Source organism: Polaribacter sp. Z014 (genome assembly GCF_023555435.1).
Taxonomy (GTDB): domain Bacteria; phylum Bacteroidota; class Bacteroidia; order Flavobacteriales; family Flavobacteriaceae; genus Polaribacter.
Genome location: NZ_JALCZP010000008.1, coordinates 115,344 through 173,014, shown reverse-complemented (window position 1 = coordinate 173,014; position 57,671 = coordinate 115,344). Strand labels below are relative to the sequence as shown.

Genomic DNA, 57,671 nt, shown 5'->3' with positions numbered 1-57,671 from the left:
CAACATTATCTTCTGCAATACCATGATCGGCTGCAAATAACACAATTGTTGGTTTACTTAATCTAGGAGATAACGTTTGTTGGATAGTACCTATTTTTATAGCGATACCCTCTAAATCTGCTAGAGAACCAACGGGTTTTGTTTTTTTATTTATTTTATTGGTTAAAGGAGCTACAATAGCCTGGTCAGGTGATTGAATCTTAAATGTTTTCATTTTATTCTGTTATGTTATCAGATTTTTTATAAATTTCTTTTAATTCTTCAATAGTTTCTTCGGACGGATTTTCCCACATCCCTCTTTGAATCGCTTCCAGCATACGCTCAGACATATCTTTTAAGGCCCAAGGATTGTGTTCTTCTATAAAAGCTTGGTTATCCTCGTCAAACAAATAAGAATCTGTAATTTGTTCGTACATAAAATCTTCTATTAAATTGGTGGTGGCATCATAAGCAAACAAATAATCCATGGTGGCAGCCATTTCAAAAGCACCTTTATACCCATGTTCTTGCATCCCTTGCATCCATTTTGGGTTTACAACCCTGGAGCGAAAAACTTTTAATAATTCTTCTTTTAAAGATTTCACCTTCGGATTATCAGGACGAGAATGGTCTCCAAAATACGTTTCTGGTTGAGATCCTTTTACCGTATTTACAGCAGCCGTCATTCCGCCTTGAAACTGATAATAATCATCAGAATCTAAAATATCATGCTCTCTATTATCTTGGTTTTGCATCACCACTTCAATATTAGACAATCGTTTTTTAAACGTTTCGTGGGCAGATTTTCCACTATTGTCTTTTCCGTAATACGCATAACCACTCCAATTGATATACGCTTGCGCTAAATCATCTGAAGTTGTCCAGTTTTTTCCATCAATTAAACCTTGTAAACCAGCACCATACGCACCAGGTTTAGATCCAAAAACACGATATAAAGCTCTTTCATTGGCTTGTTTTTCATCTAAACCTTCTTCTTGCCATTGCCGTTTTTCTTCATCAAAACGTTTCTTTATTGGGTTTTGTTCATCGGTTTCATCTAGCGTAGCTAATTTTTCTACAGCGGCATTAAAGAGAGAAATTAAATCAGGAAAAGCATCCCTAAAAAAACCAGAAATACGCAACATTACATCAACTCGAGGTCGTTTTAATTCTAAAGTAGAAAGTACTTTAAAATCTTTCACTCTTCGGTTGCTTCCTTGCCAAACAGGTTTTACGCCAATTAAAGCCAAAGCTTGCGCAATATCATCGCCACTGGTTCGCATGGTAGAGGTTCCCCAAACCGATAAACCAATAGAAGTAGGGTATTCTCCGTTTTCTTGTAAATAACGATCAATAATATTCTGAGCACTTTTTTGTCCTAATTGGTATGCGGTTTCAGACGGAACAGTACGTACATCAACAGAATAAAAATTCCGTCCCGTAGGTAAAATATCTAAACGACCTCTTGTAGGAGCGCCAGAACCTCCTGCAGGAATGTATTGTCCGTTTAAGCCTTTAATTAAATGGGTGATTTCATTACTTGTTTTTTCTAAAACGGGTACTGTATGTTGTTGTATATAGTTTAATATTTGATTGGTGTATTGTCCAATATTCTCAATTACATCGTTGTTAAATAATTGCGTTACAAGGTTCTTCGCTTTGTTTTCTAGCAATTCTACTGCTTGTCCGTAAGTTCTACAAGAAATTCCGAAAATTTCTTTTTCAAAAGAACTAGAGTACTCTACATTTATAGGATCAAAATCGAGTTGTAAATCTGCTGCTAAACACTGTGTAATTCCTTTTAAATCGCCTTGTGGCAAACGATGCAAGGCAACAATTAAATCAACTAATTTTTCTTCTCTTGGTAGTTTTCCTAAAATATGCAAGCCTCCTCTAATTTGCGATTCCTTCAATTCACACAAATAACCATCAATAACTTCTAGTAAAGCATCAATATCTTTTCCGTCTTCATTTAAATCAGATTTAAGATGGGTTTCATTTACCAGCGTTTCAATTTTGGTTTTAATTAAAGAGGCTCTTCTTTTATCAACCAAAGCCGACTCATAAAACTCATCAATTAACAGTTCTAGTTTTAATAAATCGCCATAATTTTCTGCTCTGGTCATTGGCGGAATTAAATGGTCTAATATAATTGCTTGGTTTCTTCTTTTAGCTTGTGTGCCTTCTCCTGGATCATTAATAATAAACGGATAAAAATGCGGAATAGCGCCTAAAATAGCTGCAGGGAAACAGGTTTCTTTACTTAAAGCAACACTTTTTCCGGGCAACCATTCTAAGTTTCCGTGCTTGCCAATATGCACTAAAGCATCTGCTTTAAAACTATGTTGCAACCAAATATAATAGGCTAAATAGGCTGGAGGAGGAGGTAAGTCTGGCGAGTGATAACTGGCTTGTAAATCTAAATTATAACCTCTACTTGGCTGAATACTCACCAACACATTATCAGAAATAAAACCCGGAATTAAAAAAGAACCTTCTTTATAATTTGGTGAATCTTTTGGGTTTCCCCATTGTGCTTCTACTGTATCTTTAAGTGTTTTAGAAAGCTGATTGTAGTACTTATAAAAAATAGCTTCGTCTAATTTAATAGCGTGGCGTTCATTTAATGTATTTATCGTTTCTAAATCGTTGGTAACAGAATTAGTTAACTTATGTATAAGTTCTTTGGTCGTTTTAGGATAATCGGCTGCAAGGGCATAATTTTCAGCTGCCAATTGTGCTAAAATTTGCAACGTACTTTGTGGTGTATCTAATCCAACACCATTTGCTAAACGACTATTGTTATTTGGATAATTAGGTAAAACCAACGCAATTTTCTTATCAGAATTTGTTTTCTCTTGTAGATTAATCCACGCTTTAGCCATTTGCGCTACAAACTCACAACCTTCTAAATTCGGAACGTAAGAAACCACTTCAGAATCTGTTAAAGCATCTTTTTCTACCGATTCTTTAAACGAAATTACTTTCGATATAATTTTTCCATCCACCTCTGGCAACGCAATATTCATGGCAATATCGGTAGGCGGTAGGCCAAAACTACCTTCTAGCCAACTTTCTCTATTGCAACTTCCCATAATTGCCTGTATAGCGGGTACATTAAAAACATCGAACAAGCTCTGTGTAGTATCATTAAATCCTTGCACGCTAAACCCTGTAGTATTAATAATAACTTGGGGTTTTTCTGTTTGATGGGCTTTTAGTAAATTAAAAATTTGTTGCTGAATATCATGTTCTCGATACCCAGCTGCCATTAATGCAATTGCAGAAATTCCTTGTTGCTCTAAAGCATCAATAATACTATGTATTGGTGCTAAATTATTCGATAAATAATAACTTCTATACCCAAAAATAATAGCTTGTTTTTTTTCTTTATTTTCTGTTGATGAAGTATAAATACCTTCTTTTGGGTGATATAAAAATAAATCGGGAATGGTTTTTATAGCATCCGGAATTACAACTGTATCTGTAATTCTGTTGCTTATTAATTGCAAAGATGCTTTACAGTTTTCTAAACCACCTGCCTGAATGTATTTCCAAATTAAATCGACATCCTTTAACGGAATGTTAGAAGATTGCATCAACTCTAAATCTGGTTTGTTATCACCAGGTAAAAATACTAGCTGAATATTGTTTTCTTCGCAACAATCTGTAATCGCTTCACAAAGATAATTGTAATAGGCTTTTCCGCCTAAAAGTTTAAGAACAACAATTTTTGCGGCAGAAATTACATCATCTACATACGTATCTATCGTTAATTCTTGTTTAAAATAACTAAGATTTGCAAACCGAAAAGAAGGTGCATTGTCTACAGAATTATGTATTAATTTGTAGGCATTATTCATCATAAATAAATCGGAATCTGCCGAAGATAAAAAAACAATGTCTCCAGGAGATTGATCGATATAAAATACCCCTTCATCGTTAGGATTCCAGCCGCCTGGTATGGTAGAAATTAAATGCACGTTGTTATAATTTTTTTAGATTATTTGTGTATGCTTCGCTAATAAAGAAATCATTTCTTCATTGGGCGTGTTCCAACCTAATTGTTTAAAAGGAGTTCTATTCAATTTTTGGGTCATTTCTCTAATTACAGAAGCATTAAAAACAGGATAGTCATATTTAAAATAGTTCAATTTTTCTATATTATAGGTAAGAACACCAATGGTTTTTCTGTTATTATTTGTGGCATGAAACGTTACTTCTCCAATTTTAGCAAGAATGTTATTATAATCAACTGCTATTTTTTCAAACAACAATTGATTATAATAACTATCCATAAATAACGCATCTAACTTGTCAATATCTTTCATTGAAAAACGAGGAATAACGACAGAAAAAAAGGTTTCAGAATTTACAAAAAGTAAACACTTCTTTTTAGCAACATAAAAAACATTTGCATTCCAATTTCCAAGAATATGCTCATCGACTAAATCGCTGTTTTCAATTTTCTTGTGGATAATCTTCTCTAGTTTTTTTGTAGTAAAAATGTGTGTCATCGTTTAATGAGAATGAGCGTGAGAATGTCCGTGATCATGACTATGAGCATGCGTATGCACTTCGTTATTTTTAGTCAATTCTATATTTTTACCAATAACCACTAAACTTGTTTTGCGTGCTTCATTTTCTCCCCAAGGTCTTTCAAAATAATAATCGAAACGACTACCAACACCTTGTAAAACCATGCGCATTGGCTTGTTAGGGATATTTACAAAACCTTTAATTCTATAAATTTCGTTCTCTTCTACAAGCTTTTTTAAATCTTTCACTAAAACTTTAATATCCGCAGTTTCGGTATATTCTAATAAAACTGTTTTAATATCATCGTTGTGATGGTGATGGTTTCCAGATTTATGGTGCTCTTCGTGAATAGAATGACGGTTATCTACATCATCCTCTGCAGAAGCTTCCACACCTAGTAATAAAGCATTATCTAATTCACCATTTATTACCGGAATAATCTTGGTGTTTGGTCTTGCTTTATCGGTAATTATTTTAGTAACCTCATCAAACTTCTCATCATCAATCAAATCTCTTTTGCTTACTAAAACCAAATCGGCACAACCTAATTGATCTAAAAATAACTCTTCAATAGGTGTTTCATGGTCTAAAGAATCATCTGCTAAACGTTGTGCTTGCACACGTTCTCTATGGCAAATTTCTCCGGTTGCAATTCCTACTGCATCTACTACTGTAATTACAGAATCTATGGTAATATGAGGTTTTAAATCTGGCCAGTTCACTGCTTTTACCAAAGGTTTTGGCATCGATAAACCAGACGTTTCTATCACAATATGATCTATTTCTTCTTTGCGCTCTAATAATTGTAACATAGAAGGTAAAAATTCTTCTTGTACCGTACAACAAATACATCCGTTTGGTAATTGAATTAAATTACAGCCTTCATCACCACATTCAGATGAAGCTATTAATTGTCCGTCCACATCTACTTCTCCAAATTCATTCACCAAAACAGCAATGCGCTTTCCGTTGGCATTCTTTAGCATATTATGTATTAAGGTCGTTTTTCCTACGCCTAAAAATCCGGTAACAATAGTAATTGGTATTTTCGTATTCATTTTTATATTTTTTTTAGTATGATAATTTTCAGGAAGTTATTTTTATGCTTGTACAGTATTGTAAAGTCTCTTCTCTAAAAAGTTACTTTCTTTAAGTTTACCTGTTAAGTATTTTGCTGCCGCTAATACACCTAAATCTATTAATGGCTCAATTAGTACAACTAACATATAAACACTACCAAAACTAGCGATGCTTACTAAGTTTTCTGTTGCAAAACCTTGACCATAAATTGCCCAAAATGTAACCCAACCTACAATACCTGCTTGATAAACTAATGAAAGTTTTAAAACCTGCGCATATTTTAATTTGATGTAAGGTGTGTCTTTTGTAATAATTTTATCAGCAACATAAGAAAGTGCCATTAATGGAACAAGTAAGGTGGTGATGTTCATTCCATATTGAGGTAAATCAATTTGTGCAAAGAATACTCCTTGAATTAATAAACCAAGTGCGAGCCCAATACTAGCAGGCGCGAGGCCAAAGAGTAAAAATAATGTTGATCCTAAAATAAAGTGAACTTCAGAAACTCCTACTGAATAATGTGGTAATACTTGAAAAAATGTAAATACTAAAGCTGTAGTAGCAATAGATTTGACTAAAAAAGTTAAAGGATTGTTTTTTTTGATGTTGCTAAAAGATGATTTAGCTACTCCGAAAATTGCGACTGCTGCTGTTGCGTATGAAAGTCCAATTTTTGCTGAATCTACGATTCCTGGTTCGATGTGCATAATGATTGTTTTTAAATTAAATTATTATTTATTAAATTGTTTTTGTTCTAAGTTTACTTTAATCTTTTACTACTTTCTTCTTTCGTTTATATAAGAATAAGTTCCATTTTTCTTCGGCAACACCATGCTTGTCCATTTCTGCTCTTGCCATGGTAAAAAACAAATCAGATAGCCTATTAACATAACTCATAATGTAATCGTGAACACATTCTGGGTCTTCTTGCATTAAGGTAACCAATTGTCTTTCTCCTCTGCGCATTTGTGTTCTACAAACATGGCAAAGTGCCGATATTTCATTTCCTCCAGGCAATAAAAAATAGTCTGATGGAGAACTAATATTTGCTTCCATTTCGTCCATCCAAACCTCACAAAAATCTGCGCCATCTTTCGGTTCCGGATTCGGGTTTTCTTTTTTAGATCCTGACGGACGCGCTAAATGCGACATCATATTCATCATATCTTTTTGAATGCGATGCAAGTTTGGTTGCCATTCGTGCTCGTTACCTAGCTTAGTGCGCATTAAGCCAATGGTAGAATTTACCTCATCTAAGGTTCCAATACATTCAATTCTTGCAGAGTTTTTAAATTCTCTTTTCCCACCAAAAACTCCAGTGGTACCTTTATCTCCTTTTCTTGTGTAAATTTTCATATGTTGTTATTTAGTTCGTTTATTAATTGTAAAAGTTTTTCGGGTGTACCAAAATAGTGATGCACATAAGAACCCATTACTTTATTTTTTTTATAAATTTTGGTAGTTGTATCACCACCTCTAGCATTTGTAATTGTTGCGTTAACAGTACTTTCATGATCATGTATTAAGGTTGAATAATGAAACTCGTGTCCTTTAAAAATATGTTCATTTACTTTAGATGTTCGGTAACCTAAATGCAGTTTTTTATCGGCTATTGAAGATTCAAAATCGAAATAATTCACCATTTTGAAAGCTTCGTTATTTTCTGAAATAATAGCTTTTCCTAAATACATCATTCCGCCACATTCGGCGTAAATTTTACCGTCATTTTGTGCGAATTCTTTAATTCTTTTCAGCATTTCTGTATTGCTAGACAATTCTTTCAAATACATTTCCGGGTATCCGCCAGGGAAATAGATAAAATCACAATCAGGAATTTTCACATCAGTTATCGGACTAAAAAACACCACTTCCCCTAATGTTTCCATGGCAGCAATGTTCTGCGGATATATAAAATTAAAAGCTGCGTCTTTAGCAACTGCAAATTTTATTTTTTTGGATGTTGTTGTTTTTTCTGTTGATAAAATAACATTTGGCTCAATCTCTTTAGAAGCTTCTAAAATAGCTTGCCAGTCTACAGTTTTGTCTAGTTCGTTTGCAATTTTATCAATAACAATATCAAACTTTTCTATTTCTTGTATATTTAATCCTAAATGTCTCGACGGAATTTCAATGTCTTTTAAATTCGATAAATATCCGAAACAACGTACATCAATATCATCACAAGCTTCTTTTAGCATGTGGTAATGTCTTTCCGATCCTACACGGTTAAAGACAACGCCCATTATTTGTACTTCTTTATCAAAATTCACAAAACCCTGAATAAGAGGTGCAACAGAATAGGCAACTGCTTTGGCATCAATCACCAGTAAAACAGGTGTCTTTAACTTTTTAGCCATTTCAGCCGTACTACCTTGGTCTTTTTTTGCACCATCAAACAAGCCCATTACACCTTCTATGCAATTAATTTTAGCCTCTTTGCCATAGAAGTTTAAACAGGTGTTTATCTCATCTTGAGACATCATAAATAAATCTAAATTTACCCCAACTTTTTTACAAGCCAATTGATGAAATTTAGGATCTATATAATCTGGACCAACTTTAAAAGGTTGTATCGCAATGTTTTTATTTTTAAATAAACGCAGCAATCCTAAAGTAAGTGTTGTTTTACCTGCATTGCTACTTGGTGCCGAAATGATGAGTTGTTTTGTCAAAATATTAGAGCTTCTTTGTCATTAAAGGTTGATAATTAGCCTGAATCCGATTGGCTAAATCTGCAGCAACACCAATTTTTACCATGCCTTTTTCTGCATCAATAATCTGCGTGCTATGTACGCCTTTACAATACGTTTGAAAAGCCAATACGGTAGCTTCCAAACTGCTTTCGGCGTTTAACTTTCCGTCTGTTATAATATGTAAATTGTGTTTAAAATCAACATCAACACAAATACCTTTTATTTGTTTAAAACCAGCAGTTAAATTTGTTTTCCCTCCTGTTTTAAGGGAGGTTAGTGCAATTTCAATATCTTTTAAAACGGCTGTTCTATGTAAAATATGTTGCGCTTCTCCATCAAACAAAGAAACAATCGAAAACTGTGTATTCTGATTTTTAGATTGTGTTGCAATTTTATCTACCGTTCCTTTTGCGTAAGCAATAATTTGGTTTTTTAACATAGAGCCACTAGAATCAATTAAAAAGATATGGTGTTCTTTTAAAAGTGATTTTTTGTGTTTCGTCTTTATTTCAAACTTATCGGTAGCTACATATTGGCTTACCGTTTTCTTGGTATCCGTTGCAGTGGTATTTCCTTGGTTATAGGAAATCGTTTTGTTGCTGTTTTCTAGTTGATCTGTAAATGCATTTTTCTGCTTTTGAAAATCGTTTTCAGGACTCAAAAACTGAATATTTTCTTCCTTAGAGGTAGTTCCTTCGGATGGAGTTTCTTTTGGTTGCTCGTTTTCGTTTTGATTTGGGTTTTGCTGATTTGGTGGCTGGTGTAAACTTCTGTGGTTTAAAACAAAATCGGCTATTTTATCAACATCTTCTTTAGTAATTTCTGTAGCGTTTTTATACGCTGCAAAAGCCCTTGCCGTTTTCAATAATAAAATGTCTGCACGCAAACCTTCTACTTGATGTTCTATAGCTAATTGACTACAATATTCTATAATAGCATCGTTTATAAGAACCGTTTTTAAATGCTTTTTAGCGGTTTCAATTTGTGTTGCGATATTTTGGTCTTCATTTTTATATTTAGCAGTAAAATCAGTAGGATTGTCATCAAACAGCAAACGTTGTTTTATTATTTGCTGACGCACTTTTACATTAGTAGTTGTAGAAACATGTACACTTAAACCAAAACGGTCTTTTAGTTGCGGTCTTAAACTTCCTTCTTCAGGATTCATAGAACCAACTAAACAAAATCGACTTTTAAAATAACGAGAAATTCCCTCTCTTTCTAAGTAATAATTTCCAGAAGCTGCAGCATCTAACAAAATATCGGTAAGATAATCTTGTAATAAATTTACCTCATCTATATATAAAACACCTTTGTGTGCTTGCGCCATTAACCCAAGATTGATTACTTCTTTTTTGGCATTAATCAACTCTTCTAAATTAATGCTTCCCATAAGTCGGTCTTCAGAAACACCAATAGGCAAATTGACAAAAGGTATTTTTTCTTGATCATTCAATAGATTTGTTAACGATCTAATTAACGTGGTTTTTCCAGTTCCTTTATCACCAATAGCCAAAACACCACCAATAAGCGGGTCTACCAAGTTTAAAATAAGAGCTAACTTAAAATTATCTTGACCAACAATGGCAGAAAAAGGAAAGTTGGTTTGTTGTGTATTTTGTATCATAAATTTGATGTGCAATTATATAACCATACGATTCCGATAACTATAGAGGCAGCACCGGCAATACCATTCATCCATTTAAAAATGGATAAATTTCGTTCTAAAAAACGACTCATTACCGTTATTAAAACATAACTATAAGCACCCATTGCTACAATAATACCTAGAGACTCTACGGCAAGAATAAGAAGAGCATCAGCTATTGTATCACTACTTAAAACGAGTGCCGAGGTTAATGCGCCACCTGTGCCAGCTAAACCGTGTAACATGCCAATCCAAAAAGATTTATTCATTGGATTTACCGCAATTTCTTCTCCTTTGGTACCGTGTAAATGTATTGGGTTCGCAAGTTGGTGCTCGTGTGCTTCAATCTTTTTATGCTCTTTAACCATTTCATTAATAGCATGGTTTCTTTTAATGGCAACAATACCTAACCAAATCATAATAGGACCAACTGCTAGTTCTGCATAAAAAGAAATACTATGTACAAATAAAGTAGCCATACTTTTAAAAAGTAATGCTATACCACCAAAAAGTAATAAGGTTGCCGAATGCCCAAAAGCCCACTGAGAGGCTTTAAAGACCGTTAGAAAATTCACCTTTTTTTTATTGATGGCATTTTCGGTTGCTAATACAGAAACCGCTGTAACATGGTCTGGCTCAAAAGAATGTAAAATTCCCGCCATTAAAGGCCTAATTAAAGAAGTTATTGTCATTATTTAATGTATTTAATAAGTGTTCCGTTTTTATGAATAAGGTAAATATCTAAGTCCACCTGTTTCATTTTTGTATGCGTGTGTTTATAGCAATGCGCTAATAATAATTGAAAAAAAGGTGAATTTTGTTCAAACTCGAATAACTCAATTAAACGACCTGCCATATTTAATTCTGTAATTTTATCTCCGTCTTCAAAGCCAATTTGATGCGCTAAATCCACAACAAAATCTTTATTCCAGCTAGACACACAACTGTGTGTATCTGTTATACCACCCGCTAATTTTACCGCTTTACCGAGCATAATACCAATGCTTACTTTTTTAATATTGCATTGATTAATTTTAGTAAGGGTTTCTCCAATCCAATTTCCGTAATGGATAAAAGCATATTCTGGCAAATGATTAAATTTTTCTGATAAAAACTTCTCACTTCTGGCACCTGAGTTTATAACCAATTCTGTTGTTTTGTTGGCAATTGCAACGTCAATACCTTGTTCTATACTTGCTATGTAGGAAGACGAGGAGTAGGGTTTTACAATACCAGTTGTGCCTAGTATAGAAATACCATTCATAATACCTACACGTTCATTAAGCGTACGTTTTGCTAATTTTTTTCCGTTGGTTACAAAAACGGTCACTGATACACCACATTCTAAATCGTAATCGTGCAATAATTTCTGGAGTGCACTGGTTATCATTTTTCTAGGAACAGGATTAATTGCAGGTTCTCCAATAGCCAATTCTAAACCTTTAAGTGTTACGGTGCCAACGCCTTCTCCGGCAATAAACTGAATGTCTTTTTCTTGTGTTAATTTTAAAATACAACCTATTTCTGCGCCATTAGTAACATCTGGGTCGTCTCCGGCATCTTTTATTACAGAACATGTAACTGTACTTTCTGTAAACTCGCAAGAATGAATTTTAATTTCTAATATTTTATCTATAGGTAAATGTACGTTTACAGTGCTGTTTTTCTTCTGATGGATAATCGCCATCAATCCTGCTTTAGCAGCAGCGGTAGCGCAAGTACCTGTTGTAAAACCTTCTCTTAAAGGGCCTTTTGGTATTTCTCTTAATCCCATAATTGCGAAGTATTGGTTAGCAAGGTTGGAGTATAAGTATCTGTTAAAATACGTTGTAAATCAATTTCATTAAAAACAAGCGTAAAGTAACTAGGTATTTTAGGTTGATTGATGATAATAATTTTTGCGTTTGTTTGTAAAGCAGCTTCAATCTTGGTGCTTAAAAACCCACTGTTACCAGTTTCTTTAGTGAGAATTACATCAATATGAAGCATTTTAATCAGTTCAATTTCTTTTTCTAAATTGGCAGATGGTAAACCTAAAATTAATTGCTTTTCAGGGAAATTACTTTCTTTAGCAATGGCTAAAGATTCTGGTCTATTTAGTATTCTAAAATACGTTGTGTTTTCTTGCCACCACGGATGCAGTCTTCTAATAGATTGTACACCAGTTAAGGCTAATAAAGTCTGTTTTTCTTTTAACAACGCAAAAGCAGCATCATACGAATTCACATATTTTACTAAAGGATGGATGGTTTTAGAGAGTAATTCTCGTCCAAATCGTATGACAGGGATTTTTAGCTTTTCGGCCACTTTAGCAATGGTTTTATGCAATATTTCTGCAAACGGATGAGAAGCATTAATAATGGTTTGTATGTTGTTTTCTAGTAAATAACTTTCTAGTTCTTTTTCATCTAATGCTCCGTAACGGTAACGCGCAATTTTAGTGATATCAAAAGAGATATTTGTTTTTGTTGAATACACAAAAGGCATGGCCAAACCTTCTAATAAAGTGGCTGCTTTTTTTCCTTCTGTTGTTCCGCCAAAGACTAATATCATGCTATCTGTTTTATCGATAAGTTTTATAAAAATCTCACAGGTTTTTACAACTAATGAGATCTAAATATGAAATGGTTTTATTCTGTTACTACAAATTTCTTATTCGTTCTAAAAATGTGTTTCACATCCGGACTGTATAATTGAGACCTGTTTTTACGAGCGCCAATTGCATGACCAACGATAATTAATACCGTTCTTGTTTTTTTACTGTCTTTTACAATTTTTGCTAGATTTTCTAATTTTCCTTGATAAATTTCTTCGTCTTTCCAAGAGATTCTGTACATCACTGCTACAGGCGTATTAGCGTCAAAATGTTCTAATAATTGTGCTTCTACTTTTTTAGCAATTCCTACACTTAAAAAGATACACATGGTAGCATTTGTAGCAGCAAAAGCAGCAATACTTTCTTTTGGAGGCATTGGTGTTTTACCTTCTCCACGCGTTAAAACAATAGATTGTACTACTTCCGGAATCGTAAATTCAGATTTTAAAACGGCAGCTGCTGCACTAAAAGCAGAAATTCCTGGTACAATAAAGTACTCCATTTCTAACTCATCAAAAATGGTCATTTGCTCTTGGATAGCGCCATACAAAGAAGGATCTCCACATTGTAAACGCACAATAGCATTTCCTTTTTTGTAATGTTCTTGCATTACCGCTATTTGCTCTTCTAAAGTCATCATTGCAGAATTTCTAACCACAGCACCAGGTTTACACCAATTGGTCATTTCTTCTGGAATTAAACTACCTGCGTACAGTACACAATCTGCATTTTCTAAATAGGCTTTTCCTTTTACGGTAATCAGCTCTTCATCTCCAGGTCCTGCACCAATAATTGCAATGGCCGTTCTACGTTCTGCCTTAACATCTAAAGCAATAGAAAAAGTGAATTTCTCACCATTTTCTAAATGAATTTTTTGTTTTTCAATTAGTACATTTTTACCTCCAGAAAGTAGCATTGCAGTAGATTCTGAAACACCATCAACACCAATTTTAGATTGTACCATTTCACTTGGGTTCGGCACGGTAATGGTATCTATTTCATCTGAAGTAAATGTGCTAAACGGAATGTTATTTTTTGTACTAAAATCTAAATACGCTTGTTGTTGTGCCTTAATATCTATAGATCCAACGTTTTTAATCGCTGAAAAGTGAATGTTTCTACTTTTCAATTCTTCTTTTAAAGTAGTTTCAAAAAGAACTGAATCTAATTGTTTAGAGCAACCAGAGCCAACAGAAAGTACTTTTGGGATAAAGAATACACTAGCAATTGTACTTGTATACACTTTATAACTTACCGCAATAAATAACTCAAATTGGGTGTAATCAATCTCCGTTTCATCATAAAAAACAGTAACAAAATCGGGAACTGTTTTTTCTAAATGTTGTGTCCCTTTGTCTTTAATATCTAACAATAGGGCAGTAGGTTTATTATTTACAAACAACGCCATGGTTTTGTTCATGGATAAAGAAGTGACTACTTGCCAATCAAATTGATTTCCTAACGTATCTAACGCCCAAATATTTTGTACATCACTAGACGTAGATATAATTGGTTTTGCTCCTAAAACGGAAGCAATTTTTAAAGCAAAATCATTTGCGCCACCTTTATGTCCGCTTAAAACAGCTTGCACATTTAGGCCTAAATCATCCACAGAAATTACTGCAGGATCTGTATTTTTATCTTGAATATAAGGTGCAATTAATCGCACACAAATACCTAAAGCAGTCACAAAACAAATACCATCTAATTTTAAGAAATTATCAGTTAAATAGTTTGATATTGAGCTAATAGTTGATACGTTTTTATCCGAAGAATTCAACGTTGTAATTACTAAAGATTTTGGGAATTCTTTCTGAATAATAAGGGCTTTTTCTAACCCTTTTTCGGTAACTGCTATAATGGCTATTTTTTTCATTTATTGTTTTTCTGCGGTGTGAATGCTAATTTTGTTATGTTCGTTTACTTGAATGCTATGTGTAATAATTGTATAATTTAACATGGTAAGTTCTTCTGTAAAAATGTCGCTACTTTTTTTCTGTACAGCGTTAATAACCAGTCTTAAAAGTGGATTTATTTGAAGTAATAGATGAATCATTTTTTTTAACATTCCTCCGTGTCCTCCAATGAATACAACATCCGGAATTGGGTAGTCTTTTAGGTTGAGGTTAAAGAAATCATCAATTATAATTGTGATACCAGGAGTTGCCAAACGTTCGGTGTTTTGCTGAATAATAGCAGCGCATTCTGTACGTTTTTCAAAAGCTATAATTTTTAAATTTGGATAGTGTTGTTTGGCTTCAATAGCGACAGATCCGGTACAAGAACCGATGTCCCAAAAAACAGTTTTATTTTGCAATTCTAATGCCTGAATTGTACTTAAACGAATAGGCATTTTTGTAATCATATTTGCTCTATTATTTAACGGAATAAAAGCAGTATCGGGTATGCCAAAGTGTTTCTTTTTTGATGCTATTTGTTTTAATAAAACACAGTTTAAATGTTGATGTGTTTTTAGAGTACAAGACAATAAATCGAGTTGCTCAATATGTTCTGTATCTCCATCCAAAGCCTCTCCAATAGTTATCGAATAATTATCGAAACCATATTGCAACATGCGCTTTGATATTTCTGCGGGTGTTTTTTTGTTATCAGTTAAAACACCAATTAATTCGGTTCTATGGATTAATGCTTCGTCTAAAGCCGACCAATCCCTACCGTGAATCGATATCGATTTTAAGCTGTTATAATTGGTCTGCGTTTTATGACATAATAACTGAATGCTATTAAAATAAGGAACGGAATTTAGTTTAGCATTCGGTACTAATCGTTGTAAGGTATTTCCGAATCCGTAGAAAAAAGGATCACCAGAAGCAAAAACAACAATAGACTTATCAAAAGTGTTGTATTGCTGAATTAAAGCATCCATTTTCCCTGAAATCTCTATCCAAGTATGGTTTTCTGGCAAGTAATATTTAACCAATTGATAATGACGTTTTCCACCAGAAAAAACAGTAGATTCTTGGATTAACTCTAAAGCATCATCATTTAACTTGGGCGTAGGATGATTGCCTATTCCAATTAAATAAAAATCGATATGTGTCTTTGTTTGCTTCATTTCTTAATAAGAATCTTTAATAACAACATCGTTTATATTCTTACGTTTTTCCCATTGTAAACGTTCCAATTCTGGGTTTTCGTAGAATTTATCCACATGTCCTAAACACAAATAACCAATCAGCTGTCTGTCTTTAGGAGCATTTAAGATGGTCTTCACCTTATCAGGATTTAAAATACTGACCCAACCTAAACCAACATTTAACGCTCTTGCCATTAACCACATATTTTGTATGGCGCAAACCACGGAATACACGCCCGCTTCTTTCATGGTAGTTTGTCCTAAAACAGGATGCTCACTTGGTTTGTAGAATACCGCAATATTTAGTGCAGATTCTACAATGCCTTCCAATTTTAATTGGGTGTACGCATCTGCTTTTTTTCCTTCAAAAAGGGATTTAGCTTTCTCGTTTTCTTCAAAAAAACTATCCTTTATTTTATTTCTGATGTCTAAATCTTTAATCACAACAAACTCCCACGGTTGCGAAAAACCAACAGAAGGTGCGTTTACTCCAGCAAATAGAATTTTATCTAAATCTGCTTGAACAACAGGTTCGTCCGTAAATCGATTCCCTCTTACATCTCTACGAGCAAGAATAATCTGTTCTAACGTTTCTATATTTTCTGAAGTAAATTTGTTCATCTTTTAAGATTTAAAATAGGTGGATGCTTCGGGTAACGTAAAAGCGGCATTTACAATAGCAGCTGCAACATTACTACCACCTCTGTTGCCTTCTATAATTACCCAATCTGTATTTTTAATTTGAGATAACTGTTCTTTTGATTCTAATACATTTACAAAACCAACCGGAACACCAACAACACCAACAGGTTTAAAGGTTTTATTATCTCTTAGTTGATCTACAATTTCAAACAAAGCAGTAGGTGCATTCCCAACAACATATAATGCATTTGGGTATTTTTCAATTGCTTTTCTAATTCCTGCTTGAGAACGGGTAATATTTGCCGATTTTGCTAATTCTTGTGCCTCCTCATCATTTAACAAACAATGAATTTGATTACCGTATTCCGCAGTAAAAGCTTTTGTAATTCCAGCTTGTACCATGGTAACATCGGTCACAATTTCTCCTCCGTTTTTAAGATGGTTGTGCCAATTTTCAATCGCTTCTGGCGTTGCCGAATAATGCTTGAAATCTTCTAAAATTCCAGTGGTATGAATCACTCTCGTTATTGCCCATTTATCAGCAATAGCAAAAGGTAAATCTTTAATGTGTTCGGTAACGATTCTAAAGCTTTCTTGCTGAATTTCTTTACCTGTATATGGTTTTCTATTTAAGTATCCTCTAGGAGTCACTAAATAGTCTTTAAAACGATAGGTTTGCGAGTTCCCAATCATCACCAAGCAAAACATATCTACATCATCAGGATTAAATTCGCCCAACGTGGTTATTTTAAGTTCTTCTTCTGGTCGTGTTACGTGTCTTATAATGGCAACCGGAGTAGAAGGTGAGCGTTCTGCTAAAAATATTTTTTGCAATCTGCCTAATTGCCAATGTCTCTTTTTACTTTTTGGGTTGTACAAGCTCGTTACAAAATCGCCCATTGCGGCAGCTTTAATTCGTTGCTCAATCTTGTTCCAAGGTGTCATTAAATCAGAAAGAGAAATACAACAAAAATCGTGACCTAATGGCGCACCCAATTTGCTTCCTGCAGCTAAAAAAGCCGAAACTCCTGGTAAGGTTTCTAATTCAATATCAGTATGATTTTCTTTTGAAACGACCTCGTAAACTATCGCCGCCATGGCATAAATACTGGCATCACCAGAGCCAATAACCACTACATATTTGTCTTCTTTTGCTTTTTCAATAGCTTTATGAGCTCTTGCTTCTTCCATCCCTAATGGCATAGAAATTAGTTCTGCATCTTCTTTAAATAAAGAGGCTCCAAACTGAAAATAATAGTCGTAACCAATAACTACATCTGCTTTTTGTAAAGCATTTTTAACTACGGGTAACATATAATTGATATCTCCAGGACCTAAGCCTGCTACAGTTATTTTCATTTGTTTATTTTTTTAATGATGATAAGAGAAAAATAAGGGGTTTCTCTTTGTGTTGCAATTGCCCAATCGGTTGTTATAAATTGTTGATCGGTGCCTAAGCGTTCTGCATAGGTAATGCTATGTTTTTTGTGATCTATTACGTCGGTAATAATGTCTACAACCGATATAATTTTCATTAATACTACGGTGTCAAAATGCGCAATCGCTTCTTCTAACTCTTCCTGTGTTTGTATACGCGGAATAACAACTACTTTTTCGTTTTGTAAACACAAAGGCATTTTACTTTCTGCTGCTAGATGCAAATAAGAGCTAATACCCGGAATTAAATGAATGGTTAATTGATGTGCTTGTATTTTTTCTAATAGATAAGAAAAAGAACTAAACGTACTAATGTCTCCTTCGCTTACAATGGCGATTGACAATCCTTTTTTATAATCAGCTAGAATTTGCTGAAAGGTGGTTTCGTAAATTTCTTTGGCTTGCGCTCTTTCTAAATCCATCTTTAGATGAAAACCGACTAATTTAGTAGCGTCTAAATCATAATTTTCTAAGATAGAAAGCGAATAACTTACTTTTCTTCCGTCTTTAAATAAAGAACCCGGATAATATATTTTATCAGCTTGTTGTAAGGCTTTTAAACCTTTTAGCGTAATTAAATCAGAATCACCAGGACCTAATGAAACTCCGTAAATTTTACCTGCTTTCATATGCCTAACATTTTTTTAATTTTACTTGTAAAACCGTTTTCTTCTTCATTTGGTTTTTCATCTTCTTCAAATAAAATTCCTTTTACATTAAGATGATGACCAATTTGCTCTTTCCCTTTGTCTTCTTCAAAACCAATGACTTGTTTTCTGTATTTACATAACTGACAATTCATGTTTGCAATTCCGTTTTTAGCTTCGTGCAAACGTTCATCAAAAGCTTGTAATATCAATTCGTCGGCACCAAAAGGATCTGTGTACACATATTCTAAATTAGAACTCGCATCCATATCCGAAACGCTTTTATAAATTCGCTCTAATAAAACACCTGTAAAAAAGAAAAAAGGAATCACAATAGTTCGTTTAAAACCTAATTTCTCAACCAATTGTAAACCTTCTTCTACATTAGGAAACGCTGTTCCGCTATATACTGTAGTGGCAAAACCAAAGCCCATTCCGTCCCAAAGCATGCTTGTTAATTTAGCAACATCGCTATTTGCATCTGGGTCTGTAGTTCCTCTACCAACTACTACCAAACAAGTTTCTTTTCTATCTATTTTAGGAAGTTTTTTCTCTGTTTCTTCAATCCGTTTTAACGATAAATCGAGTAAAAAAGAACTGACACCAATATGTTTTCCCATAGAAATGGTTAAATCATCGTGATAACCTTGTAAGGTATTTAACTCAAACGGAATGTCATTTTTGGCATGTGAACCCGCAAATAAAATAACAGGCAATGCATATATTTTTCGAATACCTTGCGCATACATGCGTTCTACGGCAGCTTCATACGTAGGATGATTAAATTCTAAAAAGCCATAATCTACTTCATATTCATCTTGGTAACGTTCTTTAAGAATGCTCACCAATCGTTTAAACGATTTTACGCCAGCTTCTCTTCGTGTACCGTGTCCGCATAATAAAATTCCTTCTTTCATGGTCTTAATTTATTGGGTTTGCACCTATTAAAAATACTACAGGCATTGGTAGTTTTTGTGTAATGATATCTTTTTCTATGTTTTCTAATGTTGATGTCAATAAAATTTCATTATCTCTAGAAACATTAGAAATAGCATTAATCGGGATGTTTGGATTGTTACAAACGGCTATTAATTTCGGAATGATTTTATCTAAACTTTTAGAGCCCATATAAAGCGCCAAAGTGTTGCCTGCATTTAGCATTTCTGCAATTCCCTTAAGTTGTGTTGTAGAATAATCTGCAGTATGTGCTGTGCAAATTAAAAAAGCATTAGAAAAACCTCTTTCTGTAACAGGTATACTCATTGCGCTTGCTGCTGCTAAAGCTGCTGATATACCTGGAATAACTGTAAAAGGGAGTTGATGTTTCTTTAAAAAACGAACCTCTTCTGCAGCACGACCGTAAATATATGGATCACCAGATTTTAGACGAATTACTTTGTTCCCCATTTCGCAATGTGTTTTTAGCAATTCGTTTATTTTATGCTGACGAGCTTGTGGATCTTCTTTATCGCCAAATTTTCTACCTACATAAATACGTGCTGCAGTTGTATTGATATCCATTATTTCTTCTGATATTAAATTATCATGTAAAATAATTTCAGCATTCTGTATGGCTTCAAAAGCTTTTAACGTTAATAAGTTTTTATTACCAGGTCCTGCACCCACAATGCTTATTTCTGGTAATTTGTCTTTTGCAAAAATCAATTCTGGATTTGCAAACTGATATTCGTAATTTAAGATTGATTTCGATTTAGAATTGTCAACAATTTTAAAATCTTGGGCAGTGTTTTCTCCAAAAATAGGAGCAGGCAAGTTTAATTGTATGGCAGCGTTTTTATAATATTCCTTTCTTTTAGGATGCACATCTGCACAACCATTTATAATTTCGCCAAAACAATCTTGCTCTAAAATAGCTTCAATTAGCCCAATACTATCTTTTAAGTGAATGAGGTTTACCGGAACATTCGGGTTTTTTAATTGCTTTTTGTTGGCAAGAAACCTTCCGGGATGACGTTTTGGACCAATTAATCCTGCCAAACGTAAAATAGTTAGGTTACTTCCAAAATGTTGCTCTAATAATTCTTCTGCTTTTATCAACCCAATACCAGATGCTTTTTCTGGAACACATTTTACTGTTTCATTGATAAGGCTATTTGTATTTTGATACACAGAAGTAGAACTTACAAAAATTACCTTTACATTTTTGGGTGTGTGCTTTATAATTTGCGCTATCTGAAGCGGGTGTATGGTTTCAATATTATCAATCCGCTTTGGCGGAAAATTGATAATTAAAATATCCGTTTCATGTATAAAAGATTCCCAATCTCCAATAATTTTATCAGCTTCAATTTTTATTCTATTCGTTTGAAACGCATATTTAGAGAACGATTTTAGACTACTTAGCGAAGTTGTACAGCCATTAACGGTGTAACCTTTTTTTTGTAGCTGTAGTGCCAATGGCAATCCTAACCAACCTAAACCTAATATAGAGATGTTTTTATTCATAGCGATGTTAAATCTTGACTCGTGTTTTGTAATTGAATTTTAGTACAATATTTCCAAGCCAAATTTTCTATAGAATCAAATTTGATAATACCCAAAACTTCTCCAAATTTATTTTTAAAACGGATACCTGTTTGCTTTAAGTTTTTTTGATAAAAATATTCTGTACTAGAAATTTTAGATTGTTGTAATTCTTTATTGTCTTTAGGCACACCAGCAATGGTAAGTGAAATACAATCGGTGGCTGTTTCTAATTCTAGCGTGTAAGTTTTAGCATAGTTTACAGCAGTTATTTCTGTAAACGGAATGGCATTTTGCTGATACATTTTTAGCGTTACACCTTTTGGGTTTTCTAACAAGAATAAGAATAAAGGATATAGATATTGATCTGAACTAAAGCCTTTTGTAATATAACATTCGCCTAATTCTTTATCGTTTTTTAATTCGAAAGGTTTGGGTTTAAATGGTGCAATTTCTTTATTAGATTTTAGCGCATCCCATTTATTTTGATATAATAAATCAGCTTCAACGGGTAAGTTATTATCAATATGACTTTTTACAATAGGAACAATTTTATCAGAAGTTAATTCTTTGTACCAAAATTCTCCTGAACTTACAATACAAGTAGGCGCATCTTCGCATCTACCATTACACCTTGTTTTAATAGTGTGTGTTGTATTCCAATGGTTATTGTTGCGCAAATAAGCTCTTGCTGCTCTTATTACTTTCTCAGATCCTGCTTTTTGACAAGAACCTCCATCGCAAAATAAAAAAGTGTGTGTTGTATTTGAAATGTCTTTACCCATTTTTTTTTATTAGGGAAAAAACAGGGTAAGGCGCCTAAAGATAAAGGCATCTAACACTATAACTTTTATTCCCGAAAGTTTATAATTATGTCTTGCATTTAGGCAGGTTTTCTGACTCGCTCTACTTTTAACGCCTTCCCATTTTTACAAACAGTGACTTAATTGTTAAAAGCTTTTTTTAGAGCTTACAGCTGCGGGAACAGTTTTGGATTCTCACCAAATTCCCATTTAATTCTTTATTCTTAATTAAGAATAAGAAACCTAAAGCATTACAAATGTATCATTAATTTTTGAAATACACGATGGAATCTAAAATGAGTTTTATTCTTTTTTCCGGAGAATTTTTTGGCAATATTATAATTTCAAACCCTTTGTTTTTATACTTTTCTAAGAGTGATTTTTCTAGTTTTAAACAGTAATCAAACTCTTGTAATCTTTGTCCGTCTTGGCAATAAATATCAAACCAAGTTGGTGCAAAAAATACTGTTTTATGATATGTTTCTTGATAAGGGAAATTGATTAGGTAATCTGGTATTGGATTGTTTGCTACGGTTAAGTAGGCTTCCAAATCGAGTAGAGAACGGTCGCAAATTAGTGCATTACTAGTTTGTAATTCATGATGAGTTAATTGAAAAACAAGATCTGTAAATCTATTTAGATCTTTCCAAGGCATGCCGTTTCTATGGTGTTTTTGTTCATCAATAATAACTTTTCTAGAAATTTCATCCATACAAGGTATGTCGTTTTTTAGAATATTTATTAATGTCGTTTTCCCAGTACCTGGAGCTCCTGTAATAATGTATTTTTTTTGAGGTTTAGACATTCTGAAACAGTAATAAAATTGCGATACTTAAAAGACAAAACAAAATACTTACAGCATAATTAATGCGGCTAACAATTTTAATTTCTTCGTGTTTAATTTTACGATTATTACTGCCAATAAATGGTTTTTTTAGTAATTTTCCGTGATAATAATTAGGTCCTCCAAACTGACAATCTAATATATAAGCTAAGGCAGCTTCTGGGTAACCTGCATTTGGGCTGCTGTGTTTTTTCCCTTCTTTAAAAACAAAAGAAATTCCGTTTACTTTTAACTGAACAAGTAACATTAATATAGCTGTAATTCTAGCCGGAATATAATTGGCAACATCATCTAATTTTGCAGCAAACTTTCCAAATGATATATAACGATCGTTTTTATAACCAATCATAGAATCTAATGTGTTTATCATTTTGTAAGCCATTACCCCTGGGATACCCAAAATTAAAAAGTAAAAAAGAGGTGCAATCACTCCGTCACTTAAGTTTTCTGACATGGTTTCTAACGTGGCAATTCTAATTTGTTGTTCGGATAAGTTATCTGTTTCCCGTCCTACAATCCAAGATAAACGTTTTCGACCAGCTTCTAAACCTTCATTTTTAAGGGTATTAAAAACGGCGTACCCTTCTTTTATCAAGGTTTTGTTAGCAAGACAGTAAAACAACATTAATATTGAAAATAAAAGAGAGAGGATAGGGAAGTTGTACGCATTTAATAAACGAATAATTAGGTAAGGTAATACAAAAGAAATACCAACCAATAAAATAGTTAATAGTGCGCCTTTAAGGACTTTAGAAGCACCTTTGTTTAATTTTTTTTCACCAAAAGAAATACTATTTCCGTAACCAACAATAAGGTGCGGTAATTTTTTAGGATCTCCAAAAATGGCATCTAAAGCAAAGGCAATTATTAAGATGTAAATTGATGTTAAATCCATTTTTTTAAAGCTTCAATTAATATGTTATTCGCTTCTTTACTTTGAGTAGAAAGCCGAATGTATTCTCCTTCTAATCCATTAAAGTTTGTAGCGTCTCTTATAAGAATTTGATGTTGTGTACTTAAATATTCTTTAAGTTTTTTTGCTGATGTACGCTGTAATTCAACTAAAAAATAAGAAGTAGTACTGTCACAAACTTTTATGCCTTCTATGGCGGTAAGTTGTTCTTTAAAAAAAGCAGTTTCTTCTATTAACTCAGTACAATTAAATTGAAGGTTTTTATAATTGTTAAAAATATATTCTCCTGCCTTTATTGCCAATAAATTAACACTCCAGGGCATTTTTAAAGCTAAGAGTTGTGTAATGTTTGCCGCATCGGAAACTACATAACCAAGACGCAAACCCGGAATTGTAAATGTTTTTGTTAAGGAACGGACAACTATTACATTGATGTACTTTTCTGTTAATGAAACAATAGATTCTGTACTGTTAGTAAACTCAATATAAGCTTCATCAATAATAAAGGTAGTATTTGGTTTTTGTTGAAAAAGAAGTTCTAATTCGCTTTTAGAAAAAATAGCTCCCGTAGGATTATTTGGGTTGCATATAAAAACTAAATCTGCATTGGTTTTGTATATTTCTGATCTAGAAATTAACTCGTATTTTAATTTAAATATTTTACAAGCATCTTCATATTCCGAAAAAGTTGGTGCAACAATTGCTGCCTTTTTATCAGAAAAAAACTGAGCAATGAGATAAAAAGCTTCGGTTGCCCCGTTGGTAAACAAAAACTGATCGTTTTTAAGGTTGAATTTTTTAGCAGCCAATTTATTCAATTCACTTGCAGCAGGAGAAGGGTAACTTTGTATTAAACGAACGTGCTTTGAAACCTCATCAAGCAGCGCTTTAGAGCATCCTTTATAATATACATTAGAACTGAAGTTGTGCTTAATCTCGCCTTCAATTAAATGAAGATCATCGCCGTGGCCATTTAGCATATTTCTGAGCTGTTTTTTACAATCGTTTCCATGTCTAAATTTTCATCGATCCAATCTGCTAATTTATCAAATTGTTGGGCTTTAAATTCCTTGTAGTTTATAGCTGTTGCGTTCGGGAATTTTAACTGCAATAATTCTGTAACAACATCTTGGTTATCAAAAATACCATGAAGGTAAGTTCCCCAGCTTTTATCACCATCAAAAAAACCTTCATATTTACCTTCAATAAGGTTTAAATGTTTGTTTTTGGGTACAGTAGTTTCTCCCATGTGGATTTCATAACCTTCACAAGATTCGTTATAATCTTTAAATTGAAAATTACGTTGTATGGTTTGTTTTGTTCTGGAAAGAGTTGTTTCAATATCAAACAAACCTAAACCTTCTTCTGAATTTACATTACTTTCTACAGAAAAAGGATCATTAATAACATTTCCTAACATTTGATATCCACCACAAATTCCGATAATAGGAATGTGCTTATATTGTTCTTTTATAATAGTATCTAAACCTTCTTTTTTTAACGCAATTAAATCTTCAATCGTATTTTTAGTACCCGGAATGATGATAACATCTGCTTTGTTTAATTCTTCGGCATCTCTTGTAAAATACAGATTGATGAGTGGTTCTTGCTCTAAGGCTTGAAAATCTGTATAATTAGACATGTAATAAAGTTTTACTACAGCAATATTTAATTTATGGTCTATAGCTGTTCTTGCTCTAAGGTTCAATGCAACCGAATCTTCTTCTTCTATAATAATGTCTGTAGCGTATGGTAAAACACCTAAAATGGGAATCCCTGTGAGTTCTTCTAATTTCTTTTTTCCATCAACAAATAAAGAAGGATCACCTCTAAATTTGTTAATAATAATTCCTTTTACCAATGTACGTTCCCAATCTTCTAGCAATGCTATAGTGCCGTATACGCTTCCAAAAACACCACCTTTATCAATATCTGCCACTAAATATACACAAGCATTTGCTGCTGCTGCCATACGCATGTTTACAATATCTCTATGTTTTAAATTGAGTTCGCTAATGCTTCCTGCACCTTCCATTACAATCGGGTTGTGCTTGGTAGCTAATTCTTTAAAAGAATTTTTAGCTTCTTCAAAAAGATGTTTTTTATCATTGCCTAAAAAATATTCTTTAGCGGTTTGGTCACCAATTGGTTTTCCATGTAAAATAACTTGCGATTTATTTACAGAAGATGGTTTTAATAAAATGGGATTCATTTCTACCGTTGGCGGAATTCCGCAGGCCTCTGCTTGTACTGCTTGGGCTCTTCCAATTTCTAGATTATCTGGTGTAGAAAAACTATTTAAAGACATGTTTTGTGCTTTAAAGGGAGCAGGCGTGTATCCTTTTTGTTTCAACCATCTGCAAATTCCAGTTGTTATCCAGCTTTTACCAACATCAGAACCTGTACCAACTAACATGATAGGTTGTAACTTTTTCATTCTTTTTTTGTTTCTTATAGAAAACAAAAATATTAAATTATATAGACTTAGTATTACGTTAATGATAAAGTTATTGCAGGAATATGTGTAACTTTTATGATAGCAATATAAAAAACTACTTACACAACGGTATTTCTTTAAAAACGAGTGTAAAAAAAGAGATAACTTGTCTACAATTACTTAAAAAGTGAAAATAATGTTCTCTTTTTTTCAAAAACAGAAACAAATTACTAAAGTGTGCGTTAAAAATGTATAATATTGAGTAAGTTGCCTACTTAATTAAAATACAAATAAATTGGTTTAAAATGGATATTGTTATTATTGAAGATGAAGATTTAGCAGCAGCATCTTTAGAAAACTTATTATTAAAAAGTACGTATTCTATACATATTAAAAAACGATTAGAAAGCGTAGCGCAATCTATAGCGTGGTTTAAAAATAATACCTGCGATTTAATTTTAAGTGATATTCATTTGGGAGATGGGGAAAGTTTTGAGATTTTTGAAGCTTTAAAAATCAATGTTCCTATAATTTTTACAACAGCATTTGATCAATACGCTATTCAATCATTTCAATTTTTTGCTATTGATTATTTATTAAAGCCATACGACAAACATAAATTAAATGCTGCGCTAGAAAAGTATAAAAATTACGCGATAACTCCTGCTAAAGATTCTAGTGATTTAGAAAAACTATTAAATCATTTTAAAAAACCTAAAGAAACGAAAGAAGCACAACAACGATTTTTAGTTTCTAGAGGCGAAAAATTAATATCTATAACTGCTGATGAAATTGCCTATTTTATGGCAGAAAACAAGTCGCTTTTTTTATTTACCACAAAAGGTGATAGTTTTTTGTATGATGATACTATCATGAATCTAGATTTAAAGTTATCAAAAAAAGATTTTTTTAAAATAAATAGAAAATACATTGTAAGACATACAGCTATAAAAACAATTATCAAATACAGTCAGAATAGATTAAAAATAGAATTAGAACCTTCATCTAAACAGAATGATTTTGTTTTAATTAGTTCAAAAAATGTTCGTCCTTTTAAAGAATGGTTAAATAATTAATATGCAAACCTCTATATTTTGGACTCGTTTAAAAAAACATCGGCAATATTTATATATAAGTATGCTGTTGATTGCTGTATTTTTTATTGGTAGTTCGTTAATTACTCCAAAAATCACATCGGTTACAGAAGATTTAATTCAAGATATTATCCAAGGAAATTTAAAATCCAAAGAAAATATTGTCGCTTTTGAATTTAATCAACTGAATAGCTCTTTTAAAAATTCACAAAAGATCCTTCGAAATTCACAAAATAATTCTTTTGAATTTTTAAAGGAAAAATTACTATTCACATCAGATCTATCCATAGAGAACCATAGTATTTATAATAGTTTCGTTTCAATTGTTTCGTCTAATAAATTACATGAAACTCATTTTTCTAACAAGGAAGATTCTTTATATCAAAAAGAAATACATACATTTCTAAAAGATATTCATTTTGTAAAAGATGAGGTTGTTATAGATACTGTAGTTACAAGGGCGGATAAAGTAATTAACAGGAAAATTTATATTAAAAAGCTACCTAACAATAAAGTTGTTTATACAGGTTACGATGTTGATTTAATTTCATTTTGGAGCTATTTTTCAGAGACCTATAAAGGAGATGGAGGCTATACGGTAGTTACAAATAAAGATGGTATTTGCATGTTGCATCCTGACACAAAGTATATTGGAAAAAAAATAGAATCCTATTTTAGTACAATTTCTATTAAAAAAATTCTAAATAGTTCACTTAAAATTAATGGATATTTCGTTCCAAATAATATCAATTCCCTTAAAGATAAGGCGATTTCTGAATTTTTGGGTTTAGAGGTCTTACGTTATTATGATACTATTAAAATAGGAAATATACCTTTAATAGTAGTGGTTAGTTTTCCTGTGGGTATTCATTTAAAAGAAACTACAAAAAACATACAGGGGTATTTTTCGTGGATTAGTTTTTTAGCATTTACTACATTTATGTTGCTCTTAATAGCTTCTAGATTGCAGTTAAAAAAAGAATATGTAGAGAATTTAAAGGTTGTAGAAGAGAAGGAACAATTAACATATAGCAACGAAAAGTATCAGAAAGAAAATGCAATTCTTCAATTGAATCAACTTAAGAAAAAAATAAATCCACATTTTTTATTCAACAGTTTAAACTCTTTGCATGTTTTAATTGATTTAAATCCAGATTTATCACAACAGTTTGTATTAAAGTTAGCGGATGTTTATAGATACCTTTTAGATGAGAGAGAAGGGAATTTAATTTCAGTAAAAGAAGAAATGAGCTTTTTAGAACAATATATCTTTTTACAAGAAATTAGATTTAATAAGAGTTTACATGTAACAATTAAAAATAATTGTGATGATACAATTTTAGTTAAAAAAATACCATTTCTATCTTTAGAAACGTTGGTAGAAAATGCGATAAAACATAATGAAATAACTAAAATAAATCCGTTGATGATTAGTGTTGTTATTAATGAAGATTTTATTACCATTAAAAATAATTACACACCAAGAAAGTGTAAAGCTAAAGATAGTCATCATATTGGATTGACTTATTTAGAGAATACGTATCAATTTTATAATATATCAGCCTTTAAAACAGGGGTAATTGATGACGAATTTGTGTGCATATTGCCATTTATTACTTAAAAAAATTATTTCACTCCGTTTTTTAATGAGTTCACTCCATTTTGTTTTGTTAAGTTGTTGATATCATGCAAATTTGATGTTTTAACAATGTCATTTATGAAAATATCCTCTTTAAAAGGCGCTTTATTGGTTCAGTATTTAATTGTTTCTATTTTGATGATTACCAGCTTGTCTGGTTTTTCTCAGGATAAAAAGGATACCTCTGATAAAGAAAATCAAGAAAAAAAAGATTCTATAAAACCTACGGATGCTAAAAAATTGACGTATCAGAAATTTTTAAAAGAAGGGAATGTTAAAAAAGGATTGTTCAATGTATATGCTATAAAAGAAGATTACTATTTTGAAGTTCCAGATTCATTAATATCTAGAGATTTATTAATTGTAAATAAAGTGTCTAGCGTTCCTTATGCCTTAAATGGCCATGGTTTAAACAAAGGAATGACTTTTGAAACCAAACTTGTTCGTTTTTATAAAGACACTGATTTAAACAAAGTTTGGGTTAAAACCATAAATCCTAGGGTTCAATCTCCAGAAAATGATGCAATTACTTTATCAGTAAAAGATAATTTTGGTGAGTCTATTATAGAAGAATTTGAAATTGAAAGTAAAAATACAGACTCTACTTCTGTATTTATTAAAGTAAATAAAATTTTTAATGGTAAAAAACAAAGTTTTATCGATGTACTTACAAATATAGGTTTAGGAGGAAGTATAAAAACAAACTTGTCTATTTTAGAAAGTATTAAATCTTTTCCAGAAAACATTGTTGTAAAATCTTTGTTAACCACTTCTGTTAAAGAAGGCGGAAGTGCAGCATTACCTTTAACAATTGGTATTACTACAAATATTGTTTTATTGCCAACAGATGTAATGAAACCTCGTTTTTCAGACAAACGTATTGGGTATTTTACAAAACCGATGGATTATTTTTCTGATGATCAACAAGAAGTTGAATCTAGAGGAATGATTACAAGATGGAGGTTAGAGCCTAAAGAGGAAGATGTCGAAAAATATAAACGAGGAGAATTGGTGCAACCTAAAAAACAAATTATTTATTATTTAGATCCTGCTACTCCAAAACAATGGCGCCCTTTTATAGAACAAGGTGTGTATGATTGGAATGTAGCTTTTGAAGCAGCTGGATTTAAAAATGTATTAAAAGTAAAGTTTCCATCTAAAGAGGATAAAGATTTTGATGCAGATGATGTTCGCTATTCTGTAATCACCTATGCAGCATCAGAAAAACAGAATGCTATGGGACCTTCTATTGTAGATCCTAGAAGTGGAGAAATATTAGAATCAGATATTATTTGGTGGCATAATTTAATGAAAGGGTTACACTCTTGGATTCGTGTGCAAACAGGTCCTATCGATCCAAAAGCAAGACCAAACAAGTTTTCTAACCAACATATGGGAGAAGCAATTCGTTTTGTTTCATCGCACGAAGTTGGTCATACCTTTGGATTAAAACATAACATGGGTGCATCATTTAGTTATCCTGTAGATTCTTTAAGATCTAAAACGTTCACCTCTAAAATGGGAGGGACAGCACCGTCTATTATGGATTATGCACGTTTTAATTATGTAGCGCAACCAGAAGACAACGTTACAGATATTACCCCTAAAATTGGTGTGTATGATACCTATGCAATTGATTGGGGATATAGATGGATGGATGAGACATCTGCTCACCAAGAAATTTCAGTATTAAACCAATGGATTCGTAAGCATGAAAATGATCCTTTATATTTTTATGGACCGCAACAAGGTGAAGTAATAGACCCTAGGTCTCAAAGTGAAGATTTAGGAGATAATGCTGTAAAAGCAAGTGAATATGGCTTAAAGAATTTAAAGAGAATATTGCCAAATATTTTAAGTTGGACAGCAGCAGAAGGGCAAGATTATTACAAAGCATCTAAACTATACAAGGCAGTTATAGACCAATGGTCTACCTATAATGGTCATGTAATGGCAAATATTGGAGGAGTATATATAAACAATACCGTTTATGGTGATGGAAAAGACACTTTTGAGCCAGTATCTACAAAAATGCAAAAAGAAGCATTGCATTATATTATACAAAATGCTGTTTTACCACAAAAATGGTTGTTTATGCCAAATATTATCAATAAAGTTTTTGCAGTAAGAGATGCTCCAGACGGAGAACGATATTATTCTCCTGTTTCTATGTTACGTATTTATCAAACAAACGTTATTTACGCTTTGATAAAAACAGATAGATTGATGAGAATTACAGAAAATGAAGTTTTAGTGAAAGATAATCAAGAGGTTTTTACAGAAGAATATGTATTCGATAGTTTATTTGAAGCCATTTTTAAGAAAACTGAAAAGGGAAAATCTTTAGATATGTTTGATCGTATTACACAAAAAAACTATGTAGATGTGTTAACTGTAGATAGAAATAAACTACTAGAGAAAACAAAGAAAAAAACACTTTCAGAAGATGCTAATAACTTTAAAAATATACATTTTTCATACTTACCAAGAGTAGCAGATATAGGAACTAATAAAAGAGCTGCATTAGAAAAAGTATTAATGCTTTTAAAGAAAAAAGAACATAGAGGAGATAGCGCAACTCAGGCACATTATAGTGACTTAATAGCGAGAATTGAATATAATTTAAAAAACTAAATCATGAAAAAATTAATATATCTATTAGTTTTTATACCCAGTTTACTTATTGCGCAGCAAGAAAAAGTAATAAGTGGTAAAGTTATTGACGCTGGCTTTCAAATGCCAATTGTTGGTGCTTCCGTTTATGCATCCTCTGCAATTATAGGGAATGAGACCAATACAAAAGGAGTTATTCAAGGCACAATGTTAGGAACTACCACAGATTTTGATGGTGGATTTTCTATAAAAATAGGAGCAGATATTAAATTTATCTTGGTTTCTTATATCGGGTATGAAACTGAAAAAATTGATGTTTCTAATGTAACTACAAATTTATCTGTTGTTTTAAAAGAAACAGCAGAACGTTTAGATGAAGTTGTTTTAACGGGATATCAAAAAATTGAAAAACGTAAAATAACATCTTCTTATACAAAAGTTGAAATGACGGACATCAATCAAGCAGGTGTTGCTAGTGTAGATCAAATGTTGGTTGGGCAATTATCGGGTGTATCTATTCAACCTATTAGTGGTGCTCCTGGGGCTCCTTCAAAAATTTCAATTAGAGGAGCTGCTACTTTAAATGGTTCTTCAGATCCTTTATGGGTGTTAGACGGAATTCCGTTAGAAGGAAATGATATTCCGCAAGATTTTAGAGATAAGGACAATATAGATAATTTACAATCGTACCCAATTGCAGGATTAAATCCAGAAGATATAGAAAGTATTACGGTTTTAAAAGATGCCTCTGCAACATCTATTTATGGTGCAAGAGCAGCAAATGGAGTTATTGTGATCACTAGTAAAAATGGAAAAAAAGGAGCAATGCGTATTAATGTAAATGCAAATGTATTTGTAACTCAAAAACCAGATTTTAGTAAGTTAAATTTAATGAATTCTTCTCAAAAAGTAGACTTCGAATTACTTTTAGCAAGTAGATCCGATTTAAAATACCAACAAGATAGAGGAGAAGTAGCCAGGATATTAAACAGCTATGGTGAGTATAATAATTTTAGAGATAATGGTTTTGGTAGTATTTCTAGTGATGCCCAAAACGATATCAATAATTTAAAAAACACGAATACCAATTGGGGAGATGAGTTGTATGAAATGGCTATAAACCAACAATACGGTGTTAGTCTTTCTGGAGGATCAGAAAATAATGATTACTATTTTTCTACAGGTATTTTCGATGAAAAAGGAACAACGAAAGGTACAGGTCAGAAACGATTTAATATTACGTTAAAAGATAATTTTAAGGTTAACGAGAAACTAAAAGTAGGGGTAGCGTTATTTGGTAGTCAAACCACAACATCTTCTTATATTACAGGAGCAGATGCATATACAAATCCTTCTAATTATTCAAGAAATGCCAATCCATATTTAAAAGTAAAGAATGCGGATGGCAATTATATGTATGATCCAGATTTGGTAGAAAGATCAGATTTAAATCTAGATTATAACATTTTAGAAGAAAGAGAAAATACGAATTACGAGTTGATCTCAAGCTCATTAAAAGCTATTTTTGATGTTGGCTATAAAGTTAATAAAGACATTCACGTTACAACTCAATTAGGTTTACAATTAGATTTTGATAAAACTGAAAAGTATAGTGCAGAAGACAGTTACTATACCCGTAAATATGAGCAAAGATCTGAATATGCATCATCTACAGGTACTTCTTATTATATGCCTAAAGGTGGAATTATTCAGAATTGGAATGCAGATGTTTTTCAATATAACTGGAAAACAACAGCGAATTACAACACTTCTTTTAATGATGTTCATGAACTAGATGTTATGTTAGGGACAGAATTTCGAAGAAATAAAAGAACACAAATTCATACCAAAGGTTTTGGTTACAATGCAAACACTTTAACTTCTGTTGCTATTGCAGATGAGCGTTCATTAACCAATTCATTATTTGATCCTTATCAAAAAACATTGAGTGAAAATGCATATGCTTCTTTCTTCGGAACAGCTTCTTATACATACGATAAAAAATATACAGCTTTTACAAGTTTAAGATATGATGGTTCTAACTTGTTTGGGGTAAATCCTAAATATAGATACTTGCCTATTTGGTCTTTTGCAGGTTCATGGAATGTATATAAAGAAGACTTTATGTATAATGTTGATTTTGTAACCGATTTAAAACTAAGAGCATCATACGGTGTGCAAGGAAATATTGATAAATCGACATCACCTTTTGTAGTTGGAGAATATTATACAGAATCGATTCTTCCGGGAGTTAGCGAAGAAACTATTAGAGCGTTAAACGCACCTAATGGAAATTTAAGATGGGAAAAAACAGTATCCTCAAACGTCGGTTTAGATGTAGGATTATTAAATAATAAAATCTATATCTCAGGAGATTATTATGCTAGAAAAAGTACCGATTTAATAGGTTTAAGATCTGTACCATTAGAAAGTGGTTATAATTTTATCAATACCAATTGGGCTACTGTAAGTAATAAAGGGTTTGAACTTGCTATAAATACAACCAATATTAATACACCTAATTTTAAATGGACAAGTGGTTTAAATATCTCTCACAATAAAAGTATTGTTGATAATATTGAAATTAGAGAAGAAGACTTTAAACCTTCTTTAAAAGGATATAGTGTAAATGCCATTTTTGCAATTAAAACGGCAGGATTAGATAGCAACGGATTACCATTATTTTGGAAAGATGGTAAAAAAGTTTCTGCAGTAGATTTTTACAATTTAGAAGCAGGAACAAATGGAAGTCAATTAACAAGAGAAGAACACAGAAATTTATATTCTTATGTGGGTGATGGAACACCGAAGTTTAGTGGTGGATTTAGAAATAGTTTTAAATACAAACAATTTGATTTACGTGTATTAACAAACTTTAATATAAAACAAACTGTAAAAGCTGCTCCAAGTTATAACCTTGCCTTAGCACAACCCGGAAATAATTATAGTACAGATATTTTAAAAGCAGGAACTGGTAATTATCCAGCATTAATAGGAGCGACTTCTCCTGGTTTCGATACCGATTTGGTGTACACTTGGTTCAATTCTTCAGATGACGGACAAACGTATAATGACTTAGATATTTGGGTAAAAGATATTTCTTATATCCGAGTGAGTAGTATTAAGTTGAGTTATGCAATACCTATCAAAAAGTTAGAAAAGTTAAAAATTTCAAGCTTAAACTTTAACCTTGAAGGACGTAATTTATTTGTTTTCGGAACAGATTATGATGGCTTTTTTGACCCAGAAACGTATGGTAGTTTGTATGCGCAACCTATTCCTAGAATTATTTCAGCAGGATTTAATCTTTCTTTTTAAAAAATAATTTATGAAAAAAATAATATATAGCATTTTTGTCACTTTAAGTTTTATCTCTTGTGATAAGTACTTAGATATTGAACCAGTAGGGCAGGTAATTCCTAAATCTGTAGAAGAATATAGAAGTTTTCTAACTTCAGCATATTCAATAGCCAAAAATCATAAGGTTTTAACAACGTATAGAACCGATGAATTATCTTTAAGTACAGACGCAGCTGGAATAGAGTTTTATCAAGATCTTTTTATTTGGAATGATGCAAACCCAAGTCCTTTAACAACTGTTTTTCCGTATGCTACTTTTTATAATACTATTTTTTACACCAATCATGTTATAAATAGTGAAGCTACTATAGAAGGAAATTTGTCAGAGAAAGAACAATTGGTAGGAGAAGCGTACGCTTTACGTGCAATGCAGTATTTTGAATTGATAAATCTATACGCTAAACCTTACAATAAAGTAACAGCAAATACAGATGCAGGTGTGCCAATTACTACTGAATATGATGCAGAAAAGGAGTATGCTGTAGAATCTGTTGAAGAAGTGTATGCATTAATTTTAAGTGATCTTGCTAAAGCAGAAAGCTTATTAAACATTCAAAAACAAGAGGTAGGATATAATTATAGATTTTCTGTAGTTGCTATAAAAGCATTGAAGTCGCGTGTGTATTTATATCAACAAGAATGGCAAAAAGCAATAGATACAGCAAATGAAGCCCTTGCTATAAATGCTGAAATTCAAAATCTGAATGCTGATACTTCTATAATGCCATCAGAATACAATTCAGTAGAATCTATTTTGGCATTAGAAACCATTGCTTCTGTAGATTTGGTTAGTAATACAACCATTTCAGAAGCTTTAATTAATGCTTATGATCCATCTGAAGATTTACGTTTTCCACTTTATTTTAAGCAAAATACAGACGGTAGTTTTAATTCTAAAAAAGGGGCAGAAACTAAATTTAAAGTTTCTTATAGAACAGCCGAATTACAGTTAACCATTGCAGAATGTTTGGCAGCGTTAAATGAAGATGTTTTGGCAAAAGAAAAGCTGATTGCCTTTACCGAAAACAGATATACAACCGATGGCTGGAATGCTTATAAAACAAACGTAAATTCATTAAATAGTAGTGATTTAAAGGAAGAAATCTTAGAAGAACGTAGAAGAGAATTTGCTATTGAAGGACAAAGATGGAATGATTTAAGAAGAACTACGCAACCTAAATTAACTAAGATTTTTGACGGAGTAACCTATATATTAGAGGAAAACGATGCTAGATATGTGATTCCTTTTCCTAATGATGCTACTATTAATAACCCTAATTTATAAATAAAAACAGTTGTAACCCTTTGTTATCTTATAGGTTACAATTTTAATAATAAGATAAAAATAACCCAATTAAATATTTAAATTATGAAGAAAATTTTTTCGATCCTTACTGTTTTTTTAACCTTAGCTGTAACTACTGTTTCATGCTCAAGTAACGATGATGCTCCAATAGAATCATCTTTGGCAACTATTACCGATTTTTCAATTGCTATTGATGGTGTAAATGCCGATGATATTGTTTACGACTTAGGAACTGATATTATTGTTACTGTTCCTTTTGGAACAAGTTTAACAGCAGTTACTCCTACAATTACAGTTTCAGAAAATGCAACTGTTTCTCCAGTTTCTGGTGCAGCAATTACTTTTGTAGATGGTGAAGCTAAAACCTTTACGGTAACTGCAGAAGATGAAGTTACTACTAAAAACTATACTGTAACTATAAATGTTCGTGGTGAAATTGGTAGTGGATCTCAATTAGAAACGACTGTTTTTGCTGATGATTATGGTTTTTTTGCTATAAGTACAACAACTACTTATGAGTATGATGATACTTTTGGATTTGTAAATAAAATTTCTGTAGATGAAGGATTTGGAGCTACTGTTTTTACTTTAGTTTACGATGATAAAAACCAAGTTATTGAAAAAACAACTGAAAATACAAGTACCGTTTATACTTATGAAAATAATCAAATAGTAAAAGCAGAGTACAAAGAAGAAGATGTATTGGTATATACTTACAATTATACTTATAATACTTTAGGTTATTTAGTAACTGAAGAAAGAACAAATCATGAAGGAGCAGAAGCTTTAGTAGATGATTTAACTACTTTTGAATATGACGCTAGTGGAAATGTTATAAAAACCAATAGAGGTACTGCTCAAACAAATCCATCTGAAGCAACTTATGATACTAAAAACAATCCTTTTAAAGGAATTTACCCTGCAGCATATGCAGCTATTAATGTTGGTTTTGATGCTGTAAACACCAATAACCCTCTTACTCGTGATGCTGCAGATGCTAATGTTTCTTATGTTTATAATACAGATGATTATCCTTTAGAATCTTCTTATACGAATAGTGATTTTGGCTTAACAGTAAATAAAACATTTACATACTACGCTAATTAAGAATAATTAAACCTTTTTAAAATTACACAAACACTCTTATTTATAAGAGTGTTTGTATTTATATAACTTATTTAAAAATGAATAAAACCTTTTTAGTCCTATTTTCTTTTTTGATGTTTGCTTGTAATACCAACTCTTCAAACGAGGAAGTATTTCCTCCTATTAAAGAAGTTACATTAACCAAAGAAGAAAGCATTATTAAAATGTATAATGAGTCTGTCTTACCATTATTTAAAAACTACACAGATGTTAATATACCTACGGAGTTTAAGATTGAAGAAGATGACTTAAGCATAAATGCGGGAGCATCTTTTGGCTATGTAGAAGTAAGCCAAGGTTTGATAAACATAACAAAAAAACATATTCAACTATTTGCTTTATCACATGAAGTGGCACATATAGTAACCATTCCACAAGCAAGATTATTTGGTTTAGAAGGTAGCATACCAAAAGGGAGTATCACAAACGATTATAAAAAAGCAGAATATTTAGCAGATTTAATTGCAATTCATTTAATTAAATCAAAACTGAATAAAGAGTTTAGTTTATTAAGTACAGACTTTCCTTTTTTACAAAACTTGTTAGGAGGTAGTACTTTTACCCATCCTTCTGGGAGTGACAGAATTAATGCGATACAAACGTATTTAGAAAATAGTATTTCATCTAATAATGATGAAGCTTTTAAAAACAATTTCCTTAGAATATGGAAAATGGAGTAGTTTTTATATGAGTAACTAATACATAAAAAAGTAGTTTGGATTTTACATTTTATCTTCTATAATTAAGCCAAATAAAATCTGTTAACTAATATTTTTAAGTTAGAATATATCTGAATTCTACCATATATAGATTTATCATAAAACCATTTTTTTAATTCAATTATTATAAGGGCTAATTTATTTTTGTTTAATTATAAAGTAAGTAATAAAAACTTATTAATTAAGGTTGAATTGTATTTTACTTCTTCATCTTACTTGTAAAATTATAACAACTATGTTGCAAAGTGCAACATAAAGAGAAACATTATCTACTTTTAATAGCGTATGAACGTGTAATAGATTTTTTTTAATGGTCTAAATTATACGTTTGTTTCTTTAGAAATTGGAGGGCTATCTTAAAGTGAAATTAGCATCATCTCAATTAATAAACTTAAAAGAGTATAAATAGAAACGTTATGTTCTTATCAAGTGGTAGAGGCATAAAATTTTTCTAGGAATTTTAGAGATGCGACTCAATCTAATGATACAAGTGCAACTCATAATTATATGGCTATAAGTTGTATTATTTCTATAAATAGAGTTAAACATCTCCTATGGTAAAGGAGGTGTTTAACTTTTGTATTGCTCTTGATTTATAATTATGGGTTATTTGTTTTGTGATTTTATCTATACGTTCTGTAGTAATTTTTGGTAATTGATTAATTTTATACTTTATTAAATCTTATAAAAATGAAAAATCAGTTAATAATTATAAGTCTGTCTATGCTCTTTTTAAGTGCATGTGCTTCCAAAGAAAAATCATCAGAAAATAAAATTCCAGGTTATAATAGTAAAGCTGTTTCAGTAAACTCAATAGCACCAGATAGAGGACTTGCAGATCCTCATGTACTTATTGTAAATGATACTTTATATGCAATGTGTGGGCATGATCGTGATTGGAATATTGTAGATTTTTGTCATATGGATCGATGGGAGCTTTGGTCTACTGCCAATCTTACGGACTGGAAGCATGAATTGAAAATTTTACCAACACAGACTTATATAGGTGATGAAGATAATTGTTGGGCAGGAGATTTAGCTACTAAAGATGGTAAATATTACTGGTATTTTTCTAACCGTAATTTTAATACAGGTGTAATGGTTGCTCCATCTATAAAAGGACCTTGGAAAGATGCTTTAGGAAAACCTCTTTTAGACAAAGGTATTGCTAAAACGAAACCATACGATCCGGAAATTTATGAAGAAAATGGAGTTTACCACATTATTTTTGGTGTAAGTCAGTATTACATGGCTACTCTGGGAGATGATATGATTTCTTTAGCAGACAAACCACAAAAAATTATTGTACAGAATGAAGACGGTACTAGAAGGCCAACAGGAGACAAACCAGCAACCTTTAAACGAGGTGATTGGTATTATTTATTTTGGGGAAACAGATATTCTATGTCAAAAAACTTAAAAGGACCTTATATTTATAAAGGTGAGTTTATTGATGGAGGTCATGGAAGTGTATTTGAATGGAAAGGACAATGGTATAGTATTCAAGAAAATCATGAAACTAATGCTTTTTATCGGGGCGTACAGATGAGACCGTTGTATTTTAACGAAGACAATACCGTTTATATTCCTAAAAATAATTTTGAATATCCATTGCCTGGTCGTATTTATGACTTTAAACATTCTACACAAGGTTGGAGAAGTGAAAAGGGAACAAGTTTGATAAGAAATGAAGAATCGGCTTATATTTATGGTAAATCAGAAGTAGCTGGAGCCATTGTTGCATCGACTCCATTTATTCATACTCCAATTTATTTATGCAAACAAGTAAAGATTGTTGTTAAAAATGTAAGTGGTTCAAGTTCTATTAAACTAGCATTAAATGGCTATGATGATCCAACTCGTTTTACTAGAGTTGCACCTCAGAAAGTAGATTGGAATAAAGAAGAATGGGTTGAGGTTCCTCTTAAAAAAACTGACGAATGGCAAGAGGTTACCATTCCGTTAACACAATTTAAAACAGGTAAAAAATATCTTCACCAATTGGCATTACAACCCACACCAAACCTAGTAAATGCAGATTGGGTACTTAAAAGTGTCATTGTTGAATAAATATAGGAATTGTAATAAAAAGGCAGCATATTTTAATTTATTCATCATGATGTTGATGGAAATGTGGTGAATAAAAAAAATATTAAAAGTGAAAAATAGTCTTATGAAAATAACAAAAGCAATAATCTTAGTGTTTTTCTTGGTGATTTCAATTCAAATGAATTCGCAGGTAAAATACAAAGAAGTAATAGGTAAATTATCTATAAGAGAAACAACATATATGATTCGTGTTCCAGAAAATTGGAATGGAACATTGCTAAATGATTTAGACTATTTTAATAAAGCCAATAGTGATACTAGTATGGAATTGCTAAATAAAGGCTATGCAATGTCTGGTACAAAAAGACGTAAGGACAGGTCTAGAAATTATGATCCTGCTCATGAGGCACACGATTTTATTTCCATTTTTGATGTTTTTGAAAGCAAATTTGGTAAGCCTAAAAGAATAATTCAGTTAGGTTGTTCTGGTGGTGGAACCGTTACTTTAAGTATGGCAGAAGTACATTCTAGTAGAATAGATGGTGCAATTGCGGCTTGTGCAGCTACAAGTCAATGGATGTCTAATACACACTTAGATGCGTTGTTTGTTTTAAAATCTTTGTTAGCTCCAGAATTACAAATTGTAGATTTTGGAAATTTATCCAAAGAAGAATTAATAAAATTACAAGGTGATTGGGAAACTGTTCTAAAAAAGGCTCAAGAAACTGAAGTAGGAAGAGCTCGTATTGCCTTAGCAATTACAATTGGGCAATGGCCCGCTTGGGGAGGTAGAGGAAAAGCACCTGTTTTACAACCAGATTCTAAAGATGTAAAAACGCTACAAGAAAGCATGTTTCATAGTCTTATTGCTTTAATTCCTTCTCAAAGAACAAAAGGTACTTCTATGCTTGAAATTTCTGGTAGAGGACAATTAAAATCGAATGTGGGCTTAGATTATAAAGATTTGTTTGAGAATGGAAATAAAGATTACAAAGCAGCCGTTAAAAAATTGTATAAAGAAGCTACTGCAAGTTTGAAATCAGATCTTAAAAAGATTAATGATTTTAAAAGAATTGCACCAGATAATGTTGCATTAAAATATTGGAGTGCTCCAGGAAGAACACATGTTGGGCAGCCAAAAGTTCCGTTATTAAGAATTCATACTATTGGAGACGGTTTGGTGTATCCTGCGCTTGCACAAGGTTATGAAGCTTTGGTAAAGCAAAATGGTTATGGAGATTTATTTCGAACGGCTTATGTAAACAGTTGGGGACATTGTTCTTTTAGCAAAGCAGAATGGATTGCCGCTATAGAAACCATGATGCAACGTTTAGATACTGGTAAATGGCCAAACACAAAGCCAGAAGCTATGAATCAGTTAGCAAAAAAAATAGACGCTACTTCAGAGCATCGTTTTATTGAGTTTGAAGGTGTGGAAAAATATAACAGAATTTGGATACCAACTATTTCAGATTATAAAGGAGGAAATAGATAATTGATTAATTATTTAAGACAAAATAAAAATGGCAATACATAAAAAAATATACTGTGCAGCAGTCTTTTGTGCCGTTTTAGGAATTTCTTCTTTAAAAGCACAAGTTGTAGTAGAAATAGATCATAAAACGCAACGTTTTATTGGCAATGAAACTGAATTTAAACGCGAAAAGTATCTAAACATTCATGGGTATATTAAAGCCAATGATCCTGAGCTGATAAAATTTAGAAATGATTTTAATTTAAGTCCTACTTACAGAGGAGCACGTTTGTTAGATTCTCCGATAAAGAAACCTAAAAATGGCGTGTTTCCTATCATCAAAAAAAAATATAGTGGAGTTAGAGAGGTTGAAAATCGCATTACATCAACTGCTCCTAAAGATTTTTTTTATGATAAAAAAGTGGATTATTCTCAAGTAGATATGACATCTTATATGGATGAATTAACCCGTTTTGTGGCTGATTATTATCGTTATCAAGAACCGAATGTGCCAAAATATATTGAGCCGTTAAATGAGCCAATGGTACATGCAGTAGATTTTTATCCAGAAGGAAAACAAAAGAAAAAAAAATATATCAGTAGTAAAGTGGATGCAATAAATACACGTGTAATGGAATTACACAAAGAGTTAGGGAAAAAAATTCATGCTACACCAGAATTAGCAAATATGAAAATTATGGGTTATGGTGGTGCGTTTCCTGAGTTTGAAGCTAAAAATTTTGGAGTATGGAATAAGCGTTATAAAAAATTTATAGATATCGCTGGTACAGAGGTAGATGTGTTTTCTGTGCATTTATATGATGGTTCTGGCATCAACAATAAAACAGGTCGCAGATCTGGATCTAATGTAGAGGCTATTTTAGATATCATAGAAAATTATAGTTTTATTAAGTTGCACAAAGTAAAACCTATTGCAATTTCAGAGTATGGACGTTTGGTGCCAAATCAACCCGATTTTGGTAAAAAGAAAGGTGTTGTAAATTACAATCCTATTACAAATTCGCAAGCATTATTATCGCAAAACAACATGGTGATGAGCTTTATTGAAAGAGGAGACGGAATCGAGTTTACCATTCCTTTTACAATGAATAAACAACCAGCAACTTCTATGTATTCTAAGTCTTCTTTGTGGCATAAAGGACTTGATAAGTCTAGTGATTGGGAATATACGCCAAGAGTAAATTTCTTTAAATTATGGAAAGATGTAGCAGGAGATCGTGTTTGTATCAATAGTTCTGAAATAGATATGCAAAGTCAAGCTTTTGTAAACGGAAAGCAATTGCATGTAGTACTAAATAATATAAAAGATGGACCTCAAACCGTAAAGTTGAATTTTGTTGAAGGACAAAAAATTAAAAATGTAGAAATTAAACGTTTATCTGTTTATAAAGATAAAGAAGCTGTTTTTGAGGATACAAAACAAAAGGAAGCGCCAAAATCTGTAAAACTGAATCAAGGTGAAACGGTAATTATTACGTATAATTTTAAATCAGCCGTAGATTTTAATAAGAAAGCTGTTAGTAAAAAATATTATTCAGACAGTTATTTACAGCCAATTTTGGCTAACAAGTCTGCTGTTTTTAAAATAAAAGACGTTTCATTAGGGGAAGGTAAAGTTATACTTCGTTTGGGGGTTTCTAGAGATCATTCTAAAACATTGTCGCCTACAATAGCTATTAACGGAAAAAGCATCACAATAAAAGGTGATGTTATTAGAGGCTATGATCAAAAAACAAGAAAACAATTTTTTGGTGTTTTAGAAATTCCAATAGAAATGGATGTTTTAAAAGAAGGAACAAATTCTATTGATGTTCAGTTTTCTGATAAAGGTGGTTTTGTTACAACAGCTATTTTACAAGTACAAAAAATAGAAACTAAATAAGGTGCTTACAGACTTATATAGAACCTATATAGGTCTGTAAACTTTCACTTTTATTCAAACCAATTTTCTTTCGAATTCTGTATCTTGATGTATGAACGCTTTGCACGGAGATGTTTAATACTTTAGACATTTCGTGACTGTTAAAATTCAATTTAATCAACGCACAATGTTTTAGTTCAGTAGCAGACAAATCTGGATGTATTTTACATAAGCTCTCGTAAAAATTCACATTTACTTCAGTAAATCGTTTGTTAAATTCTTCCCACGATTTATCTGAACCTTTGGCGTATTTATGTTCTAGGGATTTAAACGAGGCTAAATCAGATTTCTTTACAATTTGCAATAAGTCGTGTAAAGCTTCTTCTTTTTCAATCATTTGTAGCGCGTGCGCCGTTAACTCCTTGCTTTTAATTCTTAATACAGCTTTGTTTTTTTCTTTATCTAACGAACTAATTAATGAAAGTTTTTTAATTCTATTTCTTTGATAATAAAACAAGTACAAGGCTATTACGCCAATTATTACAAAACCAAATATGATTAAGATTCTAAATACTTTTTTGTCATTTTCTACAATAACAGCTTTTTGAAGGTCAATTAACTTATTACTTTCAGTAATTTCTGTTAGGTATTTATTTTTAATCTCAAACAGACGCTGATTTTGTCTACTGTTAGTTCCAAATAACTTCTCATAGCTAATTTTTGAAGCTTTCATGTGATTTACAGCAGCCAGCAAGTCTCCTTTAATCGTATATATTTCTGCTATTTTCTGAAGTAAATCAGGTTTTAATTCTAAATGTAAAACCTTTTTTTCAAGTATATTAAGACTTTCTTGGTAATAATGAAGCGCATCATTGTATTTGTATTGTTCTTTTTTAAGATCTCCAATAAATGATAAGTTGGTCACTAAATAAGTGGCTTCTATTTCTTCTAGGTGATGTTTTGCTTCGAACAATAACTTTTCTGCTTCACCCAAATTCCCTAGTTGTAAATTGCAATAACCTCTGTCTGTCATTACATAAGGTAGTATTTTTGATTTTTTATGAACAGAAACACAGGAATCTAAATACACCAAAGCCTTTTTATACTCTTTTCTAGCGCGCCAAAAACCAGCGATATTAAAATAGCAGGATGCTACTTCGTTTTTTTTAATTTCTTTGGCAAGCAATAACTGTTTTCCTAAACTTAAAGCTTTCTCTAAATTCTCTAAAGCCAATTCATCTTTATTGTAAAGATCATAGAGAATACCTAAACCTCTGTAGATTAATAATAACTGAGGTTGCATTTTCTTTTCTTCAGCAATAACTAAGGCTTCCCATAACTTATCAAAAGCCATATCGTAATTTCCACGAAACCGATCAAAATTGCTTAGTTTTATTCTAAAAGATATCATGGAAAGTGTATCCTTATTTTTTACCGCTAAGTTATAGGAATCGCTAAATTCTTTATAACTTTTACTGTCCGAATAAATCTCAGAGTAACTAGATTTTTTATCAGAAATATCTAACTCATATTTTAATATTGAATCATTCTTTTGTCCATAGTTTTTATTTAAAAAAACAAATGAAAACAAAATAAATAAGGCTAATGTGTTTATGGATTTTAGTCGCATACTCAAATATAAGAAATCTAGTAGACTTTATTTTTTGAATAGGAAATTAAAAATAGTATAAGACCATAAGTCTTTAGTATACAGTAGATTTATTGCCTTAAATTTATTTTGTCTAGTTTTTGACTAGTAATAATTTAGGGCTGAATAGTTTTTGTTATTGAAAAAAATGAAAAGTAGTATTAAAAATAGTGATTTTTACATAAAACAAACTTGAACTTTTGTTTGGAAGAAAGATTCAATAATGAATACTATAATTCTTTCTAAATTAGTGCTAATAAAATCAATTAATAATTATTCATAATGACAAAATTTTTAAAAGTAAGTACATTTCTTTCTATCTGCTTTTTGATGATGGTCAGTTGTACAAAATCACCTGTTAAGGGATCGTTTGGTTTTGACTTAAACTTTCTAAAAACCTATCAAAAAACAGTAACATTAACAGAGAATAATGGGAAAAGTCAGTTGGTTGTGTTGCCCGATTATCAAGGAAGGGTAATGACAAGTACTGCAAACGGTCTTGAAGGAATTAGTTACGGATGGACAAATTACGATTTAATTGCTTCGGGTAAGTTTGAAAAACACATTAATGTTTTTGGAGGAGAAGATCGTTTTTGGATTGGTCCAGAAGGAGGTCAATATTCAATTTTCTTTAAAAAAGGAACTTCTTATAGCTTTGAAGATTGGTTTACGCCAAAGGAAATTGATACAGAGGCTTTTTCGTTAGAAAGTCAATCTGATACTTCTGTAGCGTTATCAAAAAAGATGAATTTGGTAAACGCACAAGGAACTATTTTTAATATTGAAGTAAAACGTACGGTATCAATATTTAATAAAAGCGAGATTGAAAAAGATTTAGGAATTGAATTAAGTGAAAATCTTAATTTTGTAGGGTATCAATCTTATAATGAGATTTTTAATAAAGGGACTAAAGCGTGGTCAAAAGAAACAGGATTACTTTCTATTTGGATTTTAGGAATGTTTATGCCTTCAGAAAACACAACGGTAATTCTTCCTTATAAAGATTCTTTAGCGTTAAATACGTCGTATTTTGGAACAATTCCTCCAGGAAGATTAACAACAACAGACAAACATGTAATGTTTAAAGGAAATGGTACAGCAAGGTTTAAATTAGGAATACCACCACGTAATGTTACGCCTTATATTGGTAGTTTTGATGCTGATAAACAAACGCTAACTATTGTAAAATATAGTTTTAAAGGAGATACAACTTATGTGAATTCTGTTTGGAGAGATCAAGAAAATCCTTATGGTGGAGATGTTATTAACTCTTATAACGACGGGCCTTTAGAAAACGGTGATCAATTAGGTCCTTTCTATGAATTAGAAACTTCATCAAGCACAAAAGAATTACAACCAAATGAAGCAATAAAACACATTCATAAAACCTATCACTTTGAAGGTGACTTTGAAACACTTAATAATATTTCTAAAAAATTATTGAAAAAAGATTTGAACGAGCTTTAAAATAAAAATAAATTATAAAAAATGAAAAAACTGATTTTAATTTTCACCCTTTTTACCAGCTTATTAAGTGTAGGCCAAAAAACTAATTTTAAGAGTAACCAAGATCAAAAACCAAACATTGTATTTATACTTATTGATGATTTTGGCTGGATGGATGTTGGGTATAACGGAAGCACTTTTTACGAAACACCGAATATTGATGCACTTTCAAAAGATTGGATGCGTTTTGATAATTGTTACACGCCAAGCCCAATGTGTTCTCCTACCAGAACAAGTATTTTAACAGGAAAAAACCCAGCAAGACATGGTATTACACAATGGTTGCCAGGATTGAATAGAGCCTTTACAAAAAAAGGAGAAAAAGCAACTGTTTTTAGTCCAAAACCAAAAGTACAAGGGATTCAAGAGAGTGAAATAACGATAGGAGAAGCATTTCAGGAGGCAGGTTATGAAACTTCATTTATGGGAAAATGGCATATAGGTAGTTTTAAGGAAACAGGCGGACCTAAAAACCATGGTTTCGATTCTGAAACAGCGGTAATTGAGTCTAATAAGTGTACGATGTTTTATCCGTTTTGGGATAATCCACAGTTTTTTCCAAATGCTAAAGAAGGAGATAATTTTACAGATTTGTTAACCGATGCAGCAATTGATTTTGTTTCTGAAAAAAGAGATACACCTTTCTATCTTCATTTATCGCATTTTGCGATGCATGCACCCATTGAAACATCTTATGAATTGCGTACAAAATTTCAGAAAAAAGCAAACAACCTTCCTGAAAATGGTGCATTTTGGAATGATTACGAATTCACACATAAAAAAATAAAAGCAAGACAAGATGACGCTGAATATGCAGGTGAATTATATACGTTAGATAAAAACATCGGGAAGTTGGTAGCTGCTTTAAAAAAAGAAGGATTGTATGAAAATACTATAATTGTATTTACGGGTGATAATGGCGGACGTTCTAGTTTTATGGGCGGACATCCAACGTCTAACGAACCTTTAAAAGGTGGGAAGACCTATGTTTTTGAAGGTGGAATGAGAACGCCTCTTTTAATTCATTGGCCAGGACATTCTAAAGCTGGAATGCAAACAAATGTACCTGTTACAAGCATGGATTTTTATCCAACTTTGTTGGAAATGGCAGGATTACCGCAAAAACCAAAACAACATGTAGATGGTAAAAGTTTTGTGCCTTTATTTAACGGTGGAAAATTTGAACACAAGGCTATGTATTGGCATTTTCCACATTATCAAGGTGAAGGAAGTTATCCTGCAAGTGCTATTCGTGTTGGGGATTATAAATTGATTAATCATTATCATCATAACAAAAAGCAATTATTTGATGTGATTAAAGATCCTTATGAAAAAACAGATTTAGCAGATAAATATCCTAAAAAAGTTGCTAAAATGTATAAAAAATTGATGAGCTACTTGAAAAAAACAGGAGCTCAAATTCCACAACCAATAGCTGAAAAATAATCAGATGAAAACACAGGTTTATACGAAGAAGAGCATGTGATTTATGATGAAGGTGTTCAATTTATGCTTATTGAATTAATTAAAAAGCATTAATTAAAAAATATTAAATGAAACAAAAAATTCAACTCTTAGTAACTGCACTTATAATATGCACTTCAGCTTTTTCGCAAGAAGTAGGTTTTTTGTTCAAGGATAAAAGTAAAAATGTAGAGGAGCGTGTTACAGATTTAATGCAACGCATGACACTAGAAGAAAAAATAGATTTTACTAGTGGAATGCGTCTTAAAGGGCATGGTCCGGGACAATATGATGGAACCAAGATAAATAATCGTTTAGGTATTCCTGCTTTTAAAATTTATCATGGACCGACTGGAGTTAACGCCGTTCGATATATTAAAAAGGCCGGTACCTATTATTCTACACCTATTAATATGGCGTGTACATGGAATCCAGAACTTGTTGAAGAAACGCTTAATTCTATGAGTAAGGAATTGAATGCAGCTGGAGGACAATCTAATGCAGGACCAGGTATGAATATCATTAGAGACTTGCGTTGCGGAAGAAGTTTTGAATATTTCACGGAAGATCCTTTTCTAAATGGACAAATTGCAAAGGCCTATGTTAAAGGATTGCAATCTGAGGGTAATATTGCTATTTTAAAACACTTTATTTGTAACAATCAAGAACGTGAACGTAATTATATTGATGTAAAAGTTGGGGAGCGAGCACTTCGTGAGATATATCTCCCAGGCTTTAAAACGGCTGTAAAAGAAGGAGGAGCTTTAGGCATTATGACTGGGTATAATTATGTAAATGGTTATAAATCTTCAGAAAATAAACACCTTATTAATGATATTCTAAAAAAAGAGTGGGGCTTCAAAGGTGTTGTTATGACCGATTGGTCTGGCTCAGGGAAATCTCTTAAAAGAATGATTGATGCAGGTCTGGATCTAGAGATGCCTCGTCCCGAAAAATATATAGTTGCCGATGTGTTAAAAGCAATTAAGGATGGTGAAATTTCAGAAGAACAGATAAATGAACAAGTTCGTAGAATACTTCGTGTGATGTTTATATCAGGTGTTTTTGATAAAACTCCAGAATATCAGTTAGATTTAATTGCTACAGATGAAAATATTGAATTGGCTCGTAGAGTAGCCGAAGAAAGTATGGTTTTATTGAAAAACAAGGATGATTTGTTGCCAATTAACCGAAATGAGGTGAAAAATATTGCTGTTATTGGTCCTAATGGTGAATACGGCAACCATTTTAGAGAAGGTCAAAAAAGCTATCATTTATTGCAAGGAGGAGGAAGTGCACATGTGGAAGCTCCTTACAAAAAAACAAGTACGCCATTTGCAGGTGTAAAAAATAAAGCAGGTAGTAACATCAATGTTTCTTATGAACCTGGTTGCTTGGCAGAACACGGTTTTTCTATTATTAAAAGTGACTTTTTTAAGACAAAGAATAATAAACCAGGTTTAAACGCCGAATATTTTGGGAATAACAATCTCGAAGGTAAAGCAACGAATAAAATAGACCCCGAGATATCTTTCATTTGGCATAAAATACCTGATATTATCGAACAGGGAAATAAATACCAGAGTGGTTCAAAAAAAGGATTTTCGGTAAGGTGGAAAGGAAAAATTATAGCACCTAAAAGTCGGAATTATAGCTTTGAAGTGAAAGCCTTTGGAAAGGCTAAAGTATTTATTGATGGCGTTGAAATCATAAATAAATATAGAGACAGTGGAAACTGGGACAGATACGCTGTTGGCAACACTTATTTAGAAGCTGGAGCGCATAACATCCGTGTTGAATTCCGTAAGTTTAGTCCAAGCAATCAATGTATCTTACTTTGGGATTATGATAACGATGAGTATTTGAAAAGAGCAATTGAACTGGCTAAAAAATCAGACGTAGTTATTATGCCTGTAGGAACTTCGGGTAAACTCGAATCAGAGTCTAAAGATAGAAATGAAAAATTAAATCAGACCGAAAGTTTATCCCTTTCAAGAGCACAAGAAAATCTAATTCGCGAAGTTGCAAAAGTGAATAAGAATGTAGTGGTCGTAACATACACCTCAGGTGTTGTGTGTGAACAGTGGAAAGATGAGGTAAAGGCGATTATTTATGCCGGATTCCCTGGTCAAGAAGCAGGTAATGCCTTGGGTAATATTATTTTTGGTGATGTAAATCCTTCCGGAAAACTTACTGTTTCTATTCCCAAATCAATTTCTCAATACCCAGATGATTTTTATTCGTATGATGATAAAATTACCTATAATGAAGGAATTTATGTAGGATACAGATATTTTGACAAGCACAGACTATCACCTTCATTTTCATTTGGACATGGATTAAGTTACACTCAATTTGAATATAACAACCTTAAAGTTTCTCAATTAGCAAGAGTTGGAGAAGTAAAAATAAAAGTTGCAATAACTAATACAGGAAAAGTTAAAGGAAAAGAAGTTGTCCAACTTTATATAAATGATCCTGTTTGTTCTGTTGATAGACCACAGAAAGAATTAAAAGGTTTTAACAAGGTTGAATTAGAATCTGGAGAAACAAAAGAGCTCGAATTTTTGTTAGATAAAGATGATTTTTCATTCTTTAGTGAAAAAGAAAATAGTTGGGTATTTGAACCGGGAGCATTTAATGTATTAATAGGTTCTTCATCAAAAGACATTAGGAAAACAGAACGTTTTATAATAAATAAATTATGATGAAAGCAATTCTATGTATATTTCTGGTTATTACGATTAACCTTAATGTTCATGCTATAGACAGAATAGCAGATCCTAATAATACGCCACAAATTATTGAATGGTGTAAAGACGGCATCACTACAAAAATCTCGTTTCCTGAAGGAACTTATCTGTTTTCTACACCTATTAGTTTAGAGAATAATAACATGGTTTTTGAAGGAGCAGGAGAAAATAAAACCATTCTAAAACTTAACGCCAAAAAGAATTCGCTTGTTGATGCTAAAGGAAGTAACGGTTTTTTTACCAAACTAACTTTTGATGGCGGCATGAATCAAAAAACTTGGGGGAACGCTATTTTCCGATTCAATAAAAGTAAAAACCACAGGTTTGAGGAGGTACATTTTACCAATTCAGTATATAGAGCAATTTGTGCATTTGGGGGTTACGCTACCGATGGTATGGTGGTAAAAAGATGCGAGTTTAGTAATATCGACGATGGAGTAATCCAAATTTTTAACCGTAATACGGCTTCTCGTAATGGAGAGGTAATCGTTAAGGTAGATAAGGTTGTTATCGATAGCTGTATATTCAGATCTGGATATATCAATGCAATTATTTCAGATAATGGTAACGATCGCAGAAATAGTGGTGATGGAACGGGAACTCGTTATACAGAAAGTACCAGTTTAAGCGGAACTGAGATTACAAATAACCTTTTCGAAAAAACAATGCAATTCCATATAGGGATGGTGCAAACTTCCGATGTAATTATTCGGAACAATACATTTATGGGCATTGCTGATAATATAGGAGGTGGAGGCCAGGCGCTGCATTTTGAGCAATTTTTGCGAAATTTCGAGATATACGATAATACGTTTCATATGTCAAATACCGTGGATCAGACTTACCAATACATCTATTTTCATGGTACTGAAGGGCATAAACGTGTAACCCAAGAAAGACCAAGTGATACCTACGCCACATGGACCTATAAATATAACGGAAGTAACGAACGACGCGCAAGTACAACTTGTACCAGCATAGGTCACATTGATCCAGATTGTAAACGTCAGGTTCATATGTATGGTCCGCGCAATATTTATATTGCGGGTAACACTTTTAATGCTTCCACAAAAATTTCTAGGTTTATCATTTTTACGGAAGGAGAAAATATACAAATCGGTACAAAAAAGGATGGAACTCTTGCCTTAAACCAATTTATGGGTGGAGATGACAATACTTTGAAAATTACATTCACAGGGAAAGATGAAGGTTGTGGAGATGTGTTAATTCGTGCCAACCAAGGGATCCTTGAATCGAATATAGATATTGGCGATGTGTCATACGATCTACCGGCCGTTAGACTCACAAAACCCATAGTTGTTGAAGGCACATTGGGGCTGCCAAATTCGCTCATAGTAAATGAACCATTATTTTACCCAAATCCTGCATCTAAATTTATAAAACTAAACAAGATTTATCATCTTAAAACTGCAAATATTGTAACCCTTTCTGGACAGGTTGTTAAACAGTTTTTACAACAGGAAATTAATCAACAAGAACTTGATTTAAGTATTATAATTCCAGGCGTTTACATTATAAAAATGCAAACGTTTGAGGGAGAAATGGTTGTAGATAAATTAATTATTAAATAAATTTTAAACAGATGAAATATAATATAATAAAAATAATAGCACTAGTGCTTATTGGACTTTCCAGTTCCGTTATACTTGAGGCTCAGGAAAGAGTAGCCAATCCTAAAAATACTGACGATATTTTAAAATGGGTGAAAGACGGAAAAACAACAAAAATTATCTTTCCCGCTGGAACGTATAAATTTTCAGATCCTATTACTTTAAAAAACGATAACTTAATCCTAGAAGGGAGTGGTATTGGTAAAACTGTACTTAAATTAACTGCTAAGAGAGGTGTGTTTATTGATGCGTTAGGTGATGCTGCCTTTATATCAAACTTAACCATTGATGGCGGAGATAATCAAAAAAGTTTTGGGAGTTGTATCTTCAAATTTAACAAAAGTAAAGCACATCATTTTGAAGACGTAGAATTTATTAATTCTATTTGGAATGCGATAGCTGCCGAACGCGCATATGCAACTGATGGCTTGGTTTTAAAGAATTGTGTTTTTTCTAATATCGATTATTATCCAGTTCAAATTTTTAATAGGAATACTAATTTAAGAGGCGGAGAACTAATTATAAGCGTGGAAAAAGTAATGATAGATGGCTGTGTTTTTAAAGAAGGCTACGAAAGTGCTATAAATAGCGATAACGGAAATGACAGAGAAGATAGTGGAGACGGAACAGGCAGAAGATATACCGAGAGCACGAGTTTAAACGGAACCATTATTCAGAATTGCATTTTTGAAAAAAGTAGGAAGTTTAACATAGGCATGGTACAAACAGCCGATGTTATTATTAGGAACAACCAATTTATGGGAATCGTAGATAATGCAGGTGGTGGATGTCAGGCAATTCATTTGGAGCAGTGTACACATAATATGGAAATCTATGATAATACATTCCAAATGCCCAACACCGTAAGCAAAAACTATTTATACATACGCATTAGCGGTACTGAAGGACATAAGCGCGCAACGCAGCAACGCCCAAGCGATACCTATAAAAGCTGGACCTATTATGTGCACGGAAGTAACGAGCGTAGAGCAAGTATTGCATGTGCAACGGAAGGAAATATCAATAAAGATTGCAAGCGAGATGTACATGCTTATGGTCCTCGTAATATTTATATTGCTGGTAATACTTTTAATGCATCCGAAAAAGTTTCGCAATACCTCTCAATTGGAGAGGGAGAAAATATAAGAATTGGAATCAAAAAGGATGGTACAGTTGCTTTAAACCAATTTCTTGGAGGAACTACTACATCAAAAAAAATAAGTTTCGGTGGGCATGATGAAGGTTGCGGTGATGTGCTCATTAAAGCTGGACAAAACATTACGAAAAAGAATATAGATATTAAAAAGGTACATTTTGACTTGCCTCCGATTAGAATAAAGAAACCAATAATAATAGAAGAATAAATTGATTTTACTGAAATGAAGATAGCCTATTTTTTATTAACGAGCATGCTACTCTTAAGTAGTTGTGGTTCATCAACAAAAGAACAAAAGAATGCCAATTATGGTATTGACCCCAATGCCATAAAGGTAGACGTGATAGCTCCCGAACATGGTATGGCCGATCCACATGCATGGGTTGAAAATGATAGAGTATATGTGATTTGTGGTCATGATGAATCATGGGATGGTAAAGGCTCTTTTCGTATGGATCGTTGGGAAGTATGGTCTTCTGATGATTTAGTAAACTGGAAACATCACAGAAATATTTCCCCAAAGGATACATATATTGGAGATAGCCCCAATTGTTGGGCAGGTGATGTTTGTGAAAGAGACGGAAAGTATTATTGGTTTTTCTCGAACCGAAACATCAATACAGGCGTAATGGTTGCCGATAAAATTACGGGAGAATACAAAGATTTATTAGGGAAACCATTACTTCCAAAAAATATAATTCCCGGGCATCCGTACGATCCCGGAATATTTATTGAAAATAATGTGTACACCATTTGTTTTGGTGCCGGAACCTATTATATGGCAACTTTGGCTAAGGATATGAAATCGCTATCAACCAAGCCTAAAAAAATAATCGTTCAGGATGAAAATGGAAAAAGCCTAAAAGTGGAAGATAAACCTACGCTTTTTAAACGAAACGGTTGGTATTATTTAGTCTATGGAAGCAGGTATTCAATGTCCAAAAATTTATATGGCCCTTATACATTTAAAGGTGCGTTTTTAGATGGTGGACATACCAGTTTTTTCGAATGGAAAGACCAATTATACGTGTTACAGGAAAATCATGACATCAGTGCATTTTACCGCGGTGCAAGTTTAAAACCCGTGTTTTTCAATAAAGATGAAACCATCATTATTCCCGAAGATGATAGTATGTATCCCGCACCCGGAAGACCTTTTGAATTTAAAAATTCTACGATGGGGTGGAAAGCTCTAGAAGGTACTTCACTTTCATTTAAGAATGGTAAGATACAAGGTGAAATTTCAGATAAGAATGCACTTATAGAAAGTGCTCCGTGGCTTTATACCGATACGGGAGAGTGTACTCATTTCACTATTTCAATTAAAAATAAGAGCAATGCTAAGCAATTGAAACTGGCCTTGTATACACGAGATCTTGAGAAAGGTTTTTGGAAGAAGACCGATCCAATTAAATGGGAGCAACAAGAATGGGTAAGTATTCCAATTAGCTCCAACGATAGAGAGTTTAAAGAATATACCATTCAATTATCTCAATTTAAAGAGGTAAAGGAAAAGCTAATGCAAATTGCTATGCAACCTGTTTCTGATACGAATATTGGAGCTTGGGAAATTGAAGAAATTCGTGTTAAATAAATGAACATCAAAAATTAGATCTATTATGAAAACTAAATTAACATTGCTTATAGCTGTATCAATATTTTTGGTTCAATGTAAAAGTAAAACATCAAAAACAGTATTAATTCCGAAACAAGCAAATAAGTTTGTTGAGGTGTATCAACCAGATGGCGATGTGTTTTTTGGTCCAAATACAAAAGTACTTAAAGAAGGAACGTTTTACGAAAGATGGATTCCTAATGATCATACTTTTGTGAAAGCAGAAGATGGTAAATGGCATATTTTTGGAATTACGCATCCTTATACAGATCCTAAATTGGGTAATATTCACCAAGGTGAATTTGCTTCTTTTCATGCAATATCTTCTGTAACTAATTTTAAAGAAACCTTGGCTGTAGATCATTATTCTGATTTACCTAAAATACTAACTCCAAAAGAGCGTCCGGGAGAAATTAGTGCAAATCACGCTCCGTATATTGTTAAAAAAGACAATTTGTATTATATGGTGTATGGGCATAGTCCAATGCGTTTGGCAACTTCACCAGATTTAAATAATTGGACACCAAAAGGAACCTTGTTCGAAGAGGAAGAAGGAGCAAGAGATCCAAATTTAATTTTGCATGATGGAACTTATTATATGACGTATTGTTCAGAAAAATGCGTGAGAATGAGAACTTCAAAAGACTTACTAAATTGGTCTGAAGCAAAAATAATTTTAGTTACAAATGAATTTGATCCAGAATCTCCATCGGTAATTTTTCATAATGATTCTTTTTATCTTTTTGTATGTGCCTGGGAAAAGGGTTCTTGGGATCGCATAGAATTACTGGGAGCATACACACACAAAGCGCATGTATTTGCTTCGGATGATTTAATGGATTTTGGAACAGATCAAGAAAAACAAATTACAATATTAAATGCCCATGCTCCAGAAATTTTTCAAGGAGAAGATAAGCAATGGTATATTTCGAGTGTGATGTATCCTGGTTATGGGGTAAGTGTAGATAAACTTTTTTGGGAATAATAGACACATCAACAGAAATAATTAAACTTTAAAATTTATAAGTATGAACAAAATATTTTATGCGCTTATAGGCATTAGCTTTATGCTAACAGCATGTGGGAAAGACACTTCTAAAAAGACGGAGCAAACTAAAGAAGCAACAACTTTTTTTCCGTTTGATTTACCAGAAGAGAAACCAAATATGCCGTTAAGTGCAGCAATGAACAGAAATTACGATGCGTATATGGGCGTAAGACCAGAAACAAATGAGTTGTTTACGCAATTTAAATATACAAAACTAAAGGGATTTGATTATAATAATGGAGATGGAACTATTTCTCGTCGAGATCCTTCTAAAGTTATTTTTGAAAACGGAAAATACTATATTTGGTATACACATAGAGAAACTCCAACAGCTCCTGTAGGCATACCAAGAGTTGAAGAATCTAATGATACAATTCCTTCTGCAGATTGGGATTTATCGGATATTTTTTATGCAACTTCAAAAGATGGTTTTACTTGGGAAGAACAAGGCGTTGCAGTGCCAAGACCTGCAAAACCTAATATTGGGCATCGCTCTGTAACAACCACCGATATTTTAAAATTTAAAGGGAAGTATTACTTGTATTATCAAGCTTTTTCTGAAGCACCAGGTAAAAGTGGTGGAGATAATTGTCCGGTGGCGGTTTCTTCTTCAGATTCTCCAAACGGACCTTGGACGCCTCATCATAAAGATGTAATTCCGAATGGACCTGCAGGAGCTTGGGATCAGTTTTCAATTCATGATCCATATCCAATTGTACACAATGGTAAAATTTATTTGTATTATAAATCCGACTTCGGAAAAAATAAGAAAGAAGGAAAAGGAAATGTAAGAATGCATGGTTTGGCAATTGCAGAAAATCCACTTGGACCTTTTAAAAAGCATGAATTAAATCCGATTATGAATTCTGGACACGAAACAACTTTATTTCCTTTTAAAGAAGGAGTTGCTGCTTTTGCAATTAGAGACGGAAATGAAAGTAATACGATTCAGTATGCAAAAGATTGGGTGAATTTTGAGGTTGCTGCTTCTGTAAATTTAATGCCAGATGCTGGTGGCCCGTTTGTAAAAGATGCATTTACCGATACAAAATATGGACAAGGAATTACTTGGGGAATTTCTCACTTTGCAAGACCTCATGGAGATTGGAAAAGAAACCATGTAGTGTTAGTCCGTTTTGATTGTGATTTAAGTTTAGAAGTTAATGATCCCGCTATGAAAAAACATCATAATACACCAAAATTTGAGTATTTATTGAGTCATGGTTTAAATGGAAAACAAAGAGAGCGTATTTCAGCAGAAACAAAATCATTAAAATAGTTAAGACTCAGTTATGTAGGGTTTTATTGTGTTTTTTTGATGTAAATGTAAAGTTATAGTCTAGTGTTGTTATAAACAGCACTAGGCTTTTTTATGCAGAAAAAACTATATAGTGTAAAGAATAAACTATTTGTTGTCTAGTTCATCAATAGTAATAATTAATTTTAGCACTAGAAGTTTAACTAATTAAATGATGATGAAATTCTCTTTTAACTATTTTTATCTATTGGTGTGTTGCTTACTCATTTCAAACACTATTTGGGCAGGTAAGATAAACCAAAATCCGCCCAATGTAATCCTTATTCTAACAGACGATTTAGGCATTGGAGATTTAGGTTGCGAAGGAAATCCGTGGTTAAAAACACCAAATATTGATGCTTTTTACGATGAATCTGTGAGAATGACAGATTTTCATACAAGTCCGCTTTGTACCCCAACAAGAGCCGCAAT

43 protein-coding genes and 1 riboswitch (2 of these 44 cut by a window edge) are annotated in these 57,671 nt (G+C 32.4%); of the genes, 19 read left to right on the top strand and 24 right to left on the bottom strand.

Annotated features, from left to right (window positions below):
• The 23 genes from cobT to MPF19_RS11400 form a co-directional block, all read right to left on the bottom strand.
• Positions 1-214 carry the beginning of a nicotinate-nucleotide--dimethylbenzimidazole phosphoribosyltransferase gene (cobT, locus tag MPF19_RS11510; RefSeq protein WP_203393746.1) on the bottom strand. The gene continues 830 nt to the left of window position 1, outside the view, so only the first 214 of its 1,044 coding nucleotides appear in the window; it begins with the start codon at positions 212-214; its stop codon lies off the left edge, out of view.
• Position 215: 1 nt separating this feature from the next.
• Complete coding sequence (gene cobN / locus MPF19_RS11505) at positions 216-3,962, bottom strand: cobaltochelatase subunit CobN (protein WP_249988359.1); 3,747 nt, start codon at positions 3,960-3,962, stop codon at positions 216-218.
• A 15-nt stretch (positions 3,963-3,977) separates the two neighbouring features.
• Complete coding sequence (locus MPF19_RS11500) at positions 3,978-4,496, bottom strand: DUF6933 domain-containing protein (RefSeq protein WP_249988358.1); 519 nt, start codon at positions 4,494-4,496, stop codon at positions 3,978-3,980.
• A gap of 3 nt (positions 4,497-4,499) precedes the next feature.
• Positions 4,500-5,576 (bottom strand): cobalamin biosynthesis protein CobW, encoded by a 1,077-nt coding sequence (gene cobW, locus MPF19_RS11495; RefSeq protein ID WP_249988357.1) that lies wholly within the window; start codon positions 5,574-5,576, stop codon positions 4,500-4,502.
• 42 nt (positions 5,577-5,618) lie between these two features.
• Positions 5,619-6,305 (bottom strand): energy-coupling factor ABC transporter permease, encoded by a 687-nt coding sequence (locus tag MPF19_RS11490; RefSeq protein ID WP_249988356.1) that lies wholly within the window; start codon positions 6,303-6,305, stop codon positions 5,619-5,621.
• Positions 6,306-6,363: 58 nt separating this feature from the next.
• Positions 6,364-6,954, bottom strand: coding sequence for a cob(I)yrinic acid a,c-diamide adenosyltransferase (locus MPF19_RS11485; protein ID WP_249988355.1), 591 nt, complete (start codon positions 6,952-6,954; stop codon positions 6,364-6,366).
• Positions 6,951-8,270, bottom strand: a complete 1,320-nt coding sequence (locus MPF19_RS11480; RefSeq protein ID WP_249988354.1) for a cobyrinic acid a,c-diamide synthase CobB — start codon at positions 8,268-8,270, stop codon at positions 6,951-6,953. Before MPF19_RS11480 ends, MPF19_RS11485 begins: the two co-directional genes overlap by 4 nt.
• Before the next feature lie 4 nt (positions 8,271-8,274).
• A complete protein-coding gene (locus MPF19_RS11475) occupies positions 8,275-9,918 on the bottom strand; it encodes an AAA family ATPase (protein ID WP_249988353.1) in 1,644 nt (547 codons plus the stop codon).
• A complete protein-coding gene (locus MPF19_RS11470; protein WP_249988352.1) occupies positions 9,915-10,631 on the bottom strand; it encodes a hypothetical protein in 717 nt (238 codons plus the stop codon). The genes MPF19_RS11475 and MPF19_RS11470 overlap by 4 nt, the downstream gene beginning before the upstream one ends.
• A complete protein-coding gene (gene cbiD, locus MPF19_RS11465) occupies positions 10,631-11,713 on the bottom strand; it encodes a cobalt-precorrin-5B (C(1))-methyltransferase CbiD (protein ID WP_249988351.1) in 1,083 nt (360 codons plus the stop codon). The genes MPF19_RS11470 and cbiD overlap by 1 nt, the downstream gene beginning before the upstream one ends.
• Positions 11,704-12,492 carry a precorrin-6A/cobalt-precorrin-6A reductase gene (locus tag MPF19_RS11460; RefSeq protein ID WP_249988350.1) on the bottom strand — a complete coding sequence of 263 codons (789 nt, stop codon included), beginning with the start codon at positions 12,490-12,492 and terminating at the stop codon, positions 11,704-11,706. Before MPF19_RS11460 ends, cbiD begins: the two co-directional genes overlap by 10 nt.
• 77 nt (positions 12,493-12,569) lie before the next feature.
• A complete protein-coding gene (gene cobM, locus MPF19_RS11455; protein WP_249988349.1) occupies positions 12,570-14,411 on the bottom strand; it encodes a precorrin-4 C(11)-methyltransferase in 1,842 nt (613 codons plus the stop codon).
• Positions 14,412-15,611: a precorrin-6y C5,15-methyltransferase (decarboxylating) subunit CbiE gene (gene cbiE, locus MPF19_RS11450; RefSeq protein ID WP_249988348.1), complete on the bottom strand. Its 1,200-nt coding sequence runs from the start codon at positions 15,609-15,611 to the stop codon at positions 14,412-14,414.
• A 3-nt stretch (positions 15,612-15,614) separates the two neighbouring features.
• Entirely contained in the window at positions 15,615-16,253 is a 639-nt protein-coding gene (bluB, locus tag MPF19_RS11445; RefSeq protein WP_249988347.1) for a 5,6-dimethylbenzimidazole synthase, read from the bottom strand.
• A gap of 3 nt (positions 16,254-16,256) precedes the next feature.
• The gene (cobJ, locus tag MPF19_RS11440) at positions 16,257-17,633 is read right to left on the bottom strand and encodes a precorrin-3B C(17)-methyltransferase (protein ID WP_249988346.1); all 1,377 of its coding nucleotides are present in this window, start codon (positions 17,631-17,633) and stop codon (positions 16,257-16,259) included.
• Positions 17,630-18,340, bottom strand: coding sequence for a precorrin-2 C(20)-methyltransferase (gene cobI / locus MPF19_RS11435; protein ID WP_249988345.1), 711 nt, complete (start codon positions 18,338-18,340; stop codon positions 17,630-17,632). The genes cobJ and cobI overlap by 4 nt, the downstream gene beginning before the upstream one ends.
• Positions 18,337-19,275, bottom strand: coding sequence for a sirohydrochlorin chelatase (locus MPF19_RS11430; RefSeq protein ID WP_249988344.1), 939 nt, complete (start codon positions 19,273-19,275; stop codon positions 18,337-18,339). The genes cobI and MPF19_RS11430 overlap by 4 nt, the downstream gene beginning before the upstream one ends.
• Positions 19,276-19,279: 4 nt before the next feature.
• Positions 19,280-20,824 (bottom strand): uroporphyrinogen-III C-methyltransferase, encoded by a 1,545-nt coding sequence (gene cobA / locus MPF19_RS11425; protein WP_249988343.1) that lies wholly within the window; start codon positions 20,822-20,824, stop codon positions 19,280-19,282.
• Positions 20,821-21,627, bottom strand: a complete 807-nt coding sequence (locus tag MPF19_RS11420; protein ID WP_249988342.1) for a (2Fe-2S) ferredoxin domain-containing protein — start codon at positions 21,625-21,627, stop codon at positions 20,821-20,823. The genes cobA and MPF19_RS11420 overlap by 4 nt, the downstream gene beginning before the upstream one ends.
• Before the next feature lie 84 nt (positions 21,628-21,711).
• Positions 21,712-21,907, bottom strand: a riboswitch (cobalamin riboswitch).
• Positions 21,908-21,910: 3 nt separating this feature from the next.
• Entirely contained in the window at positions 21,911-22,450 is a 540-nt protein-coding gene (locus tag MPF19_RS11415) for an AAA family ATPase (RefSeq protein ID WP_249988341.1), read from the bottom strand.
• Positions 22,443-23,384, bottom strand: coding sequence for an adenosylcobinamide-phosphate synthase CbiB (gene cbiB, locus MPF19_RS11410; protein ID WP_249988340.1), 942 nt, complete (start codon positions 23,382-23,384; stop codon positions 22,443-22,445). The genes MPF19_RS11415 and cbiB overlap by 8 nt, the downstream gene beginning before the upstream one ends.
• Positions 23,375-24,382, bottom strand: coding sequence for a pyridoxal phosphate-dependent aminotransferase (locus tag MPF19_RS11405; RefSeq protein ID WP_249988339.1), 1,008 nt, complete (start codon positions 24,380-24,382; stop codon positions 23,375-23,377). The genes cbiB and MPF19_RS11405 overlap by 10 nt, the downstream gene beginning before the upstream one ends.
• Positions 24,376-25,839: a cobyric acid synthase gene (locus MPF19_RS11400; RefSeq protein WP_249988338.1), complete on the bottom strand. Its 1,464-nt coding sequence runs from the start codon at positions 25,837-25,839 to the stop codon at positions 24,376-24,378. Before MPF19_RS11400 ends, MPF19_RS11405 begins: the two co-directional genes overlap by 7 nt.
• Before the next feature lie 305 nt (positions 25,840-26,144).
• Here MPF19_RS11400 and MPF19_RS11395 point away from each other — a divergent pair, with 305 nt between their 5' ends.
• The 10 genes from MPF19_RS11395 (at position 26,145) to MPF19_RS11350 (ending at position 43,142) form a co-directional block, all read left to right on the top strand.
• Positions 26,145-26,915 carry a LytR/AlgR family response regulator transcription factor gene (locus tag MPF19_RS11395; RefSeq protein ID WP_249988337.1) on the top strand — a complete coding sequence of 257 codons (771 nt, stop codon included), beginning with the start codon at positions 26,145-26,147 and terminating at the stop codon, positions 26,913-26,915.
• Position 26,916: 1 nt separating this feature from the next.
• Positions 26,917-28,554 carry a sensor histidine kinase gene (locus MPF19_RS11390; protein WP_249988336.1) on the top strand — a complete coding sequence of 546 codons (1,638 nt, stop codon included), beginning with the start codon at positions 26,917-26,919 and terminating at the stop codon, positions 28,552-28,554.
• Positions 28,555-28,650: 96 nt separating this feature from the next.
• Positions 28,651-31,206, top strand: a complete 2,556-nt coding sequence (locus MPF19_RS11385) for a zinc-dependent metalloprotease (protein ID WP_249988335.1) — start codon at positions 28,651-28,653, stop codon at positions 31,204-31,206.
• A gap of 3 nt (positions 31,207-31,209) precedes the next feature.
• A complete protein-coding gene (locus tag MPF19_RS11380; RefSeq protein WP_249988334.1) occupies positions 31,210-34,503 on the top strand; it encodes a SusC/RagA family TonB-linked outer membrane protein in 3,294 nt (1,097 codons plus the stop codon).
• Positions 34,504-34,513: 10 nt separating this feature from the next.
• Positions 34,514-35,830 carry a RagB/SusD family nutrient uptake outer membrane protein gene (locus tag MPF19_RS11375; protein ID WP_249988333.1) on the top strand — a complete coding sequence of 439 codons (1,317 nt, stop codon included), beginning with the start codon at positions 34,514-34,516 and terminating at the stop codon, positions 35,828-35,830.
• An 84-nt stretch (positions 35,831-35,914) separates the two neighbouring features.
• Complete coding sequence (locus tag MPF19_RS11370) at positions 35,915-36,958, top strand: SGBP N-terminal domain-containing protein (protein WP_249988332.1); 1,044 nt, start codon at positions 35,915-35,917, stop codon at positions 36,956-36,958.
• A 77-nt stretch (positions 36,959-37,035) separates the two neighbouring features.
• Positions 37,036-37,677: a M48 family metalloprotease gene (locus MPF19_RS11365; RefSeq protein WP_249988331.1), complete on the top strand. Its 642-nt coding sequence runs from the start codon at positions 37,036-37,038 to the stop codon at positions 37,675-37,677.
• 729 nt (positions 37,678-38,406) lie between these two features.
• A complete protein-coding gene (locus MPF19_RS11360) occupies positions 38,407-39,786 on the top strand; it encodes a family 43 glycosylhydrolase (RefSeq protein ID WP_249988330.1) in 1,380 nt (459 codons plus the stop codon).
• A gap of 103 nt (positions 39,787-39,889) precedes the next feature.
• The gene (locus MPF19_RS11355; RefSeq protein WP_249988329.1) at positions 39,890-41,260 is read left to right on the top strand and encodes an alpha/beta hydrolase; all 1,371 of its coding nucleotides are present in this window, start codon (positions 39,890-39,892) and stop codon (positions 41,258-41,260) included.
• Between the two features lie 28 nt (positions 41,261-41,288).
• A complete protein-coding gene (locus MPF19_RS11350) occupies positions 41,289-43,142 on the top strand; it encodes a hypothetical protein (RefSeq protein ID WP_249988328.1) in 1,854 nt (617 codons plus the stop codon).
• 13 nt (positions 43,143-43,155) lie between these two features.
• Here MPF19_RS11350 and MPF19_RS11345 read toward each other — a convergent pair whose 3' ends face one another.
• Complete coding sequence (locus MPF19_RS11345; RefSeq protein ID WP_249988327.1) at positions 43,156-44,712, bottom strand: tetratricopeptide repeat protein; 1,557 nt, start codon at positions 44,710-44,712, stop codon at positions 43,156-43,158.
• A 339-nt stretch (positions 44,713-45,051) separates the two neighbouring features.
• Between MPF19_RS11345 and MPF19_RS11340 the strand changes: the two genes are divergently transcribed.
• The 9 genes from MPF19_RS11340 to MPF19_RS11300 all read left to right on the top strand — a co-directional run.
• Positions 45,052-46,236, top strand: a complete 1,185-nt coding sequence (locus MPF19_RS11340; protein WP_249988326.1) for a DUF6786 family protein — start codon at positions 45,052-45,054, stop codon at positions 46,234-46,236.
• A 21-nt stretch (positions 46,237-46,257) separates the two neighbouring features.
• Positions 46,258-47,721 carry a sulfatase gene (locus MPF19_RS11335; protein WP_249988325.1) on the top strand — a complete coding sequence of 488 codons (1,464 nt, stop codon included), beginning with the start codon at positions 46,258-46,260 and terminating at the stop codon, positions 47,719-47,721.
• A 107-nt stretch (positions 47,722-47,828) separates the two neighbouring features.
• A complete protein-coding gene (locus MPF19_RS11330) occupies positions 47,829-50,447 on the top strand; it encodes a beta-glucosidase (RefSeq protein ID WP_249988324.1) in 2,619 nt (872 codons plus the stop codon).
• A complete protein-coding gene (locus MPF19_RS11325) occupies positions 50,444-52,084 on the top strand; it encodes a T9SS type A sorting domain-containing protein (RefSeq protein ID WP_249988323.1) in 1,641 nt (546 codons plus the stop codon). The genes MPF19_RS11330 and MPF19_RS11325 overlap by 4 nt, the downstream gene beginning before the upstream one ends.
• Before the next feature lie 11 nt (positions 52,085-52,095).
• The gene (locus MPF19_RS11320; protein ID WP_249988322.1) at positions 52,096-53,487 is read left to right on the top strand and encodes a right-handed parallel beta-helix repeat-containing protein; all 1,392 of its coding nucleotides are present in this window, start codon (positions 52,096-52,098) and stop codon (positions 53,485-53,487) included.
• A 153-nt stretch (positions 53,488-53,640) separates the two neighbouring features.
• The gene (locus MPF19_RS11315) at positions 53,641-54,873 is read left to right on the top strand and encodes a family 43 glycosylhydrolase (RefSeq protein WP_249988321.1); all 1,233 of its coding nucleotides are present in this window, start codon (positions 53,641-53,643) and stop codon (positions 54,871-54,873) included.
• A 25-nt stretch (positions 54,874-54,898) separates the two neighbouring features.
• Positions 54,899-55,879, top strand: a complete 981-nt coding sequence (locus MPF19_RS11310; protein ID WP_249988320.1) for a family 43 glycosylhydrolase — start codon at positions 54,899-54,901, stop codon at positions 55,877-55,879.
• 43 nt (positions 55,880-55,922) lie between these two features.
• A complete protein-coding gene (locus tag MPF19_RS11305; protein WP_249988319.1) occupies positions 55,923-57,221 on the top strand; it encodes a glycoside hydrolase family 117 protein in 1,299 nt (432 codons plus the stop codon).
• Positions 57,222-57,414: 193 nt separating this feature from the next.
• Positions 57,415-57,671, top strand: the start of a protein-coding gene (locus MPF19_RS11300) for an arylsulfatase (protein WP_249988318.1). It continues 1,537 nt past the right edge of the window; 257 of the gene's 1,794 nt are visible here — the first part of the coding sequence; the start codon lies at positions 57,415-57,417; its stop codon lies off the right edge, out of view.

Bases quoted from the DNA above. Each gene is read 5' to 3' on its own strand.
- MPF19_RS11500 (WP_249988358.1), bottom strand. From the start codon at position 4,496: ATGACACACATTTTTACTACAAAAAAACTAGAGAAGATTATCCACAAG.
- cobW (WP_249988357.1), bottom strand. From the start codon at position 5,576: ATGAATACGAAAATACCAATTACTATTGTTACCGGATTTTTAGGCGTA.
- MPF19_RS11490 (WP_249988356.1), bottom strand. From the start codon at position 6,305: ATGCACATCGAACCAGGAATCGTAGATTCAGCAAAAATTGGACTTTCA.
- MPF19_RS11485 (WP_249988355.1), bottom strand. From the start codon at position 6,954: ATGAAAATTTACACAAGAAAAGGAGATAAAGGTACCACTGGAGTTTTT.
- MPF19_RS11475 (WP_249988353.1), bottom strand. From the start codon at position 9,918: ATGATACAAAATACACAACAAACCAACTTTCCTTTTTCTGCCATTGTT.
- MPF19_RS11470 (WP_249988352.1), bottom strand. From the start codon at position 10,631: ATGACAATAACTTCTTTAATTAGGCCTTTAATGGCGGGAATTTTACAT.
- cbiD (WP_249988351.1), bottom strand. From the start codon at position 11,713: ATGGGATTAAGAGAAATACCAAAAGGCCCTTTAAGAGAAGGTTTTACA.
- MPF19_RS11460 (WP_249988350.1), bottom strand. From the start codon at position 12,492: ATGATATTAGTCTTTGGCGGAACAACAGAAGGAAAAAAAGCAGCCACT.
- cobM (WP_249988349.1), bottom strand. From the start codon at position 14,411: ATGAAAAAAATAGCCATTATAGCAGTTACCGAAAAAGGGTTAGAAAAA.
- cbiE (WP_249988348.1), bottom strand. From the start codon at position 15,611: ATGAAGCAAACAAAGACACATATCGATTTTTATTTAATTGGAATAGGC.
- bluB (WP_249988347.1), bottom strand. From the start codon at position 16,253: ATGAACAAATTTACTTCAGAAAATATAGAAACGTTAGAACAGATTATT.
- cobJ (WP_249988346.1), bottom strand. From the start codon at position 17,633: ATGAAAATAACTGTAGCAGGCTTAGGTCCTGGAGATATCAATTATATG.
- cobI (WP_249988345.1), bottom strand. From the start codon at position 18,340: ATGAAAGCAGGTAAAATTTACGGAGTTTCATTAGGTCCTGGTGATTCT.
- MPF19_RS11430 (WP_249988344.1), bottom strand. From the start codon at position 19,275: ATGAAAGAAGGAATTTTATTATGCGGACACGGTACACGAAGAGAAGCT.
- cobA (WP_249988343.1), bottom strand. From the start codon at position 20,824: ATGAATAAAAACATCTCTATATTAGGTTTAGGTTGGTTAGGATTGCCA.
- MPF19_RS11420 (WP_249988342.1), bottom strand. From the start codon at position 21,627: ATGGGTAAAGACATTTCAAATACAACACACACTTTTTTATTTTGCGAT.
- MPF19_RS11415 (WP_249988341.1), bottom strand. From the start codon at position 22,450: ATGTCTAAACCTCAAAAAAAATACATTATTACAGGAGCTCCAGGTACT.
- cbiB (WP_249988340.1), bottom strand. From the start codon at position 23,384: ATGGATTTAACATCAATTTACATCTTAATAATTGCCTTTGCTTTAGAT.
- MPF19_RS11405 (WP_249988339.1), bottom strand. From the start codon at position 24,382: ATGCTAAATGGCCACGGCGATGATCTTCATTTAATTGAAGGCGAGATT.
- MPF19_RS11400 (WP_249988338.1), bottom strand. From the start codon at position 25,839: ATGAAAAAGTTACAACCTATCATGTTAGTTGGTACAGGTTCTGATGTT.
- MPF19_RS11395 (WP_249988337.1), top strand. From the start codon at position 26,145: ATGGATATTGTTATTATTGAAGATGAAGATTTAGCAGCAGCATCTTTA.
- MPF19_RS11390 (WP_249988336.1), top strand. From the start codon at position 26,917: ATGCAAACCTCTATATTTTGGACTCGTTTAAAAAAACATCGGCAATAT.
- MPF19_RS11385 (WP_249988335.1), top strand. From the start codon at position 28,651: ATGAAAATATCCTCTTTAAAAGGCGCTTTATTGGTTCAGTATTTAATT.
- MPF19_RS11380 (WP_249988334.1), top strand. From the start codon at position 31,210: ATGAAAAAATTAATATATCTATTAGTTTTTATACCCAGTTTACTTATT.
- MPF19_RS11375 (WP_249988333.1), top strand. From the start codon at position 34,514: ATGAAAAAAATAATATATAGCATTTTTGTCACTTTAAGTTTTATCTCT.
- MPF19_RS11370 (WP_249988332.1), top strand. From the start codon at position 35,915: ATGAAGAAAATTTTTTCGATCCTTACTGTTTTTTTAACCTTAGCTGTA.
- MPF19_RS11365 (WP_249988331.1), top strand. From the start codon at position 37,036: ATGAATAAAACCTTTTTAGTCCTATTTTCTTTTTTGATGTTTGCTTGT.
- MPF19_RS11360 (WP_249988330.1), top strand. From the start codon at position 38,407: ATGAAAAATCAGTTAATAATTATAAGTCTGTCTATGCTCTTTTTAAGT.
- MPF19_RS11355 (WP_249988329.1), top strand. From the start codon at position 39,890: ATGAAAATAACAAAAGCAATAATCTTAGTGTTTTTCTTGGTGATTTCA.
- MPF19_RS11350 (WP_249988328.1), top strand. From the start codon at position 41,289: ATGGCAATACATAAAAAAATATACTGTGCAGCAGTCTTTTGTGCCGTT.
- MPF19_RS11340 (WP_249988326.1), top strand. From the start codon at position 45,052: ATGACAAAATTTTTAAAAGTAAGTACATTTCTTTCTATCTGCTTTTTG.
- MPF19_RS11335 (WP_249988325.1), top strand. From the start codon at position 46,258: ATGAAAAAACTGATTTTAATTTTCACCCTTTTTACCAGCTTATTAAGT.
- MPF19_RS11330 (WP_249988324.1), top strand. From the start codon at position 47,829: ATGAAACAAAAAATTCAACTCTTAGTAACTGCACTTATAATATGCACT.
- MPF19_RS11325 (WP_249988323.1), top strand. From the start codon at position 50,444: ATGATGAAAGCAATTCTATGTATATTTCTGGTTATTACGATTAACCTT.
- MPF19_RS11320 (WP_249988322.1), top strand. From the start codon at position 52,096: ATGAAATATAATATAATAAAAATAATAGCACTAGTGCTTATTGGACTT.
- MPF19_RS11315 (WP_249988321.1), top strand. From the start codon at position 53,641: ATGGCCGATCCACATGCATGGGTTGAAAATGATAGAGTATATGTGATT.
- MPF19_RS11310 (WP_249988320.1), top strand. From the start codon at position 54,899: ATGAAAACTAAATTAACATTGCTTATAGCTGTATCAATATTTTTGGTT.
- MPF19_RS11305 (WP_249988319.1), top strand. From the start codon at position 55,923: ATGAACAAAATATTTTATGCGCTTATAGGCATTAGCTTTATGCTAACA.